At 65.7% G+C, this 53,449-nt stretch carries 59 protein-coding genes and 1 tRNA gene (2 of these 60 running past the window's edge); 20 read left to right on the forward strand and 40 right to left on the reverse strand.

Annotation, left to right across the window (positions count from 1 at the left end; genetic code table 11):
- The 4 genes in view from holA to AC1DQQ_RS11150 are tightly spaced (at most 48 nt apart) and all read right to left on the reverse strand, a layout consistent with a single transcriptional unit that may run on beyond the window.
- Positions 1-474: the 5' end (the start) of a DNA polymerase III subunit delta gene (gene holA, locus AC1DQQ_RS11135; RefSeq protein WP_478031298.1), read on the reverse strand. Its footprint begins 546 nt before the window's first position; 474 of the gene's 1,020 nt are visible here — the first part of the coding sequence; it begins with the start codon at positions 472-474; the stop codon falls past the left edge of the window.
- Complete coding sequence (lptE, locus tag AC1DQQ_RS11140) at positions 471-968, reverse strand: LPS assembly lipoprotein LptE (protein ID WP_478031299.1); 498 nt, start codon at positions 966-968, stop codon at positions 471-473. The genes holA and lptE overlap by 4 nt, the downstream gene beginning before the upstream one ends.
- Complete coding sequence (gene leuS, locus AC1DQQ_RS11145; protein ID WP_478031300.1) at positions 965-3,457, reverse strand: leucine--tRNA ligase; 2,493 nt, start codon at positions 3,455-3,457, stop codon at positions 965-967. The genes lptE and leuS overlap by 4 nt, the downstream gene beginning before the upstream one ends.
- Before the next feature lie 48 nt (positions 3,458-3,505).
- Complete coding sequence (locus AC1DQQ_RS11150) at positions 3,506-3,943, reverse strand: DUF3576 domain-containing protein (protein ID WP_478031301.1); 438 nt, start codon at positions 3,941-3,943, stop codon at positions 3,506-3,508.
- A 229-nt stretch (positions 3,944-4,172) separates the two neighbouring features.
- Here AC1DQQ_RS11150 and AC1DQQ_RS11155 point away from each other — a divergent pair, with 229 nt between their 5' ends.
- Positions 4,173-4,829, forward strand: a complete 657-nt coding sequence (locus AC1DQQ_RS11155) for a hypothetical protein (RefSeq protein WP_478031303.1) — start codon at positions 4,173-4,175, stop codon at positions 4,827-4,829.
- An 85-nt stretch (positions 4,830-4,914) separates the two neighbouring features.
- Here AC1DQQ_RS11155 and AC1DQQ_RS11160 read toward each other — a convergent pair whose 3' ends face one another.
- A complete protein-coding gene (locus tag AC1DQQ_RS11160; protein WP_478031305.1) occupies positions 4,915-5,475 on the reverse strand; it encodes a thiamine phosphate synthase in 561 nt (186 codons plus the stop codon).
- On the opposite strand from AC1DQQ_RS11160, the gene AC1DQQ_RS11165 reads away from it, so the two are divergent.
- Both AC1DQQ_RS11165 and AC1DQQ_RS11170 read left to right on the forward strand, forming a co-directional pair.
- Positions 5,474-6,136, forward strand: coding sequence for a YggS family pyridoxal phosphate-dependent enzyme (locus AC1DQQ_RS11165; RefSeq protein ID WP_478031307.1), 663 nt, complete (start codon positions 5,474-5,476; stop codon positions 6,134-6,136). The two genes, AC1DQQ_RS11160 and AC1DQQ_RS11165, sit on opposite strands and share 2 nt — an antisense overlap.
- Entirely contained in the window at positions 6,133-6,816 is a 684-nt protein-coding gene (locus tag AC1DQQ_RS11170) for an HAD family hydrolase (protein ID WP_478031308.1), read from the forward strand. Before AC1DQQ_RS11165 ends, AC1DQQ_RS11170 begins: the two co-directional genes overlap by 4 nt.
- Before the next feature lie 39 nt (positions 6,817-6,855).
- Here AC1DQQ_RS11170 and ribA read toward each other — a convergent pair whose 3' ends face one another.
- The 5 genes from ribA to AC1DQQ_RS11195 all read right to left on the reverse strand — a co-directional run bounded on the left by ribA (position 6,856) and on the right by AC1DQQ_RS11195 (position 12,001).
- Complete coding sequence (ribA, locus tag AC1DQQ_RS11175; protein ID WP_478031309.1) at positions 6,856-7,908, reverse strand: GTP cyclohydrolase II; 1,053 nt, start codon at positions 7,906-7,908, stop codon at positions 6,856-6,858.
- 10 nt (positions 7,909-7,918) lie between these two features.
- Positions 7,919-8,701: an exodeoxyribonuclease III gene (locus tag AC1DQQ_RS11180; protein ID WP_478031311.1), complete on the reverse strand. Its 783-nt coding sequence runs from the start codon at positions 8,699-8,701 to the stop codon at positions 7,919-7,921.
- Between the two features lie 19 nt (positions 8,702-8,720).
- The gene (locus AC1DQQ_RS11185; RefSeq protein ID WP_478031312.1) at positions 8,721-8,843 is read right to left on the reverse strand and encodes a hypothetical protein; all 123 of its coding nucleotides are present in this window, start codon (positions 8,841-8,843) and stop codon (positions 8,721-8,723) included.
- 163 nt (positions 8,844-9,006) lie between these two features.
- A complete protein-coding gene (locus AC1DQQ_RS11190; RefSeq protein ID WP_478031314.1) occupies positions 9,007-9,630 on the reverse strand; it encodes a LolA family protein in 624 nt (207 codons plus the stop codon).
- A 67-nt stretch (positions 9,631-9,697) separates the two neighbouring features.
- Positions 9,698-12,001 (reverse strand): DNA translocase FtsK, encoded by a 2,304-nt coding sequence (locus tag AC1DQQ_RS11195; protein WP_478045188.1) that lies wholly within the window; start codon positions 11,999-12,001, stop codon positions 9,698-9,700.
- A 361-nt stretch (positions 12,002-12,362) separates the two neighbouring features.
- On the opposite strand from AC1DQQ_RS11195, the gene AC1DQQ_RS11200 reads away from it, so the two are divergent.
- Complete coding sequence (locus AC1DQQ_RS11200; protein WP_478045189.1) at positions 12,363-13,580, forward strand: FAD-dependent monooxygenase; 1,218 nt, start codon at positions 12,363-12,365, stop codon at positions 13,578-13,580.
- A 43-nt stretch (positions 13,581-13,623) separates the two neighbouring features.
- Here AC1DQQ_RS11200 and AC1DQQ_RS11205 read toward each other — a convergent pair whose 3' ends face one another.
- Positions 13,624-14,028 carry a low affinity iron permease family protein gene (locus tag AC1DQQ_RS11205; RefSeq protein WP_478031319.1) on the reverse strand — a complete coding sequence of 135 codons (405 nt, stop codon included), beginning with the start codon at positions 14,026-14,028 and terminating at the stop codon, positions 13,624-13,626.
- Between the two features lie 67 nt (positions 14,029-14,095).
- On the opposite strand from AC1DQQ_RS11205, the gene aguB reads away from it, so the two are divergent.
- Positions 14,096-14,944 (forward strand): N-carbamoylputrescine amidase, encoded by an 849-nt coding sequence (gene aguB, locus AC1DQQ_RS11210; protein ID WP_478045190.1) that lies wholly within the window; start codon positions 14,096-14,098, stop codon positions 14,942-14,944.
- 42 nt (positions 14,945-14,986) lie between these two features.
- Here the strand turns inward: aguB and AC1DQQ_RS11215 are convergent, their stop codons facing one another.
- Positions 14,987-15,610: a glutathione S-transferase family protein gene (locus tag AC1DQQ_RS11215; RefSeq protein WP_478045191.1), complete on the reverse strand. Its 624-nt coding sequence runs from the start codon at positions 15,608-15,610 to the stop codon at positions 14,987-14,989.
- Between the two features lie 143 nt (positions 15,611-15,753).
- Between AC1DQQ_RS11215 and AC1DQQ_RS11220 the strand changes: the two genes are divergently transcribed.
- A complete protein-coding gene (locus AC1DQQ_RS11220; RefSeq protein WP_478045192.1) occupies positions 15,754-16,626 on the forward strand; it encodes a sigma-70 family RNA polymerase sigma factor in 873 nt (290 codons plus the stop codon).
- A 13-nt stretch (positions 16,627-16,639) separates the two neighbouring features.
- On the opposite strand, the gene AC1DQQ_RS11225 is transcribed toward AC1DQQ_RS11220, so the two are convergent.
- A complete protein-coding gene (locus AC1DQQ_RS11225) occupies positions 16,640-16,888 on the reverse strand; it encodes a hypothetical protein (RefSeq protein ID WP_478045193.1) in 249 nt (82 codons plus the stop codon).
- 31 nt (positions 16,889-16,919) lie between these two features.
- Positions 16,920-17,576, reverse strand: a complete 657-nt coding sequence (locus tag AC1DQQ_RS11230) for a uracil-DNA glycosylase (RefSeq protein ID WP_478045194.1) — start codon at positions 17,574-17,576, stop codon at positions 16,920-16,922.
- A gap of 26 nt (positions 17,577-17,602) precedes the next feature.
- Here AC1DQQ_RS11230 and folK point away from each other — a divergent pair, with 26 nt between their 5' ends.
- The gene (folK, locus tag AC1DQQ_RS11235) at positions 17,603-18,058 is read left to right on the forward strand and encodes a 2-amino-4-hydroxy-6-hydroxymethyldihydropteridine diphosphokinase (RefSeq protein WP_478045195.1); all 456 of its coding nucleotides are present in this window, start codon (positions 17,603-17,605) and stop codon (positions 18,056-18,058) included.
- On the opposite strand, the gene AC1DQQ_RS11240 is transcribed toward folK, so the two are convergent.
- Positions 18,055-18,390: a hypothetical protein gene (locus AC1DQQ_RS11240; protein WP_478045196.1), complete on the reverse strand. Its 336-nt coding sequence runs from the start codon at positions 18,388-18,390 to the stop codon at positions 18,055-18,057. The genes folK and AC1DQQ_RS11240 overlap by 4 nt on opposite strands.
- A gap of 108 nt (positions 18,391-18,498) precedes the next feature.
- Between AC1DQQ_RS11240 and AC1DQQ_RS11245 the strand changes: the two genes are divergently transcribed.
- Positions 18,499-18,574: transfer RNA gene (locus AC1DQQ_RS11245), tRNA-Lys, on the forward strand.
- Positions 18,575-18,592: 18 nt separating this feature from the next.
- On the opposite strand, the gene galE is transcribed toward AC1DQQ_RS11245, so the two are convergent.
- Entirely contained in the window at positions 18,593-19,591 is a 999-nt protein-coding gene (gene galE / locus AC1DQQ_RS11250; protein ID WP_478045197.1) for a UDP-glucose 4-epimerase GalE, read from the reverse strand.
- An 82-nt stretch (positions 19,592-19,673) separates the two neighbouring features.
- Between galE and msrA the strand changes: the two genes are divergently transcribed.
- Positions 19,674-20,222 carry a peptide-methionine (S)-S-oxide reductase MsrA gene (gene msrA, locus AC1DQQ_RS11255; RefSeq protein WP_478031332.1) on the forward strand — a complete coding sequence of 183 codons (549 nt, stop codon included), beginning with the start codon at positions 19,674-19,676 and terminating at the stop codon, positions 20,220-20,222.
- A 177-nt stretch (positions 20,223-20,399) separates the two neighbouring features.
- On the opposite strand, the gene aqpZ is transcribed toward msrA, so the two are convergent.
- Together aqpZ and AC1DQQ_RS11265 are read right to left on the reverse strand one after the other, a co-directional pair.
- Positions 20,400-21,125 (reverse strand): aquaporin Z, encoded by a 726-nt coding sequence (gene aqpZ / locus AC1DQQ_RS11260; RefSeq protein ID WP_478045198.1) that lies wholly within the window; start codon positions 21,123-21,125, stop codon positions 20,400-20,402.
- Between the two features lie 111 nt (positions 21,126-21,236).
- Positions 21,237-22,214: an L-threonylcarbamoyladenylate synthase gene (locus AC1DQQ_RS11265; RefSeq protein ID WP_478031335.1), complete on the reverse strand. Its 978-nt coding sequence runs from the start codon at positions 22,212-22,214 to the stop codon at positions 21,237-21,239.
- A 41-nt stretch (positions 22,215-22,255) separates the two neighbouring features.
- Between AC1DQQ_RS11265 and AC1DQQ_RS11270 the strand changes: the two genes are divergently transcribed.
- Positions 22,256-23,974 carry an acyl-CoA dehydrogenase gene (locus AC1DQQ_RS11270; protein WP_478045200.1) on the forward strand — a complete coding sequence of 573 codons (1,719 nt, stop codon included), beginning with the start codon at positions 22,256-22,258 and terminating at the stop codon, positions 23,972-23,974.
- Positions 23,971-24,789, forward strand: a complete 819-nt coding sequence (locus AC1DQQ_RS11275) for an arylamine N-acetyltransferase family protein (protein WP_478045201.1) — start codon at positions 23,971-23,973, stop codon at positions 24,787-24,789. Before AC1DQQ_RS11270 ends, AC1DQQ_RS11275 begins: the two co-directional genes overlap by 4 nt.
- A 10-nt stretch (positions 24,790-24,799) precedes the next feature.
- Here AC1DQQ_RS11275 and AC1DQQ_RS11280 read toward each other — a convergent pair whose 3' ends face one another.
- The gene (locus AC1DQQ_RS11280) at positions 24,800-26,359 is read right to left on the reverse strand and encodes a hypothetical protein (protein WP_478045203.1); all 1,560 of its coding nucleotides are present in this window, start codon (positions 26,357-26,359) and stop codon (positions 24,800-24,802) included.
- 322 nt (positions 26,360-26,681) lie between these two features.
- Between AC1DQQ_RS11280 and AC1DQQ_RS11285 the strand changes: the two genes are divergently transcribed.
- On the forward strand, positions 26,682-27,116 hold the full coding sequence (locus tag AC1DQQ_RS11285) for a hypothetical protein (protein ID WP_478031342.1): 435 nt from the start codon (positions 26,682-26,684) through the stop codon (positions 27,114-27,116).
- 78 nt (positions 27,117-27,194) lie between these two features.
- On the opposite strand, the gene AC1DQQ_RS11290 is transcribed toward AC1DQQ_RS11285, so the two are convergent.
- From AC1DQQ_RS11290 to AC1DQQ_RS11310, 5 genes are all read right to left on the reverse strand, one after another.
- Entirely contained in the window at positions 27,195-27,584 is a 390-nt protein-coding gene (locus AC1DQQ_RS11290) for a DUF5615 family PIN-like protein (RefSeq protein WP_478031344.1), read from the reverse strand.
- Entirely contained in the window at positions 27,584-28,225 is a 642-nt protein-coding gene (locus AC1DQQ_RS11295; protein ID WP_478031346.1) for a DUF433 domain-containing protein, read from the reverse strand. Before AC1DQQ_RS11295 ends, AC1DQQ_RS11290 begins: the two co-directional genes overlap by 1 nt.
- Positions 28,226-28,456: 231 nt before the next feature.
- A complete protein-coding gene (locus AC1DQQ_RS11300) occupies positions 28,457-29,017 on the reverse strand; it encodes a hypothetical protein (protein ID WP_478045204.1) in 561 nt (186 codons plus the stop codon).
- A gap of 59 nt (positions 29,018-29,076) precedes the next feature.
- Positions 29,077-29,430 (reverse strand): GntR family transcriptional regulator, encoded by a 354-nt coding sequence (locus tag AC1DQQ_RS11305; protein WP_066805059.1) that lies wholly within the window; start codon positions 29,428-29,430, stop codon positions 29,077-29,079.
- A 39-nt stretch (positions 29,431-29,469) separates the two neighbouring features.
- Positions 29,470-30,048: a nitroreductase family protein gene (locus tag AC1DQQ_RS11310; RefSeq protein WP_478045285.1), complete on the reverse strand. Its 579-nt coding sequence runs from the start codon at positions 30,046-30,048 to the stop codon at positions 29,470-29,472.
- Positions 30,049-30,197: 149 nt separating this feature from the next.
- Here AC1DQQ_RS11310 and AC1DQQ_RS11315 point away from each other — a divergent pair, with 149 nt between their 5' ends.
- The gene (locus AC1DQQ_RS11315) at positions 30,198-32,009 is read left to right on the forward strand and encodes a peptide MFS transporter (RefSeq protein ID WP_478045206.1); all 1,812 of its coding nucleotides are present in this window, start codon (positions 30,198-30,200) and stop codon (positions 32,007-32,009) included.
- A 42-nt stretch (positions 32,010-32,051) separates the two neighbouring features.
- Positions 32,052-32,750: an NnrU family protein gene (locus AC1DQQ_RS11320; protein WP_478045207.1), complete on the forward strand. Its 699-nt coding sequence runs from the start codon at positions 32,052-32,054 to the stop codon at positions 32,748-32,750.
- 166 nt (positions 32,751-32,916) lie between these two features.
- On the opposite strand, the gene AC1DQQ_RS11325 is transcribed toward AC1DQQ_RS11320, so the two are convergent.
- Complete coding sequence (locus AC1DQQ_RS11325) at positions 32,917-34,194, reverse strand: dicarboxylate/amino acid:cation symporter (RefSeq protein WP_478045209.1); 1,278 nt, start codon at positions 34,192-34,194, stop codon at positions 32,917-32,919.
- Positions 34,195-34,263: 69 nt separating this feature from the next.
- Between AC1DQQ_RS11325 and glmM the strand changes: the two genes are divergently transcribed.
- The gene (gene glmM, locus AC1DQQ_RS11330) at positions 34,264-35,604 is read left to right on the forward strand and encodes a phosphoglucosamine mutase (RefSeq protein ID WP_478045210.1); all 1,341 of its coding nucleotides are present in this window, start codon (positions 34,264-34,266) and stop codon (positions 35,602-35,604) included.
- 3 nt (positions 35,605-35,607) lie between these two features.
- Here glmM and AC1DQQ_RS11335 read toward each other — a convergent pair whose 3' ends face one another.
- The 4 genes from AC1DQQ_RS11335 to AC1DQQ_RS11350 all read right to left on the reverse strand — a co-directional run bounded on the left by AC1DQQ_RS11335 (position 35,608) and on the right by AC1DQQ_RS11350 (position 38,965).
- Positions 35,608-36,363, reverse strand: a complete 756-nt coding sequence (locus AC1DQQ_RS11335; RefSeq protein WP_478045211.1) for an exonuclease domain-containing protein — start codon at positions 36,361-36,363, stop codon at positions 35,608-35,610.
- A gap of 103 nt (positions 36,364-36,466) precedes the next feature.
- A complete protein-coding gene (pgmG, locus tag AC1DQQ_RS11340; protein ID WP_478031354.1) occupies positions 36,467-37,849 on the reverse strand; it encodes a phosphoglucomutase/phosphomannomutase PgmG in 1,383 nt (460 codons plus the stop codon).
- Between the two features lie 52 nt (positions 37,850-37,901).
- A complete protein-coding gene (locus tag AC1DQQ_RS11345) occupies positions 37,902-38,195 on the reverse strand; it encodes a J domain-containing protein (RefSeq protein ID WP_478031355.1) in 294 nt (97 codons plus the stop codon).
- A 2-nt stretch (positions 38,196-38,197) separates the two neighbouring features.
- Positions 38,198-38,965 (reverse strand): division plane positioning ATPase MipZ, encoded by a 768-nt coding sequence (locus tag AC1DQQ_RS11350; RefSeq protein WP_478045286.1) that lies wholly within the window; start codon positions 38,963-38,965, stop codon positions 38,198-38,200.
- A gap of 98 nt (positions 38,966-39,063) precedes the next feature.
- On the opposite strand from AC1DQQ_RS11350, the gene panC reads away from it, so the two are divergent.
- On the forward strand, positions 39,064-39,900 hold the full coding sequence (panC, locus tag AC1DQQ_RS11355; RefSeq protein ID WP_478045212.1) for a pantoate--beta-alanine ligase: 837 nt from the start codon (positions 39,064-39,066) through the stop codon (positions 39,898-39,900).
- Between the two features lie 311 nt (positions 39,901-40,211).
- Positions 40,212-40,511 (forward strand): SEL1-like repeat protein, encoded by a 300-nt coding sequence (locus AC1DQQ_RS11360; protein WP_478033197.1) that lies wholly within the window; start codon positions 40,212-40,214, stop codon positions 40,509-40,511.
- Between the two features lie 79 nt (positions 40,512-40,590).
- Here the strand turns inward: AC1DQQ_RS11360 and topA are convergent, their stop codons facing one another.
- The 4 genes from topA to plsY form a co-directional block, all read right to left on the reverse strand.
- The gene (gene topA / locus AC1DQQ_RS11365; protein WP_478045214.1) at positions 40,591-43,134 is read right to left on the reverse strand and encodes a type I DNA topoisomerase; all 2,544 of its coding nucleotides are present in this window, start codon (positions 43,132-43,134) and stop codon (positions 40,591-40,593) included.
- Between the two features lie 59 nt (positions 43,135-43,193).
- Entirely contained in the window at positions 43,194-43,568 is a 375-nt protein-coding gene (locus AC1DQQ_RS11370; protein ID WP_478045216.1) for a hypothetical protein, read from the reverse strand.
- A gap of 113 nt (positions 43,569-43,681) precedes the next feature.
- Positions 43,682-44,761: a DNA-processing protein DprA gene (gene dprA / locus AC1DQQ_RS11375; protein ID WP_478045217.1), complete on the reverse strand. Its 1,080-nt coding sequence runs from the start codon at positions 44,759-44,761 to the stop codon at positions 43,682-43,684.
- Positions 44,754-45,323 (reverse strand): glycerol-3-phosphate 1-O-acyltransferase PlsY, encoded by a 570-nt coding sequence (gene plsY / locus AC1DQQ_RS11380; protein ID WP_478041550.1) that lies wholly within the window; start codon positions 45,321-45,323, stop codon positions 44,754-44,756. The genes dprA and plsY overlap by 8 nt, the downstream gene beginning before the upstream one ends.
- A gap of 135 nt (positions 45,324-45,458) precedes the next feature.
- Here plsY and murI point away from each other — a divergent pair, with 135 nt between their 5' ends.
- On the forward strand, positions 45,459-46,250 hold the full coding sequence (gene murI, locus AC1DQQ_RS11385) for a glutamate racemase (RefSeq protein ID WP_478041400.1): 792 nt from the start codon (positions 45,459-45,461) through the stop codon (positions 46,248-46,250).
- Between the two features lie 274 nt (positions 46,251-46,524).
- Here murI and AC1DQQ_RS11390 read toward each other — a convergent pair whose 3' ends face one another.
- Positions 46,525-46,698 carry a hypothetical protein gene (locus tag AC1DQQ_RS11390; RefSeq protein ID WP_478045219.1) on the reverse strand — a complete coding sequence of 58 codons (174 nt, stop codon included), beginning with the start codon at positions 46,696-46,698 and terminating at the stop codon, positions 46,525-46,527.
- Positions 46,699-46,896: 198 nt separating this feature from the next.
- Here AC1DQQ_RS11390 and hemA point away from each other — a divergent pair, with 198 nt between their 5' ends.
- Positions 46,897-48,141 (forward strand): 5-aminolevulinate synthase, encoded by a 1,245-nt coding sequence (gene hemA / locus AC1DQQ_RS11395; protein WP_478045221.1) that lies wholly within the window; start codon positions 46,897-46,899, stop codon positions 48,139-48,141.
- A gap of 168 nt (positions 48,142-48,309) precedes the next feature.
- Here the strand turns inward: hemA and AC1DQQ_RS11400 are convergent, their stop codons facing one another.
- From AC1DQQ_RS11400 to AC1DQQ_RS11425, 6 genes are all read right to left on the reverse strand, one after another.
- The gene (locus AC1DQQ_RS11400) at positions 48,310-49,542 is read right to left on the reverse strand and encodes a class I SAM-dependent methyltransferase (RefSeq protein WP_478045222.1); all 1,233 of its coding nucleotides are present in this window, start codon (positions 49,540-49,542) and stop codon (positions 48,310-48,312) included.
- Positions 49,543-49,604: 62 nt separating this feature from the next.
- Positions 49,605-50,363: a molybdopterin-dependent oxidoreductase gene (locus tag AC1DQQ_RS11405; protein WP_478033183.1), complete on the reverse strand. Its 759-nt coding sequence runs from the start codon at positions 50,361-50,363 to the stop codon at positions 49,605-49,607.
- Positions 50,360-51,154 carry a cytochrome b/b6 domain-containing protein gene (locus tag AC1DQQ_RS11410; protein ID WP_478045224.1) on the reverse strand — a complete coding sequence of 265 codons (795 nt, stop codon included), beginning with the start codon at positions 51,152-51,154 and terminating at the stop codon, positions 50,360-50,362. The genes AC1DQQ_RS11405 and AC1DQQ_RS11410 overlap by 4 nt, the downstream gene beginning before the upstream one ends.
- 53 nt (positions 51,155-51,207) lie before the next feature.
- Positions 51,208-51,966, reverse strand: coding sequence for a sulfite exporter TauE/SafE family protein (locus AC1DQQ_RS11415; protein WP_478033181.1), 759 nt, complete (start codon positions 51,964-51,966; stop codon positions 51,208-51,210).
- A 105-nt stretch (positions 51,967-52,071) separates the two neighbouring features.
- A complete protein-coding gene (locus AC1DQQ_RS11420) occupies positions 52,072-52,509 on the reverse strand; it encodes an MAPEG family protein (RefSeq protein ID WP_478045226.1) in 438 nt (145 codons plus the stop codon).
- A 46-nt stretch (positions 52,510-52,555) separates the two neighbouring features.
- Positions 52,556-52,870, reverse strand: a complete 315-nt coding sequence (locus AC1DQQ_RS11425; protein WP_066827055.1) for a metalloregulator ArsR/SmtB family transcription factor — start codon at positions 52,868-52,870, stop codon at positions 52,556-52,558.
- Between the two features lie 85 nt (positions 52,871-52,955).
- Between AC1DQQ_RS11425 and AC1DQQ_RS11430 the strand changes: the two genes are divergently transcribed.
- Positions 52,956-53,449: the 5' portion of an acyl-CoA desaturase gene (locus AC1DQQ_RS11430; RefSeq protein ID WP_478045228.1), read on the forward strand. It continues 463 nt past the right edge of the window; 494 of the gene's 957 nt are visible here — the first part of the coding sequence; its start codon is at positions 52,956-52,958; its stop codon lies off the right edge, out of view.

Below are 53,449 nucleotides of genomic sequence, written 5' to 3' on the forward strand. Positions count from 1 at the left end.
CGTCGGGCGCAGGCCGTATTCGCGCGCGATCCCGACCACCATGCGGTCGGCATTGGCGCCATCGGGAATGTAGCAGGCGAAGCTCATCGCCGCCGGCTGCGCGATCGCGAACTGGACCAGCTTCGAGGTGGTGCGCAGCCCCGGCCCGATCATCACCACCGGATGCTCGACTTGCGGCTCGGCGAGCAGCATTTGCGCGGCCTCGAGCGATTCGTCGCCGGCATTGGCGACCAGGATCCAGCGCCGCCCACCGAACAAGGCGAGCGACCGCGCTTCGTCGACCAGCTTTCCGGGATCGCCGCGCAGCGCGGGCCCTTCCATCGCGACCTTTTCGGCATCGGCGCCAAGCGCCCGTCCCAGCCGCGTGGCATAGTCCATCGCGCCCGCTTCGTCGGGACCGTGGAGCAGATAGAGCCGAACCGCGGAAGCCGCCGAATCCAGCGAGTTAACTAGCTGATTTTCGGACGCTTTCACTTCGCCGAGGCGGCGGCGCGGCGCTGATAGACGGCGATCCGCGTGACGATCTGATCGGCGACGATCTGCGACAGGTTTTCGAGCGCGGTGTTCTCGGCCGCGATCGTGGCATATTCCGAATTGACCACGTCGATGCCGGCATCCGACCCCGCGGTCGCGTCGACCAGCACTTCGCCGCTCGACGCATTGACCAGCTGGTACCGCGCGCGCAGCGACCGGCGCTCGCGCGTGATGGTGTCGTCGCGCTTCACGCCCAGGCCGGTGATCGAATCGTCGAGCTTGACCTCGAGCCGGTACAGCGCCGGCTCGCCGCTGCGCGAGGGCAGGCGATCGCGCAGCGCGGTCGACATCAGATAGCCGTTCTTGCCGGCAATCGGCGCGACCTCAATTCGCGACAGGCTGGAAGCGACCGGACCCGAAGCCCCGCCTTCATAGAGCGGGTGGAGGCCACAGCCGGCGGTCGCCAGCGCGAGGAGGAGCGCGAGTCGCTTCATGCGACCAGATTGACCAGACGATCGGGCACGACAATCACCTTCTTCGGTTCGGCGCCGTCCAGGATGCGGAGCACGTTGGGATTGGCGCGCGCCGCGGCTTCGACCACCGCTCTGTCGCTGCCCTTGGGCATGACCAACGTATCGCGCAACTTGCCGTTGACCTGCACCGCGATCGTCACCTCATCCTCGACCAGCAACGCCGGATCATAAGACGGCCAGTCGGCATTGGCGACCAGTCCCGATCCGCCCATCGCCGCCCAGGCTTCTTCGGCGAGATGCGGGGTCATCGGCGAGACCAGGCGGACGAGCGTACGGATCGCGTTGCTGCGCGACGCGGACGGCTTGGCCTTCTCGATCGCGTTGACCAGTTCGTAGAGCTTGGCGACCGCCTTGTTGAACTGCAGCGCCTCGATATCGACGGCGACGCCGGCGATCGTCTGCGCCAGCTTGCGGTCGAGCACGACGTCATTGCCTTCGCCCTGCTCGATCCCGTCGACCAGGCGCCACAGCCGCTGCACGAAGCGCCACGAGCCCTCGATCCCCGCCTCGGACCAGGCGAGGTCGCGCTCGGGCGGCGAATCGGACAGCATGAACCAGCGCGTCGCGTCGGCACCATATTGGTCGACGATCGGCTCGGGATCGATCGTGTTCTTCTTCGACTTGGACATCTTCTCGGTGCGGCCGACCGTGATCGGTTGCCCGGTGGCGATCTCCTTGCCGTCACGCACGTCATCTGGGCTCAGCCATTTGCCCTCGACCGACTTGTAGGTTTCGTGCGTGACCATCCCCTGGGTGAACAACCCGGCGAACGGCTCGGCGATGTCGAGCATGCCGATATGCTTCAACGCGCGCGTCCAGAAGCGGGCATAGAGCAGGTGCAGGATCGCATGCTCGACCCCGCCGATATATTGCCCGACCGGCAGCCATTGCTCGGCCATGGCGCGGTCGAACGGTCTGTCCTTGGGCTGGCTGGCGAAGCGGATGAAATACCAGGACGAATCGGCGAAAGTATCGAGCGTATCGGTCTCGCGCACGGCCTTGCCGCCACACGACGGGCAATCGACATGCTTCCAGGTCGGATGGCGGTCGAGCGGATTGCCGGGGATGTCGAAGGCAACATCCTCGGGCAACACCACCGGCAGCTGATCGCGCGGCACCGGCACCGCGCCGCATTGGTCGCAGTGGATGATTGGGATCGGCGTACCCCAGTAACGCTGACGGCTGACTCCCCAGTCGCGCAAGCGATAGACGGTGGTGCCCTTGCCCCAGCCGCCCGCCTCGGCGCGGATGATCACCTCGCGCTTGGCATCCTCGACATCCATGCCGTCGAGGAAGTGCGAGTTCACGATCGTGCCCGGGCCTGAATAGGCTTCGGCGCCGTCGAACTTAACGTCGGTCTTGTCGCCGTCCGATACGACGCGGCGGATCGGCAGCTGATATTTGGTCGCGAATTCGAAGTCGCGCTGGTCGTGCGCGGGCACGCCGAACACCGCGCCGGTGCCATAGTCCATCAGCACGAAGTTCGCGATATAGACCGGGATTTGCCACGCCGGATCAAAGGGATGTGTCGCGGTGATGCCGGTGTCGTAGCCCAGTTTCTCCTGCGTCTCGAGCTCGGCGGCGGTGGTCCCGCCCTGCTTGCACAGCTCGATGAACGCGGCCGCCTTCGCATCGCGCGCGGCGATGCCCTGGGCGATCGGATGATCGGCGGCGACCGCGATGAAACTCGCGCCGAAGATCGTGTCGGGGCGCGTCGAGAACACCTCGACCGATCCGCCGTCGGACAGCGACCAGGCGAATTGCAATCCCTGGCTCTTGCCGATCCAATTCTCCTGCATCACCCGGACTTTGTCGGGCCAGTGATCGAGCCCCTTCAGTCCCTCGAGCAACTCATCGGCGAATTGGGTGATCTTGAGGAACCATTGGTTGAGCTTGCGCTTCTCGACCAGCGCCCCCGACCGCCAGCCGCGGCCGTCGATCACTTGCTCGTTGGCCAGCACGGTCATGTCGACCGGGTCCCAATTGACCGCCGATTCGCGGCGATAGACCAGGCCGGCGGCGAGCATGTCGAGGAACAGCGCCTGTTCCTGGCCGTAATAATCGGGCTCGCACGTCGCGATCTCGCGCGACCAGTCGAGCGCGAAGCCCAGTCGCTTCAGCTGCGCCTTCATCGTCGCGATATTCTGGCGGGTCCAGCCGCCGGGATGGACGTGTTTTTCCATCGCCGCGTTCTCAGCCGGCATGCCGAACGCGTCCCACCCCATCGGGTGGAGCACTTCCATCCCCTTCATCCGCCGATAGCGTGCGAGCACGTCGCCCATCGTGTAGTTGCGGACATGGCCCATATGGATCCGCCCCGACGGGTAGGGAAACATCTCGAGCACATAGCTTTTGGGCTTGGGCGAATCGTCTCGCGCGGCAAAGGTCTGGGAATCATCCCAGATCTTTTGCCAATGGGCATCCGCTTTCAGCGGGTTGAAGCGCGACATTAGGGTCTATCCTGCTGGGCGGGCATTACCCGCCCGCCGGGTTCTTGCTTATTTGGGAGCGATCGCCTGGCGACGAAGGTCGCGGGCACGCGTAAGGATCACGTCCTCGAGCTTCTGCACCGTCGCTGCCTGGACCGGTGCGGCAACCCACTGACCGTTGGTGCTGACTTCGCGCAGCGCCGCGACGCGGATCGCGTCGGCGCGCAAATCCTGGTCGAGAATCGACACCGTGACTTTCATCCGCTCGCCGGGCGAGCGCGGATTGACGTACCAGTCGGTGACGATGACGCCGCCGTTGGAATCGGTCTGGAGCAGCGGCATGAAGCTCAGCGTGTCGAGGGTCGCTCGCCACAGATAGGCGTTGACGCCGATCGTCGTCACTTTCGACGCGGCGATATCGGCCTTGGCGGGCCCTCCCCGGTGGTGCGCGCACGCCATCAGTGAGAGCGGAAGGGCCAGATACGCGGCACGGCGCAGAAGGGTCATCGGTCGTTCCCTGATACGAAAGGGGGAGATTATCGCGCATCTATAGACACAGGGCCGTCCGCCGCAAGCGCCGACAGACCAGAACGAGTCTGTGGACGCAATGCAACACTCGGCGGAAAAACGCGATCACCTGTGGCGAGTCGGGATCGAACCGTGTTAGGGCTTGTATGACTATTGGAGTCGCAGGGAACCAATCGTGGTTGGGAAGCGGGCAATTTTCGGAACTGTGGTGGGGACGCTAGCCGTCACCGCCGCGTTTGCCGTGCCCGCGATCGGCGCACCCGATGCCGCCAAGCGGTTGATTTCGCGCCCTGTCGCGTCTTTCTTCACCCCGGCCTCGGCCGATCCCAAGCTTGCCGCGCTGATCGCGCGCAACGGGCTCGACACGACTCCGTTCCGGTTCACGCCGGCCGAATCGCGTGGCACGCAACGCCGCGTGACGCCGCCGCCAGCGGTCAAGACCGGTGTCGTGACGCTGCGCGGCGCGCCGACGGTCGATACCGATTCGGTCGGCCTGGCGCCGATCGCCTATGATCTCGGCCGCAACGCTCCGGTCAAGCACGTCGTGACGCCGAGCGATCTCAAGATCGATCTGGCCGCGAGCCCGGTCGGCACCAAGCCGATCGATCTCGGCACCAGCTTCTCGGTCCGCCGCGCCAACAGGCTGAAGGCGACCAGTGAACGTACCACGGTCGGCGATACGCGCCTGGTGGGATCTCTGCCCAAGGATTCGATCGATGTCGGCGGGTCCTATTCGCTCAGCCGCAATCTCGATGTGACCGCGGGCGTCCGCTACAAGTCGCAGGATCGCGATCGCCTCGCCCCGCTGCCCGATGCGCAGCGTGACAGCCAGGCGGTGTACGTCGGAACCGCGTTCAGGTTCTAAGCCCGTTTCAGGGATTTAACGCAGTTAAATCGCGCTCGGAAACGGGCTCGGCCGGCCTCGCGTAGCGAGGACCGACGGCGCGAATTCACTTCGCGCCGCCACCGCCCGCGCCCCACGCGTCGATCGCCGCCCAGCCATCGAACCCGGCCATTCCCCGGAATCTCCGCGCGTCCATTCCGCCAAGCGCGATCACGATAACCGGCAGACCTTGAGCAATCCGCCGCGCCTTCCGCTCGCCCAACCCATCAACCCCCGGATGCGACCGAGTCCCAAACACCGGCGACACGAACAGCACGTCCACCCCGCGCCGCACTGCGGCGACCGCCTCGGCCCGATCATGCGCCGCCGCCGTCCGCAGCCCGCTCCCGCGCACTCCGCCATGCACTCCATCCTCGCCGAACCCGGCCCGCTCCCCGGCCCGAACCACCACTAGCCCGCGCGCGCGCGCAACGCGCACCACGCGCCGAAACAGCGCCCGCCGCTCCCGCGCCGGCGTCGCATAATGCCGGAACACCACGCTGCTCCCGCGCGGCAAGCGCCGCAACGCCGCCCACAACCCCTCGCCGAGCCGCTCGTCGGTCATCAGCCACAAAACTGGGATCGGGGACTGGCGATGCGGCACGACCCTGCCTATAGCGCGCGGCATGACGACCGACGACCCCGCCGCGCGGCTCGCCGGCGTCCGCGATGCGATTGCCCGGGCGGCGAAGCTCGCCGGGCGCAGCGACCCGATCGAGCTGATCGCCATCTCCAAGACGCACCCCGCCGAGGCGGTCGAGCCGCTGATCGCCGCGGGACAGCGCGTGTTCGGCGAGAATCGCGTGCAGGAAGCGCAAGGAAAATGGCCGGCGCTGCGCGAGCGCCACGCCGATCTCCGCCTCGCTCTGGTCGGCCAGCTGCAATCGAACAAGGCGGCCGACGCGGTGGCTCTGTTCGACGAAATCCATTCGGTCGATCGCGCGTCGCTGATTGCCGCTCTGGCCAAGGCGATGGAAAGCGGCCGCCGCCCCGGTTGCTTCGTCCAGGTCAATATCGGCGACGAGCCGCAAAAGGGTGGCTGCGCGATCGCCGATCTGCCCGCTCTGCTCGCCGAAGCGCGCGCCGCCGATCTGCCGATCGTCGGGCTGATGGCGGTGCCCCCGCTCGAGGTCGAACCGGCACCCTATTTCGCATTGCTCGCCAAGCTGGCGCGCGACAACGGCCTGACCGGCCTCAGCATGGGGATGTCGAGCGATTATCCGACCGCGGTGACGCTTGGCGCTACCCATGTCCGCGTCGGATCGGCACTGTTCGGAGCGCGGACATGAGCGGCGGTGTGATCCCGATCAGGTTCGCGGCGTTGCTGTTCGATTTCGACGGTGTGCTGATCGAGAGCGAATATATCGGCAACAAGCATATCGCCGATTTCCTGACGTCGATCGGCCACCCGACCACGCCCGAAGAGTCGATGGCCAATTTCATGGGCTATGCGGGCAAGGATTTCCTCGATCGGGTGGAGGCGTGGATCGGCCGCGCATTGCCCGAGGACTTCTTCGCCGCGCGCGAGGCCGAGGATGCGCGCGTGATGGCGGAAGGGATCGGCGAGGTCGCCGGCGCGATCGCCTTCGTCCGTTCGCTGCCCACGGACCTGCCCAAGGCGGTGGTATCGTCAAGCTCGACGCGCTGGATCAGCCGCCATCTCGAGCATATCGGCCTGTCCGACATTTTCGGTGATCATCTCTATTCGGGCCGCGAGCATGTCGAGCGTGGCAAGCCGGCGCCCGATCTCTACCTTTATGCTGCCGACAAGCTCGGCGTGACGATCGGCGACTGTGCGATCATCGAGGACTCGCCGGTCGGCGCAACCGGCGCGGTCGCCTCGGGCGGGCACGTCATCGGCCTGTGCGCGGGCAGCCATTGCGCGCCCGATCATGCCGACCGCCTGCGCGCGATCGGGGTGGCGGCGGTGGCATCGAACTTTGACGACGTGGCAAGCCTGCTCGCCTGACGCCCAACCGTCACCTTGGGCTAACACTCCAATCGTGGCTTAAAGCTGGTGCCCCGTCCGATCGCGCTTGGTCGCGAGGTACTTCGCATTGAACGGATTGGGCGGCAGCGCGATCGGCACGCGTTCGGCGACCGTGATTCCCGTCGCCTCGAGCACGCGGACTTTCTCCGGATTGTTGGTCAGCAGGCGGATCGTTGTCTGACCGAGCAGATCGAGCATCCGCGCCGCGACGCGGAAATCGCGCGCGTCGACCGCGAACCCCAATCGCGTATTGGCGTCGACCGTGTCGAACCCCTGATCCTGCAGCGCATAAGCGCGCAATTTGTTGACCAGCCCGATCCCGCGCCCTTCCTGGCGGAGATAGAGCAGGATCCCCCAGCCGGTATCCTCCATCGCGTGGATCGCGGCATGGAGCTGCGGCCCGCAATCGCATTTCAGGCTGCCGAGCACGTCGCCGGTCAGGCACTCGCTGTGCAGGCGGACCAGCGGCGGGCGGCCATCGGGCTGGCCGATGATCAGGGCAACATGCTCGCCCGGCGAATCGGGCGAGCGGAACGCCACGATCTCCGAATTCTCCGAGCCGGCGACCGGCAATTTGGCGCGCGCGGCGATCGCCAGGCTGATCGGGTCCTCGAATGCCTCGATATCGGCGATGGTGATGACCTCGTCCGGCGCCTGGCCGACGAAGAAGGCGGGAAGCACACCGGCGGTGCGTGCGAGCGACAGGGCCGCCGCCATGACGTCACGATCCTCGACATGGATCGCGCGGAACGGGCCTTTCATCGGCGTCGCCATGTCGAGCTGCGGATCGGCAAGCGCGACCGCGCAGTCGAAATCGATCCAGAAAGTGCGCTCGACCAGCACCGGCGAATCGGGAATCGCCGCCTCGAGCTGATTGGCGAGCTTGAGCGTCGCGGCGCGCCCGGCGGACAACAGGATCGGCGAATCGCCCTCGGGGTCGAACGCCTTCATCCGCCCGGCATCGGCGGTTTCGATCGCCAGCAGCCCGACTGGATCACCGGCGCCGCGAATCGCGATCGGCCAGCCGCGGCGCAGTGCGTCGATCGCGCGGGCAACATCACGCGCGCTCATCGGCGCGCCTTCACAGGTCGAACTCGGTCATGATCGGGACATGGTCCGACGGCTTGAGCCAGTTGCGGCAGTCCTCGAACACCTGATGCGACCGCGCCGTCGAGGCGACGTCGGCGGTTGCCCACATATGGTCGAGCCGCCGGCCGCGATCATTGACCGTCCAATCGGGCGATCGGTAACTCCACCAGGTGTGGAGCCGCGCCGGTGCGGGGTAGAAATGGCGCCCGAGGTCGACCCAGGAATTCGAATCCTTGAGCCGGTTGAGCGCGTCGACCTCGATCGGCGTATGGCTGACGACCTTGATCAGTTGCTTGTGGCTCCAAACGTCCGATTCGAGCGGCGCGATGTTGAAGTCGCCGGTCAAGATGGTCGGGCAATCGAGCGTCGCCGACCAGGCGGTCATCCGCTCCACAAAATCGAGCTTCTGGCCGAACTTCGGGTTCACCTCGCGGTCGGGGATGTCGCCGCCCGCGGGCACGTAGACATTCTCCAGCCGCACGCCGTTCGGCAACCGCACGCCGACATGCCGCGCCTCGCGATTGGCTTGCCAGTCGAATCGGTCGTCCTCGACCAGCGGCACTCGGCTGATGATCGCGACGCCGTGGTGCATGCGCTGGCCGTGGAGGAAGATCGTGTCGTAGCCGAGCGCACGGAACGCGCCTGCGGGGAAGTCGGCGTCGATCACCTTGGTTTCCTGCAGGCACAAGATGTCGGGCGCGACCTCGCGCAGGAATTTTTCGACGATCTCGATGCGGAACCGCACCGAGTTGATGTTCCAGGAGACGATCTTCACGGAAGCGCACTTAGGGAGTTCATAGCCGTTCGTCACCTCTGCGCCGCGGCAAAGCCGCGTCGTTGACGTCGAACGCCGCGTTGCGGCGCCGGCCGTGCTGGCGCGAGATCGGCGGCGGGGCGCCGCCGTCCGCGCTGCGCATGGAAAGGCCCCTGTTCCGGGGGCATGGAACAGGGGCCGACCTAGCGTTCGTCACGCAGGCGGGAAGTGGTCCGTTTCAGGCAACAGGGGGAAAATCCTGAACCGCCCCACATCCGCGAGAACTGTATTAAGCGGGCGAAGCTGTCGCCCAGATGAACGGTCGGTTATTTTCTTGGGCCGCCGCGCACTGGATCGTTGAAGCGGAACGTTCCGTCGGAAATCGGCACGTTGAACTTTGGGTCCGACAGTCGAATCGTCGTGCGATTGTTCTGCGCGTCGAGCGCCACCCAGCCGCGCAGGATGAGGCCGGCCGGCCCCGCCGCGTTGCGCTCGAACACCAACGTGATGCGGCCATATTCGGGATGTTTGGGATCGCTGGCGTCGACCGAAATGACCGAAGGATCGGCAGTCGGCATCACCTTGGCGAAGCGGCTGATGTCCTTGCCGGGATCGAGCAGGACGCCCAACGGCGACCCGCCGATCGGCCAACGCTGTTTCTGTCCGACCTGATAGTCGAGGAACCATAGAGACTTGCCGTCGGCCACGATCAGGATCGGCACGCCCTTCTGGTACTGGAAGCGTAGCTTGCCCGGTTGTTTCAACGACAGGGTGCCGGTCAGCGTCTTGCCGTTGCGATCATATTGGCTGAACGCCGCGGTCATCGACTGGGCGGCGCGCAGATGCTCCTGGACCTTGGCAAGGTCGGGCGAGGTCGCCGCCGGCGCGGCGATCGCAGCGGTGGCGGCGAAAGCGGGCACGAACAACAGCGCTAGGGCGCGAGACGTCACGAATATTCTCCTGAAACAGGCGACCAGGGTGGCGCCAAAGGCTTGAACCCGCTCTGAACGCCCGAAGCTACAGCGGGTTGCCCTCGCGGTCGCGCAGCACTTCGCGCCGGCCGACATGGTCGGGACGCCCGACGATGCCGTCCTTTTCCATCCGCTCGATCAACCGCGCCGCCGAATTATAGCCGATCCGCATCTGGCGCTGCAGCCACGATGTCGATGCCTTCTGGCTCTCGACCACCAATTGGATAGCGCCGCGATATTGCTGGTCCTCGGCCGAATCCTCGCCCAGCGGCGCGCCGTCGAGCGCGAAGCCGTCCTCATTCTCCTCGGTGACCGACTGGATGTAATCGGGCTGGCCCTGTGCACGCCAGTGATCGGCGACCGCGCGGACCTCGTCGTCGCTGACGAACGGGCCGTGGACGCGGCTGATCTGCTTGCCATAGGCCATGTACAGCATGTCGCCCTTGCCCAGCAGCTGTTCGGCGCCCTGTTCGCCCAGGATGGTGCGCGAGTCGATCTTGCTGGTGACGTTGAACGAGATGCGCGTCGGCAAATTCGCCTTGATCACGCCGGTGATGACGTCGACCGACGGGCGCTGCGTCGCCATGATCAGGTGGATGCCGGCGGCGCGCGCCTTTTGTGCCAGCCGCTGGATCAGGAATTCGACTTCCTTGCCCGCGGTCATCATCAAATCGGCGAGCTCGTCGACGATGACCACGATCTGCGGCAGCGGCTCGAATTCGAGCTGCTCTTCCTCATAGACCGGCTTGCCGTCCTCGTAGCCGATCTGGACCTTGCGGCCGAGCGGCTGGCCCTTGACCTTGGCAGCGCGCACCTTGTCGTTGAAGCTGGCGAGCCCGCGCACGTTGACCGAAGCCATCATGCGGTAACGGTCCTCCATCTGCTCGACCGCCCATTTGAGAGCGCGGACCGCCTTGGACGGGTCGGTGACCACGGGCGAGAGCAGATGCGGGATGTCGTCATACATGCTCAGTTCGAGCATCTTCGGATCGATCATGATCATCCGGCACTGTTTGGGATCGAGCTTGTAGAGCAGCGACAGGATCATGCAGTTGAGGCCCACCGACTTGCCCGATCCGGTGGTGCCGGCGACGAGCAGATGCGGCATCGGCGCCAGGTCGACGATGACCGGATCGCCGGCGGTGTTCTTGCCCAGCACGATCGGCAGCGACGCCGACTGATCCTCGAACGCATCCGAGGCCATCAACTCGTGCAGATTGACCGTCTCGCGCCGCGCATTGGGCAATTCGATGCCGATCACGGTGCGGCCGGGGATCGGCGCGATGCGCGCGGATACCGCCGACATGTTGCGCGCGATATCGTCGGCGAGCTGGACGACGCGGCTCGCCTTGGTTCCCGCGGCGGGCTCGAGCTCGTAGATCGTCACCACCGGGCCGGGATGGACCGCGGTGATCTGACCCTTGACGTGGAAATCGTCGAGCACGGTTTCGAGCAGCCGCGCGTTGCGTTCGAGCGCGGCCTTGTCGATCGGCCCGCCGGTCGACGGCGGCGGCGGCTTGAGTAGGTCGAGCGGCGGCAAGGGATAATTGTCGCGCAGGTCGAAACTGCCCTGCTTGGGCTTGGCCGGCTTGGCGGGGGGCGGCGCGGCATTGCGCTCGGCGATGACCGGCGCCGGGCGGTTGTCGGGCAGCGCCACCGCGCGCGGCTGGCGAATCGACTGTTCGGATTCCATGTCGATCACGCGATCGCCGGGACGCTGGTCAGTCAGGCGCTGTACTTCGGCCGAGCGGCCGATCCGCGGCATTGACGGCACGCGCGGCAATCCGACCTCGAGGCTCATGAACCAGATCACCGCGCCCGACAGCCCGGCCAGCGCGCCGACGACGCGGTCCGTCCACAGAATGGCAACAGGATTGCCGATCAGCGCGATCAGCCATTTGAGCCCGTCGGCGATCAGCATGCCGATCAGCCCGCTCTTGCCCGCCGGCCAGTCGAGGCTAGCGCCGCTCGACAAGAACCCTTGCGCGGTCGCGACCAGCGCGAGCCCGAACGCCGCGGTCAGCACCATCCGCACCCAGCCGCCGACCTCCTCGTCGCGCCACAGCCGCCAGGCGATCACCGGGCCGATCGCCAGCATTCCCCAGGCGGGCCAGCCGAGTACGGTATAGGCGAGGTCGGCGATCACCGCGCCGGGATAGCCGAGCAGATTCTGCGCCGGGCCGCCCGCCGCGGTGCTGAGCGACGGGTCGCCCGAATGATAGCTGGCGAGCGACAGGACGAGCAGCAACGACACCGCGGCGACCGCCACCGCGACGATCATCGCGCCCGATCGGGCAGCGCCCGCCTTCACCGTTTCCCGCCAGAGCGGCGTCTGCGCGCGGCTGGCCATGGTCGAATCCCCCGAAATGTACGCTGTGCGTTCACGATGGATTCTCGCTCTACGCGAGTCCGACGTCAAGGCGGTGTGGTTGGAGAGTGCGCTGGCCGAGCTAAATCCTCCCCATTTATGGGGAGGGGGACCAAGACGCGCAGCGGCTTGGTGGTGGGGGCTAGCCTCCCCGGACTCGCTGGCGGCCCGCCCCCTCCACCATTGGCTGTGCCAATGTGTTCGGACGAGATCGTGTCCCCCGGACACGATCTTGGCATGCCGGGGGCATGCCAAAGTCCGAACACCCTCCCCGTGAACGGGGAGGATTTGCGTTCCTCGCCCCCCATTGCCGCTCCGAACGTCAAGTCGTAGGGCATTCCGCATGTCTCAGGCTGATCTCCTCATCCTTGGCGGCGGGCTGGTCGGCAGTGCGCTTGCGGTCGCGGCCGACGCGCATGGCATCACCAGCATCGTGGTCGATCCGGCCGATCCGGCGGTGGTCACCGCGGCGGGATTCGACGGCCGCGCCTCGGCGATCGCCAGCGCACCGATGAACATGCTGCGCGCGATCGGGGTCGCCGACCGGCTAGCCGGCAAAGGCTGTCCGATCGAAGGCATCCGCGTGTCGGACGGGCTCGCACCCGGGGCGCTCGATTTCGTGCCGCAGGAGGGCGAGAGCGCGCTCGGCACGATGTTCGAGAATCGCGATCTGCGCGCCGCCTTGCTCGATGCCGCCGGCGCCGCGCCGGGCGTCGACCTTCACATGCAGACGCGCGCCGTCGCGATCGAGCGCGACGAAGCTGGCGTTCGCGCCACGTTAAGCGACGGCAGCCAGGTGCGGGCGTCGTTGCTGATCGGCGCGGAGGGCCGCAATTCGCCGACGCGCGAGGCGGCGGGGCTCAACGTCGCGCGCTGGACCTACGACCATGTCGCCTTGGTCACCTCGATCGGCCACGAGCACAGCCACGAGAACGTCGCCTACGAGATCTTCTATCCCGAGGGACCGTTCGCGATCCTGCCCTTGAACGACGATGATCGCGGGCACCGCTCGGCGATCGTCTGGTCGGTGCGCGGGAACCAGGGCCCCGGCATGCAGAAGCTCGGCGACCGCGGCTATATGGCCGAGCTCGAGCGCAAGATGGGCGGGTTCCTCGGCAAGATCACCTGGCTCGGTCCACGCTTCGCGCATCCGCTGGGATTCCATCATGCCGCGACGATCACCGCCGAGCGGCTGGCATTGGTCGGCGACGCGGCGCACGGCATCCATCCGATCGCGGGACAAGGGGTCAATGTCGGCTTCCGCGACGTCGCTGCCCTGGTCGAAGTGCTGGTCGACGGCAAGCGGATCGGGCTCGACGTCGGCGATCGCGCGCTGCTGACGCGCTACGAACGCTGGCGCAGCCTCGACACCTTCATGGTCGCGGCGGCGACCGACGGCCTGACCCGATTGTTCGGCATTCCCGGCAAGACTGCCAGCGCGGTGCGGCGATTCGGACTATCGGCGGTGCAGCACGCGCCGATGCTCAAGGACCGCTTCATTGCCGAAGCACGCGGCGAATCGGGCGCGTTGCCAAAATTGCTGGCGGGGTTGGCGGTTTGATCCATTCAACTCCTCTCCCGGAAGGGGAGAGGAAAAGCAGGGCTCACAACCGATTGATCAGCCGCTGGACCGAAGCGTGGTCGGTGCCGGCGCCGACCTCGCTGCATTCCTTTTCCAGCTTCGCCTTGATCTGCTCGAGTTCATCCTGCGTCAGATGCTCGATCCCAACGAACTCGTCGCGCGGCCCTTGCAGCGAGCGGATCAGCTCGTCGAGCTTGGCCTGGATCGCCGATCCGTCGCGATTCTGCGCATTCTGGATCAGGAACACCATCAGGAAAGTGACGATGGTGGTGCCGGTGTTGATGATCAGCTGCCACGTGTCGGAATAATGAAAGATCGGCCCTGTCACGCCCCAGACGATGATCACCGATAGCGCCAGGACGAACGCCGGCGGACGCCCGGTCCAACTCGCGACCTTGCCCGCGATCGTCTCGAAAATACGCTCCATTCGCCGCTCCTCTTGAACCTGCGGCAGGGACTGCCACTTTCCACCCTTCCCCGCTATGGCAGAGGTCATGACCCAGATCAGCGTCGCCGCGCTCCAGCTCGCCTTTTCCGATGATATCGAGGCGAATATCGCCAACGTCTCGCGCCTGGTCCGCGAGGCGGCGGGCAAGGGCGCGCAAGTCATCCTGCCGCCCGAATTGTTCGAGGGCGAATATTTCTGCCGCGTCGAGGACGAAGGCCTGTTCGCCAATGCCCGGCCGACCGCCGAGCATCGGGCGGTGTTGGCGATGCAGGACCTCGCCGCGGAATTGAAAGTGTGGATTCCGACCAGCTTCTTCGAAGCCGACGGCCCGCATCATTATAACAGCCTGGCGATGGTCAATCCCGACGGCAAGGTCGCCGGCGTCTATCGCAAGAGCCACATTCCCGACGGCCCGGGCTATGAAGAGAAATTCTATTTCCGCCCCGGCAATACCGGCTTCAAGGTGTGGGACGGCCCCTCGGCCAAGCTCGGCGTCGGGGTGTGCTGGGACCAATGGTATCCCGAAACCGCGCGGGCGATGATGCTGATGGGCGCGGAGATATTGTTCTATCCCACCGCGATCGGCAGCGAGCCGCATGACGAAGGCCTCGACACCGCGCGATTGTGGCGCCGCGCGATGGTCGGGCATGCCGTATCGAACGTCGTGCCGGTGGTCGCCGCCAACCGCGTCGGCACCGAGCATGGCCAGACCTTCTACGGCACCAGCTTCATCACCGACGAGCGTGGCGACATCCTGGCTGAACTGGGCCGCGAGGAAGAGGGTGTGATCACCGCGACGCTCGACCTCGACCGCGTCAAGCGCCACCGCGCCGCATTCGGCTTCTTCCGCGATCGCCGGCCGGAACTGTACGGCCGGCTGGTGCAGGACATCTGATCGCGAAACCGGGCGCCGCTCGATGGCGACGCCCGGCTGATGTCACGCGGCGACGGCCATCCGCGGCTGGCCCAATGCCTTTTGCCATGCCGGCAACAGCGCGATCGTGTCGTAGAAGCGCTGCACATGGGGATAGTCATCGAAGTCGACCGGCATCGCGTCGCGATACGGCTCGGCCGAGGCGATCGCGAAGTCGACGAAGCTCAGCCGGTCGCCCAGCATGAACTCGTGCGTCGCGAGATGGGCGTCGAGTACCGGCAGCAGGCGCGCCGCCTGCACCAGCGCATCGTCGACCAATGGCTGGTTGGTCTCGCCCCAGCCCAATTGCGGGCGCACGACCGATTCGAAGAAGATCGTGCCGAGCGCCTTGTTGTAATGCACGCCTTCCCACAGCAGCCAGCGCAGCATGTCGAGCCGCTGGCGGCGGTCGGCCGGGATCATCGCGCTGCCCTCGGCGAGATAGAGACCGATCGCGTTCGATTCCCACAGCACGAAATCGCCGTCGACCAGGGTTGGTGCCAGGCGGTTGGGATTGATCTCGCCATAAGCGTCGGACTGGACCTGCTCGACGGTCATGGCGTCAATCTCCACTGGCAGGTCGAGATGGTGGATCAGCGCCAAAACCTTGCGGGAATTCAGCGATTTGGTCAGCGCATAGAGCTTCATGTCTGTCTCCGTCGAACCGGGCAGCCCAGCGCCGCCCGCTATCGCCAAGGACGGAGGCTCGGCGAAAAAGGATTCGCGCGACCGAATCTTTTTCCGCGCCGCCACCGTCTCTCCCGGTAGAAGAATGGCGGATGGCGAGGGACATGACGGACGAGACGGATCGGACACGGATCGAGGCATTGCTGGTCGAGCTACGGCCGGCGCTGCATCGCTATGCCGCGCGGATGGTGGGATCGGTGCTCGATGGCGAGGATGTCGTCCAGGACGCGATCGCGCGCGCCATGGCGGCACTCGACCGCACCCCGCCGGAGGGGGATGGCACCGCTTGGGCGTTCCGCATCGCGCACAATACCGCGATCGACCATTTGCGCGCGCGTGCCCGCCGCGCCGGCGAGCAGGAGATCCAGGAGGAGGATATGGTGTCGGATGGTGACGAGGCCGCGCGCCGCTTTGCCGCCGGTGCCGCGCTGGCGGTGTTCATGCACCTGCCGCCGCTGCAGCGCGGGACGGTCATCCTGAAAGACGTGCTGGGCTATTCGAACGAGGAAGCGGCGGGGATTCTCGACACGACTCTGGCCGCGACCAAGGCGGCGTTGCACCGCGGCCGCGCGCGCCTCCGTACGCTCGCCGACGCGCCGTCATCCTCGCCGCCCGCCGATCATGACGACCTGATCCGGCTGCAGACCTATGTCGACCGCTTCAATGCGCGCGATTTCGACGCGATTCGCGCGATGCTCGCCGACGATGTGCGGTTCGAGCTGGTGGCGCGGATGACGCGCGACCGCGCGGCATTCGAAACCTATTTCACGCGTTATACCGAAATGACGTCATGGCGCTTGTCGGTCGGCATGATCGAAGGTCGCGCCGTGGCGATTGTCCACGATCCCGCCGATCCGGCCGGACCACCGACCGGGATGATCGTGATCGATTGGGCGGACGGCCGCATCGTCCGGCTGCGCGATTTCTATCACGCGCGTTACGTGCTGCGCGACGCGGTGATCTCGCCGCTGGCTTAGGGCTAAGCACCGGTCAACGTTTCCGCCTGGCCTTTGGCGCAGCCTTGGGCCGCGACTTGCCGCGGTGGAGCAGGAATGCGGTCAGCCCACCGATCGCGGCAACGCCCGCGGCGACGGCTCCGCCCACCAGCAACATGCGCGCCCGACCGGATTGTTCCTCCTCGGGTTCGGGAGCGGGCGGCGGCGCGTGGTGCTCGTGCGGCGGCTCGGCGATCGGATAAGGCGACTGGTTGTCGGGCGGGACGGGCGGTTCGTGGGTCATGCCCGAAACAACCGACGACCGTGGACGAAGTTCAACCGCGCAATTCGATCGCGCGCGCGAACACCGCCTCGAACATCTCTGCGGTCAGGCGGCCGGTATTCTGATTGTAGCGCGAGCAATGATAGCTATCGATCAGCATCCGCCCGTCGGGCACGCGATGTTCGGCGAGATGCGCAAAGCGGCATTTGGGCAGCTTGCCGCCGAGCACCTTGACCGCCGATTGGTGCGCGATCTGGCCGAGCGCGACGAACACCCGGGCATTGGGCAGCATTTCGACCTGACCGGCCAGGAATGGGCGGCAGCTATGGATTTCCTCGGGCGTCGGCTTGTTCTCGGGCGGCAGGCATTTGACCGAATTGCAGATGATCACGCCGTCGAGCGCCAGTCCGTCATCGGGCCGCGACTGATAGGTGCCGCGCGTGAAGCCGAATTTGGCGAGTGTCGCGAACAACAAATCGCCGGCATAATCGCCGGTGAACGGCCGCCCGGTGCGATTGGCGCCGTTCTTTCCCGGCGCCAGGCCGACGATACACAGCCAGCCATTGGGATCGCCGAACGCGGGCACCGGGGCGTTCCACCAATCGGGATGCTCGACCCGCAATTGCTCGCGGAACGCGACCAGCCGCGGACAGCGCGGGCAATCGTGCGGCGGTTCGGTGTCGGGGATCGGGCCGGGTGCAAAGTCCATGCGCTTGCGGTAGGCCCCGTGACGTCATGCCGTCCAGTTATGTCATCGCCTTGGGTTCCAACCGCCGCGGCCGTCACGGCGCACCCGCCGACGAGGTGCGCGCGGCGCTGGCGGCGATCGGCGGTGTCGTCATGACGTCGCCGTTGGTCGCGACCGCTCCGCTCGGGCCGGCGCGGCGGCGCTTCGTCAACGCCGCGGCGCTGATCGAGAGCGAGGACAGCCCGCCCGAGTTGCTGGCTCGGCTGAAGGCGATCGAGGCTGCGTTCGGGCGGCGGCGCGGGCAGCGCTGGACTGACCGCGTGATCGACCTCGACATCATCCTGTGGTCGGACGGCGCCTGGGCGGGCGACGGGCTGATCGTGCCGCATCCCGAATTCCGCCGCCGCGACTTCGTGCTCCGGCCGCTTGCCGCGATCGTGCCGGACTGGCGCGATCCGGTCACGGGGCGGACGATACGCCAGCTCGCGGCGCGTATCCGCTAGAAGGTGCGCGGGCTTCCGACCGAGGCGAGCGCCGCGCCGAACAGCACCAGCCACAACAGGCAGACGATCAAAGCGAGCCCGCCCGTCACCAGCCCGCCAACGGCAAGCCCCTTGCTGGTCGGGCTCTTCAGCCCGATCCCGCCGGTGATGAGCGCGGCGGGAGCGAGCAGCCACGAGATCAGCCCGATGATCGGAATGATCGAACAGATCAGCCCCAGGATGCCCAGAACCAGCGACGCGGTCGCCGCGCCTGACCCTTCCGAGTATGTGGGTTCGGGATAATAAGGAACCGGGCGCACCGACGGGCGCATAGGATCGGGATCGCTGGCCATGATGCCCCTTATCGCTGCAATTCGACATGGCTAGCGGCGACGGCGCCCGATGCCAAGCGGCGCAATGGTTGACCCGGCGTGCCTCGCCCCCTAAGCGCCGCCACCTTGGGGCTCGTAGCTCAGTCGGTAGAGCAACGGACTTTTAATCTGTAGGTCCCGGGTTCGAATCCCGGCGAGCCCACCAATTCCTTCCCCGGGTCGCTTACCCCTGCCGTTCGGCGAGCACCCGCTCCCACGCCAGCGCGTCGCGGACGATGCGGTCGAGATCGTCGTACTGCGGGCGCCACGGCAGAGTCGCCAGGATGCGGCGGTTATCCGATACCAATTCCGCCGGATCGCCGGCGCGGCGGCCCTGGAACACGCGCTTGACCTCGTGATTGGTCACGCGATCGACCGCGTCGAGCACCTGCAGCACCGAATAGCCATGGCCGTAACCGGCGTTCATCGTCAGGTTCTCGCCCGGCTCGGCGATCAACCGATCGAGCGCGTGGACGTGCGCGGCGGCGAGGTCGCTGACATGGATGTAATCGCGCACGCCCGTCCCGTCGGCAGTGGCGAAATCGGTGCCGAACACGCCGACATGATCGCGCTTGCCCGTCGCCGCCTCGACCGCGACCTTGATCAGATGCGTCGCGCCCGCGGTCGACTGGCCCGACCGGCCCTGGGGGTCGGCGCCTGCGACGTTGAAATAGCGCAGCGCGCAATAATTGATCGGATGCGCCGCGGCGACGTCCTTCAGCATCGCCTCGGTCATCAGCTTCGACATGCCATAGGGATTGATCGGCAGCTTGGGATCGTCCTCCGCGACCGGCACGCGCTCGGGCGTGCCATAGGTCGCCGCGGTCGAGCTGAAGATGAAATGCTTGACCCCCGACACCACCGCGCTTTCGATCAGCGCGCGGCTCGCGACGGTGTTGTTGCGATAATATTTGAGCGGGTTCTCGACCGATTCGGGCACCACCACCGATCCGGCGAAGTGCATCACCGCGAGGACGTCGTGCTCGCGCATCGCGGCGCGGACCTTCTCGTCATCCTCGATGTTCGCGACGACCAACGTAGCGCGTGGATCGACCGCCCAGTCGAACCCGGTGACGAGATTGTCGACCACCAATACGTCCCAGCCCGCGTCGAGCAAGGCCAGTACCGCATGGCTGCCGATATAGCCCGCGCCGCCCGTGACCAGCACCTTGCCCTTGCTCATCGATATGTCCTTTTCGCCCGGCCCTTTGCCGCCGCGCGCGCCGTACCTATGTTTAGGCCAAGTTGAAAAGGGAGTGAGACGAATGTCCCTCGAATTTGCGACGCTTGCCGGCGGCTGCTTCTGGTGCACCGAGGCGGTGTATAACGATGTGATCGGCGTCGAGAGCGTCGAAAGCGGTTATATCGGCGGCCATGTCGCCAACCCGACCTACAAACAGGTGTGCGGCGGCGATACCGGCCATGCCGAGGCGATCCGGGTCGGTTTCGATCCCGAGCGGATCTCCTATGCCGACCTGCTCGACATCTTCTTCGCGACGCACGACCCGACCACACTCAACCGCCAGGGCAATGACGTCGGCACGCAATATCGCTCGGCGATCTTCCCGCACGATGCCGCGCAAGAGGAAGAAGCCAAGGCGGCGATCGTCCGCAATGCGGGCGAGTGGCCCAATCCGATCGTGACGACGATCGAACCTTTGGGTGAGTGGTATCCCGCCGAGGATTACCACCAGGAATATTGGGACGGCGAAGGCCAGCGGAATCCGTACTGCCTCGCGGTGATCCCGCCCAAGCTCAAGAAGCTGCGCAAGAGCTTCGCCGCGCGGTCGAAAGCCGAGACGGCGGCGGCCTGAACTCGTCAGCTCCCCTCCCTGCTTGCAGGGAGGGGTTGGGGGTGGGTGCGCGCGTCTGCGCGCCCACAAAGACCCATCGACCGATCACCAAACAGCGCCGGACGAGGCATCGAGCCTCGCCCAGCGCTACACCCACCCCTTGATCCCCTCCCTTGCAGGGAGGGGAGGGTCAGATACCTAGAGCGCCTCGCCCTCGACCGGCGGCCTGGCCTTGGCGTCGGCGCCCAGCGCCTTGTAAACCACACCGCCCAAAATCCCGCCGATCAACGGTGCGACCCAGAACACCCAGAGTTGCTCGATCGCCCAGCCGCCGACGACCAGCGCCTGGCCGGTCGAGCGCGCCGGATTGACCGAGGTGTTGGTCACCGGAATCGACACGAGGTGAATGAGCGTCAGCGCAAGCCCGATCGCGATCGGCGCGAAGCCGGCGGGTGCGCGCGTATCGGTCGCGCCCATGATCACGACCAGGAACATGAAGGTCATGACGATTTCGATCGTCACGGCGGCGACCAGCGAATATTTTCCTGGCGAATGCTCGCCGAATCCATTGGCGGCAAAGACGCCTGGCTCCCAGCCAGCCTGCCCCGAGGCGATGAAATAGAGCAGATAGGCGGCGATCACCGCGCCGAGCACCTGGGCGACGACATAGAGCGGGATGTCCTTGCCGGCGAAGCGCCCGCCCGCCCATAGCCCCAGCGTGACCGCGGGGTTGAGGTGACAGCCCGATATATGTCCGATCGTATAGGCCATGGTCAGCACGGTCAGGCCGAACGCCAGGGCGACTCCGGCAAAACCGATGCCGGCAGCGGGAAAATTACAGGCCAGGACCGCGGCACCGCAGCCGCCGAAAACGAGCCAGAACGTGCCGATAAGCTCGGCGAGCCCGCGTTGGATGTTCGTCATACGCCCCTCTCCTTGGTCGTGCCGCCTTACGGAACGAGTGCCGGAACGGCCCGATGGCGAGAGACTAAGCCTCGTTTCGGCTGTGTAAAGACGTAACGGCTTGTTTTGCAGTCATTCCCGATGCGATGCGCGGCGCAGGCGATCGTTGATCGCGACGCCGATCCCTTCATTGGGGACGGGCGCGATCGCGATTTTCGGCTGCGACGAGGCGTCGCCGCGGTGCAGCGCGTCGAACAGATTGGCCGCTGCCTCGGCCAGATCGCCGCTCGGCGAGAGATTGTCGTTGCCCCCGGTTGCGGCGAATCCGATCATCCATTCGTCTTCGGCGCCGCGCGGCGCGTCGATCCGCAAGGGTTTGCGCGGCGCATAATGCGCGAGCAGCTGGCCTGGCGATTCGATCTGCTCGGGCTGGCCGTCATCTTCGCCGGTATCGAAGCGATCGAGCTTCACGCCGGGCCGGGTAATCGCCGCGCGCACCTCGTCGATCGTCACCGGCCCATGGCGCAGGATGCGCGTCATCCCGAACACTTCGCGGACGATGGTCGATTCGATCCCCTGGCTGGTCGGCCCGTCATCGAGGATCAGCGGGATCCGCCCGTCGAGGCTGGCGGCGACATGCTCGGCGCGGGTCGGGCTGATCGACCCCGAGGCATTGGCCGAGGGCGCGGCGAGCGGCCGCCCGCTCGCTTCGAGCAAGGCGCGCATCGCGCGGTGGCGCGGCACGCGGATCGCGATCGTCTCGAGTCCCGCGGTCACCAAAGAGGCGATCTGCGCCGACGGCTTGAGCGGCAGGACCAGGGTCAGCGGCCCCGGCCAGAACGCCTCGGCCAGCGCATCAGCGCGCCGGTCGAACGCGGCGATCCGCTTCGCCTCGGCGAGATCGGGGACATGGACGATCAGCGGATTGAAACTCGGCCGTCCCTTGGCCGCATAGACCGCGGTCACCGCGGCGGCGTTGGTCGCGTCGGCGGCCAGGCCATAGACCGTTTCGGTCGGCACCGCGACGCAGGCGCCTTGCCGGATCAGCGCCGCCGCTTCGGCGACAGAATCGGCTCCGTAAGGTAAAGTGCGGGTGAGTTGCGCGTCCATCGCCGGGGGCTATAGCGCGTCGGATCAGGAGAGGAAGCCGAATGCCCTTCAATCCAGCCGTTCGTGAGCAGCGTTTCGTGCTCGACCATGTAGCGCAGCTGGCCGATCTCGCCGCGACCGAGCGCTTCGCCGATGCCACGCCCGATCTGGTCGACGCGGTGCTCGAGGGCGCCGGTGCCTTCGCCGCGGGCGAATGGGCGCCGCTGGCGAGGGCAGGCGATACCGACGGGCCGAAATGGACTCCCGAGGGCGTCAAGATGCCGGCCGGCTATCCCGAGGCCTATCGCGCTTATGTCGAGGGCGGCTGGGGCACGATCGGCGCGCCCGGCGATTTCGGCGGACAGGGTCTGCCGTTCGTGCTGGCCAGCGCGGTGCTCGAAACCCTGGGCGCCGCGAACATGGGCTTCGCGCTCGCCCCGACCCTGACCGTCGGCGCGATCGAGGCATTGCTCCACCACGGCACGCCCGAGCAGCAGGCGGCCTATCTGCCGCACCTCGCGACCGGTGCCTGGACCGGGACGATGAACCTGACCGAGCCCCAGGCCGGCTCCGATGTCGGTGCGCTGCGCTGCCGCGCCGAGCCGGCGGGCGACGGCAAATGGAAGATTTCGGGCACCAAGATCTTCATCTCGTTCGGCGACCACGACATGGCCGACAATATCGTCCACCTCGTCCTTGCGCGGACCCCCGGCGCGCCCGCGGGGACGCGTGGCATCTCGCTTTTTCTAGTTCCGAAATATCGTCTCGACGCCGACGGCAAGCCCGGCGCGTTCAACGATGTCCGCGTCGTCTCGATCGAACACAAGATGGGGCTGCACGCCTCACCGACTTGTGTGCTCTCGTTCGGCGACAACAATGACTGCATCGGCGAGCTGATCGGTGCGGAGAATGCCGGCATGCGCGCGATGTTCACGATGATGAACAATGCGCGGCTCAATGTCGGCTTGCAAGGCGTGCAGGTGGCGGAAGCCGCCACGCAGAAAGCGGTCGATTATGCCCGCGAGCGCATCCAGTCGGCGCGCGCCGGCTCGGCCGACAAGACTCCCGTCGCGATCATCGAGCATCCCGACGTTCGCCGCATGCTGATGCGGATGAAGGCGCAGACCCAGGCGGCACGCGCCTTGGTCTATCTCGCCTCGGCACAAGTCGATCGCGCCGGGCTGGGCGACGAGGCGGCTAGGGATCGGCTCGAAATCCTGACTCCGCTGGCCAAGGCGCATGGCACCGATCTCGGCAACGAAGTCGCCTCGCTCGGCATCCAGGTCCATGGCGGCATGGGCTATATCGAGGAGACCGGCGCGGCGCAGTTCTTCCGCGATGCTCGCATCACCCCGATCTACGAAGGCACCAACGGCATCCAGGCGGCCGATCTGGTTGGGCGCAAGCTCAGCCTGTCGAACGGCGCGGCGTTCGCGACGCTGATCGCCGACATGCGCGCCGAGGCCGAGGAGTCGGCGCTGCGCATGCTGATCGACGCCTGTGACGAGGTCGGGCGGCGGCTGGCGACGGCGGACGCCGACGATCGGCTGGCGGCAAGCTATCCGTTCCTCACCATGGTGTCGGTCGCGGTGTGCGGCTGGCTGATGGAGCGGCAGGGGCGCGCGGCGGCCGATGGCAATGACGATTTCCTGCGCATGAAGCGCGCGGTCTGCGCTTTCTATGTCGAGCAGATCGTGCCCGAAGCGTTGGGGTTGCACGCGGCGGCGACGGCGCCCGCGGCCGGGCTGTACCAATTACCTGCGGAGCTGTTCGCGGCATGAGCTTCGATCTCGACGCCTATTTCGACCGAATCCGTCTCGCCGAACGCCCGGCCCGCGATCTCGAAGGTCTGGCCATGCTCCAGCGCGCGCACCGGCTGGCGATCCCGTTCGAGAATCTCGACATCAGGCTCGGCCGCGGCATCGCGATCGACAGCGAGTCGGTGTTCGCCAAGCTCGTGACGCGGCGGCGCGGCGGCTATTGTTTCGAACAGAACCGATTGTTCTGTGACGCGCTGACCGAATTGGGGTTCACCGTACGGCCACTGCTCGCGCGCGTCTGGTTCGGCGCCACCGCGACGCCCGGACGCACGCACATGGTGCTGCTGGTGACGATCGACGGGCAGGACTGGCTCGCCGACGCCGGCTTCGGCGGCAGCTATTCGCCGATCATGCCGCTGATCGATGGGGCGGAAGCGACCGCGCCCGACGGCGCCTTGTTCCGCCTGACGTACGACAAGCGCGGCTGGATGCTGTCGCGCGACGGCAACCCCGCAACCACCGACGGGCGCGATACGGGCGAGGGCTGGGTCGAGCAATTCAGTTTCACCCTCGACGAGGTGCCGCAGATCGACCTCGCCATGTCCAACCACTGGACCGCAACCGCGCCGAACACGCGCTTCACCGACCTCGTCGTGGTCAGCATCGTCCTGCCCCACGGCTTCGCCGCGCTGACCGATCGCAACTATCGCCGCCACTCGGCGGGCGAGGACACGACCGGCGTCATCGACGACCCGCGCGTCTACCGCCTGCGGCTGAGCATGTTGTTCGGGATCGACCTGAGCGAAGAGGAAGTCGCGCGGCTGGGGCTGTTCTAGCGCGCCGCGCTTAATTGCCGTCGTCACGTGGCAGATGCAAAACCCGTCCGCCAATCCGTTCGCGGCGAGGATAAGCAAGGTGGATTGCCTCGACGACTTTCGGATTGAACCGTTGATCGAACACCACGTCACCACGATCGCCATCGGTCACGAAAAACGCGAACCTGCGCTGTTCGATCAGCGTCACGAACTTGGCTTCGTCATAGCGCCCGGCGCTGCCTAGCTCCGCGACGATCGACGGCTCCCAGCGCATCGATTGCCCCGCTCTGATCAGCAGCGTGGCATCGTCGGAAATCACCGGCCGTTTGGCCTGGCGGATGCGAGCGGCAATCGCATCGAGCGCTTGCTGCTGAATCTTGACGGCGCCGCGATCGGGCAAAAGCCCGGCTCCGGCGGTTTGCAGCGGCAGGATAATGCCGACCAGCCCCAACAGGATCACGTTCGGCTTCGCCGGCAAGCGCAATGTCGAGCGCAACACCGGCACCATCGCGATGCCGAACAATATGGCGAGTTCGGAAAACCAATCGATCAGGTAATTGTCGCTCGCGCCCGATTTCAGGATCGCCGGCAGCATCACCGTCTTGCAGGCCAGTGTCGCGACGACGACCGAAATCGCCACGTTCTTCAGATCGGTGGCGAGCCACGCCCTGAGATCGCGCCAATGCCGTAGGCCCGAGCCGCGAACACTGTCGAGCAGGCCGAATGCCGCTATCCCGATCACCGCAATATTGGCCAGCAGCACGGTGCCGAACGCCAGGGCGTGATCCCAGATGATGCGGTTGATATTGTACGAAACGATATTGAGCAGAAAGCCGCCTTGGGTAGCGGATTCGAGCGCAGCAAGGGCAGCCAGCCCGCTACCGATGGAAACGGCAGCCATCAGCCAGGCCCGTGAAGGGCGCACCGCGAGAAGGACCAGGAACGCGCCGGCAGGCGCCGGCAGGCTGGTCTGGCGCGTGTACAATGCGATGGTGAACATGAGGCCGGCAGCGACACAGGCGCCAATCGACCGAGGGGCGTGGATCGCGAGCAGCATGCCCGCGAGCGACAAGGCGCAGGCCAACAGATCGATCCGCATCAACAGCGCCCATTCGTCGACCACCGGCAGCGTGAGGAACGCTAATCCCGCAATCGTCGCGGCGCCGAAGACCACCTTCCGGTTTTCGCCGGCCAGGGCATAAGCGGTAAGCCGGGCGATGAGCATGGCGCATGCGACCGCCGACGCCAGCGAGACGAGCCGCCCGGCGTAGAGCTCGTCGATCCCGGTGATCCGCGCGACGCCGGCCGCGCAAAGATGGAATAGGGGCGGGTATTCATAGGCGATCGCGGGATAGATGCCGATCGGCTGGTAGCCCTGGCCCTGCGCGATGTTGCGCATCTGCTGCCAGACCACGCCTTCGCCGTAATCAAAGGCATAGGGAAAACTGAATGCGATGGACGCCTGCGCGGTAAATCGGACGAGCGCGACGAGGAACACTGCCACCAGGATGCCGATCGTCGCGCGACTGACCAGGGTCATGTCGGGCTTGAGCGCTGCGGCTGACCCGCTCCCCGTTTCCTGCCCCGCCATGGTCAGCTAATTACCGGCAGCGTTCGCCACGTCAAAGCGGATCGCGGAACGTCCGCATTTGGGCGGATCGTCTTGAAGAGCTGGGATGGAAGGCCGCGCCGCGGACAAGCGCCCTAAAGCGCTGCATTGGGCGATGATAATGACCGCAAATCCGGCCGGAAGTTCAGGCGCGTTCGCGCTCGGGCAGGTCCCCAAGCGGTCGCGCTCGGCGATGCGGAGCTTTTCCGCCGGACCTATGTCCACTGATGGGTCGTTAGCAGTCATTAGCGCGAATGCGTTCACGACCGGAGGTTCGCGCGTGGTGGCAGGCGGAAATTAAGAATTGTCTGCTCCAACTCTGCCGATGCGAACGCATCTTGAGTTCCGCTCGATTGAATTCCCCGCCTATCCGGACGAGGAAGAAGTGATCAATCCGGGGCGCTTCGGAAAGCGCCTAGCTGAGTTCCTAATGGCGGAGTTGCCGAGGAGCGGGTTCGAAATCGCCAGTGTCAACGCCGAGGACTGGGGCTGGCGCATCGACCTGAAGCATGACGCCTTCCCACTGTGGATTGGGTGCGGAAATTACGAAGAGTATGGAGACGGCTTCCTGTGCTTTATCGAGCCTTCAAAGCCATATGTGCGCCGGTTGTTCAGGCGCATTTCAACCGCCAGTAGCGTCGATCGCCTGGCGGTCTCTCTCGACACCATTGTTCGCAGTAGCGGTAAAGCGCGCCAGTTGAGATGGTGGAGCGAAGCGGAAGTCGGCGGAGGAACGTGACCATTAAAGCAAGCCTGAAACCCACGCTGGTTGGCAATCCGTCAGCGTAAATCACCATCACCATCGTTTCGGCCGCCCTTATGACTTGAAGCGAACGTTCCCCAGCTTCACGAATGCTACCATCCTGGTCGCCCTAATCTGCTGACAATGCGCCCACTGGAACTCGATGAGGTGGAGATGCTCCTTCAACGCCGGCAACAACGTCGTGGACGGCCCGCTGAGCGAAATTCGACTCAGCAATGCGAATCGATCCTGTTGGAAGCGCTGGCTGTTGAAGTCTTTATCCTGCGTGACGAGGATACGGCCGGCTCTGAGCGCTGTCATAGCGACCACCGGATCGGGCGAGTCCGCTGGAATGGAGAAGCGCTGGCGCTGTACACTATGCCCGCGACGCTGCAGGAAGCCGCCGATCGAATCCGGCACGTTATTGTCGAGGAAAAAACTAAGTTTGATCGTCGTCTTCGCCATTAAGCGGCGACCGGCTCCGAGATGTAAGTGAGTGCAGCGGCGACGTCCGCCTCGGTCAGCACTGGATATTCCTTGATGATCCGAGCGACCGAGTAACCGTCTTCGGCGAACTCGCGAATGGCGGTTACCGAGACCCGCGTCCCTGCAATCACGGGCTCGTTCTGAGCGATGAATCGCGCCCTAACAACTTGGCCAATCCGATCACTGCGGTCATTGAGTTCCTGCACTGCCCGACGCGTGCTGGAGATCACCACGCGAAGCGGGATGTCGAAAACCCGCTGGCCGCTCACTACTTCCTGACGAAGGTTGGTGCGCGGATCGTCGAAAACGACGCGTCGGCCGAGGACATAGAGAGTCGTCGCTGTCCATTTTTCATCGCCAAGGTGCGACAATTCTCGCGAAACTTCGCGGAGGTGGGAGAGCGAAATTTTCTTCTTGTTCCGTAGATCGTTCAGCACGCGAAGGGAGACGATGTCCCGAAACGAGTAGATGCGCCCGAAGGGAACACCCTTCGCATCGCTGAAACTTGGACAAAAGAATTCATCCGCGTCCCACCGGCGCAGCTGGTTCAACGAGACACCAGACAAGCGGGCAGCCTGCTCCTCGCTAAAGGCGCCGACAATGTTGTCCGCTTCGCTCATTACCTAAATCACCGCCTCGATCGCTAGAGCTATACCAGCCTGTGCTGAATGGGAAGTTGCCGCCTGATCCCTTCAAAGGGCGGCTTTTGGGATTGGCAGAGATATCGCTGAGCGACGGGTGTTCTGGCGCTTAGCAGTCAGTCCCCTTCGTCGTTCATGACCTAGCATGGCAAAGCGGGGGGCGCCCTGCTTTCGCGGGAGCACGATCAACTTCGTCCCGGACAGCGTCGCTCAATGCTCCGACTGGATACAGCCTTCATCCCCCGCCGCCGGACGGTCCACCGACTTGCCGCCGACGAACCATTGCGGCTTCGGCCCCAGCTTCATGTCGTAATAACAGATTTCCGCACCGGTGCCGTCGGGCGCGATCGCGATCGTCCAATTATGGTCGCTGCAATTGTGCTCCTGGCACTCGTTCATCAGCAGCTTGCCGTTCTGCAGCACGATCGGGCTCGCCGGCCCGGTAGTGTCAGCCAGCCATTTGCGCGCCTCGGCGTTCGCGCCCGACCCGGCGATTGCCGCCTTGACCGCGTCGGTTTCGGTGAAGGTCTTGCCGGCAATCTTGTCGTACGGCGATTTGCCGGCATAGACGGCCAGCGACGGGGCTTCGGCCGCCGGCACGACCGAATTGCCGGGAGTCGCGATCGCGTTGTCGGTGGCCGAGGCGACGATGTCGGTGTTGGTGGTCGTCGTTTCCACCGTGACGTTATTGGTCACGGTCGTGGTCTGCGGTGCGCAGCCGGCGAGCAGGACGAGCGACAGGGTAGCGAAAGCGAGCGTCGATCTGGCCATGACCATCTCCTCGATAGAGGAGCAGCATGTGCGCCGCGGCGATCGATGGCACCGGAAATTCAGGCGCCTTCGCGCTCGAGCAGATCGGCCGCGTCGAGCCCGAGCAGCTCGATATAATCGGCGATGCGTGGCCATTGCTGGGTCACGAAGCGATCGCGCTCGGCGATGCGGAGCTTTTCCGCCGCGCCGGGCAGGACGAACATGCCGACGCCGCGCCGCACCTCGACATACCCGTCGTCCTGGAAACTTTGATAGGCCTTGGCCACCGTCAACGGGTTGGCGCCATGTTCCGCCGCGAGCGCGCGGACCGACGGCAATTGGTCGCCCGCACGATATTCGCCCCGCAGAATCGCCGCCGAGATCGTGCCCCTCAACCGGATGTAAACCGGGCTGTCATCATTGCTAAGTGCCATGGTGCATTAATACAGCAACGGTGAAAAGAGTCCAGTCAATTACCCTTGCCACGTTGAAATAATCTTTTGCAGATCGGGGCGTGGCCTTTCTTCTAGTTGCTTTCCCGGCGTTCCCAGGAAGATATACCCGGCGATCCGTTCGGGTTCCGCGCCGAACGCATCGCGCACCGCGTCGGAATAGGCCGCCCAACCGGTCAGCCAGCCCCCGGCAAACCCCAAAGCGTGCGCGGCATGAAGCAGGTTCATGCCCGCGGCGCCCGCCGATAATTGCTGTTCCCAAAGCGGGATATGGCTGTCGACCTTGGGCGACGACAGCACCACCACCAAAGTCGGCGCCTGGGTCGCGAATTGCTCGAGTGCCTCGATCTCCAGCCGCGCCGCTTGCGGCCGCTCGGCGCGATAGGCATTGGTGATCGTCTCGGCCAGCGCGGCGCGCTTGTCGGCGGGGACGATCACGAACCGCCATGGCGCGAGCTTGCCATGGTCGGGGGTACGCGCGGCGATCTCCAGGATCTGCTGCAGCTGCGCATCGTCGGGGCCCGGCGCGACAAGGTCGCGCGGCTTGCCCGAGCGGCGAGTAGACAGCAGCGAAAGCGGCGTGGAGCGGTCGTTGAACATCGTCGCCATCTAGGAATGCACACGACCACCGGCAACGGAGTCTGTGCCCCGCTGTCGGTATATTTACTCGCCTCGCTTTGCCGCTAGTCTCGCTTCATCCACTCGCCGCGTTTTGAGACGGCGGGAGCAAGAATTCAGGGAGCGAATGCATGGTGGACACCCCGACCGCGGACAATCCGCGCGAGCCGGACATCACCCACACCAATCCAGCGGCGGAGGGAACCTGGTTAGGCCATCCCAAGCCGCTCTATTGGCTGTTCGGCACGGAGATGTGGGAGCGGTTCGGCTTTTACGGCATGCGGGCGCTGCTCACGCTCTATCTCACCAAGCATTTCATCCTCGGCGACCGCGCCTCGACCGGCCTCTATGGCGGCTATACCGCGTTGGTCTATCTGACCCCGCTGGTCGGCGGATTGCTTGCCGACCAATATCTCGGCTCGAAGCGCGCGGTTCGTTTCGGCGCGCTGATGATGGCGGTCGGCTATTTCACGCTCGCCTTCGGCGGTCAGCCGGCCAAGCCCTATCAGGTGATTGACGGCAAGAAGTACGAAGTGGTCGTCGATCATTTCCGCGACACGCCGACCAGCGACCCGCAAGAGGCGCGCTATCTGATTGACGGCAGCCAGAAGCTGGCGATGCGGGGTAACGACGATGGCAGCCTGTCGCTGCTCGGCGCAGACGGGCACGAGGTCCGCAAGATCGCCAAAGGCAGCTATGCCGAGGAAGCCGAGCGCAGCCCGCTCCTGACGATGATCCTGTTGATGGCGCTATCGTTGGTCTCGGTCGGCAACGGTTTCTTCAAGCCCAATATCTCGACGATGGTCGGCGAGCTCTACGAACAGGGCGACCGCCGCCGCGATGCGGGATTCACGATCTTCTACATGGGGATCAACACCGGCTCGATCCTCGGCCAGTTCCTCTGCGCGATCTTCGCCGACAGTTTCGGATGGCCGTTCGGGCTCGGCCTCGCCGGCGTGGCGATGGTGATTTCGTTCTTCATGATCAGTTATCATGGCGGCCGGCTCGACGCATACGGCAACCCACCTCCTCGCGAAGGTCCCGACCGGGCGATGCTGATCTACGTGCTCGCGATCGTCGCCGTGCCGGTGGTCTATTTCCTGTTCGTCAATTTGATGCAGGCCGAGGAACCCGCCGCGGGCTCGGGCTTCATCGGCTATCTCGCGTCGCTCCCGCTGACGGGTAAATTGCTGTTCGGCACGTTCATCGTCTCGGTCCCCGGCATCCTCATCTGGTCGTTCGTGAAGGGTAGCCGCAAGGAAGGCGAGATGATGGTCGCGGCGATGGTGCTGATCGTCTTCAACGTCGTGTTCTGGACCTTGTTCGAACAGGCCGGGTCGAGCCTGACCCTGTTCGCCGACCGCAATACCGACCGCACCATCATCGGCGACTGGGTGATGTCGGCGCCGCAGACGCAGAATTTCAACCCGATCTCGATCGTGCTGCTGGCGCCAGTGATGAGCGCCTTTTGGGGTTGGCTCGCGCGGCGCGGCTGGGAGCCCTCGATCCCGATCAAGTTCGCCGGCGCGTTGATGGGCGTGGGCGCTGGCTTCCTGTTCCTGGTCTGGGGATCGACCTTCGCCGACAGCAATTTCAAGGTCGGGTTGTGGTGGCTTGCCGGGCTCTACGTGATCCATTCGATCGCCGAGCTCTGCATCTCGCCGGTCGGGCTGTCGATGATCACCAAGCTGTCGATCGCGCGGGTCGTCGGGTTGATGATGGGGGTGTGGTTCCTGTCGATCTCCGTCGCGCAATATGTCGCGGGTCTGGTCGCGCAATTTGCCAGCGTCGAGACGGTTGGCGGGCAAGCGACCAATTTGAAGGTCAGCCTGGATACCTATACGCACACCTTCACGACGATCGCCCTGGTGGCGATCGGACTCGGCCTGCTACTGCTCCTGCTGGCCTGGCCGCTCAAGAAGTGGATGCACGGGGTCCAGTGATGGCCTAGGCTCTCTTCCGGAACGGTTCGGGGGAGAGGGTCCATGAGTCCGTTATGCTGGGAAATCGCCGCCGCGGTCGCGTTCGTCGGATCGCATTTCCTGCTGTCGCATCCGTTGCGTGGCACCATCGTGCGCGCGATCGGCGAGCTGCCGTTCCAGGGCGTCTATTCGCTGGTCGCGCTGGCGACGTTCGGCTGGCTCGCGCTCGCGTTCCGCGCGGTGCCGCCCGAGGCGTCGTTCTGGGCGGTCGGCGACGGGCTGTGGATCCTGAGCACGGTGATCATGTTCTTCGCGAGCATCATGTTCGTGGGGTCGCTGCTCGGCAATCCGGCGCTGCCCGGACCGCCGCGTGCGGCGAGCGCGCTGCCCGAACCGCGCGGCGTGTTCAGCGTGACGCGGCATCCGATGATGTGGAGCTTCACGCTGTGGGGCGTGGCGCATATCCTGGTCGCGCCGACGCCGGCGAATATCGTGCTGGCGAAGACGATCATCTTCCTCGCTTTGGTCGGCGCCGCGCTCCAGGACAGGAAGAAGGAAAAGCTCCAGCCCGAAACGTGGCGGGCATGGGAAGCGCATACCAGCTATTGGCCGCTCGGGGCGATCCTCAGCGGGCGCGTCAAGTTCACGCCGGCCGGGATCGTGCCGGCCGTGGGCGGGATCGCCTTGTGGCTCGCCGCGACCTGGGCGCATTTGCCGCTGGCGGGCATGCCGGCGGGGATTTGGCGCTGGATCGGGGGGTAGGGGTCCGAGTTTCCCTCTCCCCTTGTGGGAGAGGGAAGGGGCCCGCTCGGCGTAGCCGAGTGGGAAGGGTGAGGGGGACTCCAAGGGTTCGCCGACTCCCCCTCATCCTTCCGGCGCTTCGCGCCTCTCTCCTTCTCCCACAAGGGGAGAAGGAGTGTAGCCAAGATCACCCAGGCAGCTGCTCAACCATCCGATCGGTCTCGCCCTCACCTTCCGTCGTAATCCCACTCCGCACCGCGATCGTGCCGGTGACCGCTACATCCATCGTCACGTTCCCCAGCGTCCGGAACAAGTCAGGCACCGTCTCGACCGCGACCAGCAGCCCCAGCGCCTCGAGCGGCACGCCCATCGCCACCGCTACCGGCGCGACCGAGGCGAAGAAGCTGATCGTGCCCGGCAGCGATACTGACCCCATCGTCGTGATCGCCGCGGTGACGACGCCGGCGGCGAGCTGGCCGGGGCCGATTGGCGTGCCGGTCAGATGCGCGACATAGAGCGCGACCGCCAGGTTCATCGCCGGGCTGGTCGCGCGGAACACCGCGACCGCGATCGGCAGGACGATGCCCGACACCCGCGCCGGGGCGCCGATCGCCTCGCTCGAGCGGAGCATGGTCGGGAGCGAGGCGAGCGAGGACGAGGTGCTGATCGCGACGATCTGGCTCGGCAGGACGGCGCGGGCGAAGCGCCCGATGCTTATGCGCGCACCGATCGCCGCGATCGGATAGGCCGACAGCAGCACCAGGATACCGAGCGTCGAGACGATCGCGACATAATGCGCCAGCGCGCCGAACGCGGCTGCGCCGGTTTCCATGCCCACTCCGAACGCCAGGCAGAACACGCCGAGCGGGGCGAGCACCAGCACCCAGCCGATCACCACGATCATCGCGTCGGCGATCGCCTGGAACAGATCGACCATCAGCTTGCGGCGATCGGGCTGCAACCGGGTGATGGCGAAGGCGAACACCATCGCGAACACGGTCAGCGGCAGGAAAGCGTCGGTCGCGGCGGCGTCGATGATGTTGGTCGGCACGATCTTGTCGAAGAAATCGCCCAGCGTCGGCACCTGGCCGGCGGTCTTGGCGCTCGACAGCGAGGCCCTGAGCGCCATTGCCCAATCGGGGCGGAGCGGGAACAGCTTAAGCAGCAATGGCGTGAGCAGCGCCGACATGATCGTGTTGAACCACAGGATGACGACGAAGAAGATCAGCGCGCGCCCGGCGATCTTGCCGGCGCGCGCCGCTTCGGCCGAGGCGGCGATGCCGATCACCAGCAGCGCCACGACCAGCGGCACGATCACCATCTGCAGCCCGTGCAGCCAGGCGCCGCCGATCCGCTTGGTGAAGACCAGGACCCAGCCGCCGGCGTCGGGCGCCCAATTGGCGAGCGCGATACCCAGCGCCAAGCCCGCCACCAGCGAGATCAGGATCCTCAATGCTTGGCTCATGCTCGCCCTTCTTCGTTTGCCGCGCTAAGAGGCGGCCTTGGCGCGGGATAGCGGACGGAAACGGGCAGAATGGCAAGAAAATATTTCGGTACGGACGGTATTCGCGGCCTGACCAACATGCAGCCGATGACCGCGGAGATGGCGATGAAGGTCGGCATGGCGGCTGGCGCGCATTTCGTTCGCGGCGACCACAAGCACCGCGTGGTGATCGGCAAGGACACGCGGCTGTCGGGCTATATGCTCGAAAACGCGCTGGTCGCCGGGTTTACCAGCGTCGGCATGGACGTGACTTTGTTCGGGCCGCTGCCGACCCCGGCGATCGGCATGCTGACCAAGTCGATGCGCGCCGATCTGGGCGTGATGATCTCGGCCAGCCACAACCCTTACGCCGATAACGGCATCAAATTGTTCGGTCCGGACGGCTATAAATTGAGCGATGCCGACGAGACGGCGATCGAGGCGCTGATCGACGGCGACGTCGCATTGGCCGATGCGCCCGATATCGGCCGCGCGCGCCGGGTCGAGGATGCGCGCGGGCGCTATATCCATTTCGCCAAGGCGACTTTCCCCGACGATCTGACGCTCGACGGACTCAAGATCGTGGTCGATTGCGCCAATGGCGCCGCCTATCAGGTCGCGCCTTCGGCCTTGTGGGAATTGGGCGCCGAGGTCATCGCGATTGGCGTCACGCCCAACGGCAAGAATATCAACGATCAGGTCGGATCGACCGCGCCGGAGACCTTGTGCGAGACGGTGGTCGCCAGCGGCGCGCATATCGGCATCGCGCTCGACGGCGACGCCGACCGTCTGATCGTCGTCGACGAGAATGGCCGCGTGATCGACGGCGACCAGCTGATGGCGGTGATCGCGACCGGCTGGGCGCGGGCGGGCAATCTCCGCAATGGCGGGCTGGTCGCGACGGTGATGTCCAACCTGGGGCTCGAACGCCATCTCAGCGCGCAGGGGATCAAGCTGATCCGCACCGCGGTCGGCGACCGCTACGTGCTCGAGGCGATGCGTGGCCAGGGATACAATGTCGGCGGCGAGCAATCGGGGCACATCATCCTGTCGGATTACGCCACCACCGGCGATGGGTTGGTCGCGGCGCTGCAGATCCTCGCCGAACTGGTCCGCTCGGGGATTCCGGCGAGCGAATTGCTCCATCGCTTCGATCCGCTGCCGCAATTGCTCAAGAACGTGCGCTTCAAGGGCGGCAAGCCGCTCGACGATGCCGGGGTCAAGGCAGTGATTGCCGATGCCGAGGGCGAACTCGAGGGCAAGGGCCGGCTGGTGATTCGCCCGTCGGGCACCGAGCCGGTGATCCGGGTGATGGCCGAGGGCGAGGATGCCGCTCAGGTCGAGGCGGTGGTCGACCGGATTTGCGAGGCGGTTAAGACCGCGGCAGGGTAATCTCTACAGCAACAGGCCCTGCAGATTGGCGCGCCCGACCGCGCCGCCGCCGCGCCGCCGCGCGAGTTCGGTCTCGGCGGTGAAGCGCACATCGGGGTCGCGGTCGGTCAGGAAGCCGGCCAGGCTGTCCTCGGCGATCTCGCTCCATTCCTTGCCGCGATCCGGGCCATAGCGCACGCGCGGTAGCAGGCCGGGCTGGTTCGACCATTCGATCAATTGCGCGACCGACGCCTCGTTGAGCATGTCGCGCAGATGGTGCGCGGTGACATAGGCGTCGGGAAAGGCGCGGTGCGCGGGCAGGCCGCGCTCATGCTCGAGCCCCTCGGGCTTGCGCCAATAGCGTAGCACCTGGTTGGAGAAGCTCGGGCTATCGGGCCACAGCCTGAGCGCGCATTTCCAGGTGCAGATCCAGTCGGCGCCGTGAGTCAGCGTCGGGGTGCAGAATTGCTCCTCGAAATCGGCGCGATGCGCGGCGAGCGCGATGCGGCGCGGATAGGGATCGAGCACCGGACGCGCGACATCGATCCAATAAGGCGCGTCGGCCACCTGTTCGTCGAGGATATGGTGGATCGCCTGGGTGATCGGCGGGATCGGGCGGCCGGGATTGACCATCCGGCTGCCGCCTTCGCCGTATATTTCCCAGCGCCCGTCCGCGCCGAGCGCGACGTCCTGCCAACCCACTTCCAGCACGCCATGCTGCGGCGGCGCGTCGCCGGTGGTTTCGAGGTCGATGACACGGATGATCGAGGGGGGCGCCATTCGGGCTAGATGGGGGCTTTGGCCGGGAAAAGCCACCTAGGGCCACTTTCCAACCGTCATCCCCGCGTGCGCGGGGATGACGATGTGAAGTCTGCCGGGAGACTCAATGCCCCGCTTGCGGCCCGCGCTCGAGCCCGCTTGCCGCCAGCTGCGCGTCGATCTGCGCGAGCAGGCGGTCGAGCGCGGGCTGATCCTTCGCCTCGGCGCGCGCGACCAGCACGTCCTGGGTGTTCGACGCGCGGAGCAGCCACCAGCCGTCGGGCGTGTTGACCCGCGCGCCGTCGGTGCGGTTGACGTCGGCGCCGTCGGTTTCGAGCCGGTCGAGCACTTCGTCGATCACCGCGAACTTGCGGCTTTCGTCGACCTGAAAGCGCATTTCGGGCGTGTTGACCATCACCGGCATGGCGTCCTTGATCTCGTTCATCGACTTGCCGATCATGTGGACCGCGCGGATCAGCCGGACCGCGGCATATTGCGCATCGTCGAAACCGTAGAATTCGTGCGCGAAGAAGATGTGGCCCGACATCTCGCCGGCGAGCGGCGCGTGCGTCTCCTTCATCTTGGTCTTGATCAGGCTGTGCCCGGTCTTCCACATCAACGGCTGCCCGCCCAGCTCGGCGATGCGGTCGTACAGCGCCTGGCTCGCCTTGACGTCGGCGATGATCGTCGCGCCAGGCAATTCCCGCAGCACCGGCTCGGCCAGGATCGACAATATCTGGTCGCCCCAGATCACCCGGCCCTTCCCGTCGATCGCGCCGATCCGGTCGCCGTCGCCGTCGAACGCCACGCCGAAATCGAGTCCCTTCTCCGCCACCAGCGCCTTGAGCTGGGCCAGGTTCTTTTCCTCGGTCGGATCGGGATGATGATTGGGGAAATTGCCGTCGACCTCGGTGAACAGCAAATGATGCTCGCCCGGCAGCAATTTGGTCAGCTTCTCGATCACCGGACCCGCGGCGCCATTGCCGGCGTCCCAGCCGATCCGATAGGCGCCGCCCGAATAGCCGGCCATCAGCCGGCCGACATAATCGTCGACGATATCGACGTCGGAAACTTCGCCCTCGCCTTCCTCCCAATCACCCTCGGCCGCCATCCGGCCGAGTTTCTGGATGTCCTCGCCGAAGAACGGACGATGCTGCAGCACCATCTTGAAGCCGTTATACTCGGCCGGGTTGTGGCTGCCGGTGATCTGGATGCCGCCATCGACTTCCAGCTCGGCCTCGGCCCAGTAAAGCTGCGGGGTCGGTCCCATGCCGGTGCGGATCACGCTCACCCCCGACGCGAGCAACCCTTCGACCAATGTCGCCTCCATCGCCGGCGATGAAATACGGCCGTCGCGTCCCACCGCGACGCGGGTGCCGCCGGCGCGGCGCACGATCGTGCCGAAGGTGCGACCGATCGCGCGAGCATCGTCGGTCGACAGGGTTTTGCCGACGACTCCGCGGATATCGTATTCGCGCAGGGATGTAGGATCGAAACGGTGGGTCATGGGGGCTCCCGTCAGGTTGATGCGCGCCCAATCCGCCGAGCAGGGAAAAAGTTCAATCCCTCGGCTCAATCCTCGGCTTCAACAAGATGTCGCGCGCCTCATTTACGCGACGAGCGAGCTCATCGGTGCCGCCATGATCGGGATGGACGTTGCGCAACAGGCGGCGGTGCGCGACGCGGATCTCGTCGCGGCTGGCGCCGGGATCGAGCCCCAGCACGGCCAGCGCGCTGATCTCATCCTCGCTGCGTTGCGGTTTGCGGCGGCCGTCGGTCCAGACCTTCTTGGGTCCTTGCCACAGCCACCAGCCGAACCAGGCAACCGCCAGTGCGAGGAGGAGCTTGGCCATCGTCAGGCGAAGAGCGGCAGGACCGGCTCGGGCAGCGCCAGTGCCGCCATCATCTCGCGCAGCTCCTGCCGCGCGGCGACATGCGCCATGCCCATTTCGCCGAAATCGCGGCTGTCGATCATCGTCAGCCCCTTGGGAAACAATTCGCGATAGATGACGCGTTCGCCGAGGCCCGGGATGATCCGGAATCCGACGCGCTTGGCGAGCTGGTCGAGCGCGTCGGACACGCGGCGCATGTTGCGAGCCTCGATATGCTGGAGGCGGTTGCGCAACACGACCCAGTCGATCGCCACGCCATCGGCCTTGGCCCGGGCCTTGCGCGCGTCCCAGATCAGTTCGGCGTAGAAGCTCGGGCGGGTGACCTTGTAGGTGTCGGGATCGACCTGCCCGATCAGATCGAAATCGACGAAGCTGTCGTTCATCGGCGTGACCAACGTATCGGCACGGCTCGCCGCCAGCCGCCCGAACCGGTCGTCGCGGCCGGGCGTGTCGATCACGATGAAATCGGCGTCGCTGCACAGCCGGTCGAGCGTATCGTCGAAATATTCCAGGCTCTCGCCGTCATGCGCGGCGAAGGCGGGCGTCGGCAGCTCGCGGCTGGTGCGCTTGGCGGTGGCGACGCGATTCTCGAAATAGCGCGCCATGGTGCGCTGGCGATGGTCGAGGTCGAACGCCGCGACGCGCGCGCCGCGCGCCTGCAGCGCGATCGCGACATGGACCGCGGTGGTCGACTTGCCGGTCCCGCCCTTTTCGTTGGCGAAGACGATCATATGTGGTTTGCTGGCGTCCGCCACGTAAAGACCCTGGTTGCCTGAGATGCCCCGCGCCTTTTACAGGCGAACCCTCGTCTATCGAAGCGACAAGTCCCATGCAAATTGTCCATCATCTGCCCGATTTGAGACGCGCGACCGCCGAGCTGCGCAGCGATGGCGCACGCGTCGCGCTCGTGCCGACAATGGGAGCGCTCCATCCCGGGCATATGGCGCTGGTCGACGCCGCGCGGGCGACGGGCGCGAAAGTCGTCGCGTCGATCTTCGTCAATCCCAAGCAATTCGGTCCGAACGAGGATCTGTCGCGCTATCCGCGCCCGGCGGAAGCCGACAAGGCGTTGCTGGTTGCCCATGGCTGCGACATGTTGTGGATGCCGGGGGTAGACGACATGTACCCGGTGGGGTTCGCCACCAACGTGTCGGTGTCGGGCGTGAGCGACGGGCTCGACGGCGCCGCGCGGCCCGGCCATTTCGACGGCGTCGCCACGGTAGTCGCCAAATTGTTCAACCAGGTGAGTCCCGATACCGCGTTTTTCGGCGAGAAGGATTTTCAGCAACTCGCGGTGATCCGCCGCATGGTCGCCGATCTCGATATGGAGCTGGAGATCGTCGGCGTGCCGACGGTGCGCGAGGCGGACGGGCTCGCTTTGTCGTCGCGCAACATCTACCTCTCGCCCGACGAGCGCGCGCGAGCCGTGGCGCTGCCCAAGGCGCTGGCCGAGGCGAAGCGCGCGATCGAGGCGGGGGAGCCGGGCGCGATCGATGCCGCGATGGCGTCATTGGCCGATGCCGGATTCGTGACGGACTATGTTTCGCTGGTCGATGCGGCGACCCTGGGGGAGCCGCAACCGGGAAAATCTCGCCGTCTACTCGCCGCCGCGCGACTCGGCACGACCCGGCTGATCGACAATCTCGGTGTATCTGCTTCTTTGTGATCGGCACCGCCCTCCGCAGCCATTCCAACGATGCTGCGCATCGCTGGAACCTTGGGCTGCTCCGCCCGCTCACCGCCCGACCGCCCAGCAGCGTATTCTATGGGCGGTCGGGTGGGCGCATAGGGACGGTCATGCCCCCGGCATGACCTGGACAGCGCGGGGCGCTGTCCACCTGATGCGGGGCCGGTGCCGTACGTTCGGCATAGCCGAACCAAACAGCGCCCTGAATTTCGTGGTTAAATCGCGTTAACCATTTGTTGACCGCTCGCCCCCCAAGGTAGCCCGGCCAAAGGGATAAAGGGGTGGCGACGATGGGCAGCAGCCTGAAGAATGCGCAGTTCCTGATCGAAAGCCGGCTGAGCGATGCCGCGCGGGGCGATTGGAATGCGTGCTACGATCTCGGGGTCGATTATTCGACCGGCGCGAACGGCGTCGATCTCGATCTGGTCGAGGCGCACAAATGGTTCAACCTCGCTGCGTCGCGCGGCGGCCATGAAGGCGCGCGCTATTGCCGCGCCGAAGTGGCCGATGAAATGACCGCACGCGAAATCGCGGAAGCGCAGACGCGCGCCAGGTCGTGGTTGAACGAAACGAGCAGCCGCGCGGCCTGACACGCCGTCATCCCAGCGAAAGCTGGAATCTCTGGCAGTATTTCCTTCATTGAGACCCCAGCTTTCGCTGGGGTGACGGTCACTTCGCCGCAGCCTTCTTCTTGGCCGGCGCTTTCTTCGCAGCAGCCTTCTTGGCCGGAGCCTTTTTCGCCCCGCGCTTCCCCTTGCCGCCGGCCGGTGCCGCCGCCGCGCGCGTGTCGATCAATTGCGCCGCTTCCTCCAACGTCAGCTGATCCTTGTCGATCGTCTTGGGCAAGGTCGCGTTGGTCGTGCCGTCGGTGACATAGGCGCCGTAGCGCCCTTCCATCAGCTTGATCTCGAGCTCGGTGCGCGGATGCGCGCCGAGCACCTTCAACGGCTCGCGCGACCCGCGCGCCGGCCGGCCGCCATTCGCCGCCGCTTCGGCCAGTTTGACCACCGCCGCGTTCATCCCGGTCTCGAACACTTCGGCGGTCGACTGCAGCCGGGCATATTTGCCGTCATGCGCCAGATAGGGGCCGTAGCGGCCGATCGACGCGGTGATCATGTTGCCCGTTTCCGGATGAGCGCCGATCTCGCGCGGCAGGCTCAGCAGCTTCAAGGCCCAATCGAGGTCGAGCTCGATATCCTTGGGGATCGACGCGCGCTTGGCGTCCTTGCCTTCGCCAAGCTGGATATACGGCCCGAACCGGCCCGCCTTGCGCTCGACTTCCAGCCCCGTCTCGGGATCCTTGCCGAGCGATTCGGGACCGCTGTCCTCGCCATCCGTCGCGCCCGCCTGGGCGAAGCGGCGGGTATATTTGCATTCGGGATAGTTGGAGCAGGCGATGAACGCGCCGAACCGGCCGCCGCGCAACGACAATTGGCCCAGCCCGCAATTGGGGCATAGTCGCGGATCGCCGCCATCGGCCTTGTCGGGGAACAGATAGGGCGCGAGGAACTGGTCGAGCTGCTGCGTCACTTCGGACGGCTTGAACTCCATCACCTCGGCGGTGCGCGGCTTGAAGTCGCGCCAGAACGCCTCGAGCACTTTCTGCCATTGCGCACGCCCGCCCGAAATCTCGTCGAGCTCGTCCTCGAGCCCCGCGGTGAAGTCGAAGCTGACATATTTCTCGAAGAAGCGTTCGAGGAACGCGGTCACCAGCCGGCCCGATTCCTCGGCGAAGAAGCGGTTCTTCTCGACCCGCACATAATCGCGGTCCTTGAGCGTCTGGATGATCGAGGCATAGGTCGAGGGGCGCCCGATGCCGAGCTCCTCGAGCCGCTTGACCAGGCTCGCTTCGGAGAAGCGCGGCGGCGGCTGGGTGAAATGCTGTTCGGCGGTGACGTCGCGCTTGGCCGGCACGTCGCCATCGCGCAACCGCGGCAGGCGACGCGATTCCTCATCGCCCTCGTCGTCGCGGCCTTCTTCGTAGAGCGCGAGATAGCCGGGGAAGAGCACCACCTGGCCGGTCGCGCGCAAGCCGTGGCGCCCGGTGCCGTCGGCGAGGTCGATCGTCGTGCGCTCCATCTGCGCCGAGGCCATCTGGCTCGCCATCGCGCGCTTCCAGACCAGCTCGTACAGTCGGGCATGGTCGCCCGATCCGGCATGGTCGCGGCGGAAATCGGTCGGGCGGATCGCCTCGTGCGCTTCCTGCGCGTTCTTGGCCTTGGTCTGGTATTGGCGCGGCTTGTCGGGGACGTAATTGGCGGCATAGCGTTCGGTGATCGCCTTGCGGGCGTCGGAAATCGCGCTGCCGTCCATCTGGACGCCGTCGGTCCGCATATAAGTGATCGCGCCATCCTCGTAGAGCGCCTGGGCGATCCGCATCGTATGGCTGGCCGAGAAGCCGAGCTTGCGCGCCGCTTCCTGTTGCAGGGTCGAGGTGGTGAAGGGCGGCGGCGGATTGCGCGTCGCGGGCTTGGTCTCGACCGACTGGACGGTGAAGCGGCCATTCTCGACGTCCGCTTTCGCCTTGAGCGCGTCGCCTTCCTTGCCGATCGACAGGCGGTCGAGCTTCTCGCCGTTCCACTTGATCAGCCGCGCGGTGAACGGCGTGCCGTCCTGCTCCAGGGTGGCGGCGACCGACCAATATTCCTGGCTGACGAACGCTTCGATCTCGCGCTCGCGGTCGACGATCAGGCGCAATGCGACCGACTGGACGCGGCCCGCCGACTTGGCGCCGGGCAGCTTGCGCCACAGCACGGGGGAGAGCGTGAAGCCGACCAGATAATCGAGCGCGCGGCGGGCGCGGTACGCATCGATCAGGTCCTCGTCGAGCTGACGCGGATGCTTCATCGCCTCGGTGACGGTCGCCTTGGTGATCGCGTTGAAGGTGACGCGCTCGACCTGCTTGGGCAGCGCCTTGCGGTTGCGCAGCACTTCCTGGACGTGCCACGAAATCGCCTCGCCCTCGCGATCGGGGTCGGTCGCCAGGATCAGGCGGTCGGCCTTCTTGGCCTCGTCGGTGATCGCCTTGAGCTGCTTCGCCTTGTCGGCGTAATTTTCCCAATCCATCGCGAAGCCGGAATCGGGATCGACCGATCCGTCCTTGGGCGGCAAGTCGCGGACATGGCCGTAGCTCGCGAGAACGCGATAGTCGCTGCCCAGATATTTCTCGATGGTTTTCGCCTTGGCGGGCGATTCGACGATGACAAGCTGCATGGCGATGAAAAGCGATCCTTACGTGTACGCGCGAGGATGGGGAGCCCCGATGATGCCCGTCAAGCCGGGGCCTTGAGGCTCCGCCAGGCGAGGAAGAAGGCAATTCCCAGGATGAGGTCGCCGTTCGTCACGGCAAAGGTGGAGGTCGGCGCGCGTCCGTTCAACCATAGAATGAGGCTGGGGATCCAGAATCCGAATTTGGCCACTGCGGCGAGCGGCATGAAGGCGCGGTAGCCGACCGGGTCGCCGCCGATCGTCCAATAGACCAATTGCCACGCCGCGGCGGCGCCGACAAAGCCGTAATAATAGATCGGATGGTCGAGCCGAGCCGCCGGTGCCGCGACCTGCCGCTCGAGGAAATAGAGCGGCAACAGGATGATCAGACCATAGATCGCGGCACCACGGAACAGCCAGCGGGCGGCTTTTGGAGTCATGCGGGAACCTCGTCGAACGAAAGCATGCGGTCCATCCTCAATCCCTTACCGCCCGGCCTCCAATTCTGCCCAGCCGCTTATGGCGGAACAAGCGCTATCGCCCGGGGCGATAGTCAAACCGTGCTGACCCTTGCGCCGGCATGGCGCTCGATCCGGCCGGCCAGTTCGAGTTCGAGCAGGACCAACGCAACCGTTGCCGGCGGCAATCCCGATTGGCGAATCAGCTCGTCGATCGCCACCGGCACCGGGCCAAGCAGGCCGGTCAGCGCGCGGCGGTCGGCATCGTCCGGCTCGCCGCCGGGACGTCCGTCGAACGGGCTCGCCGGCGCGCGGACCATGCGCGGGTCGATCGGGCGGATCGTCTCCAGGATGTCGGCGGCCGACTGGACCAGGGTCGCGCCTTCGCGGATCAGCAAATTGCACCCTTGGGCGCGCGGCTCGAGCGGGCTGCCGGGGACCGCCATGACGTCACGTCCCGCTTCCGCCGCCAGCCGCGCGGTGATCAACGATCCCGATCGCGGCGCCGCCTCGACCACCACGGTGCCGGTCGCCAGCCCGGCGATGACTCGGTTGCGGTGGGGGAAATTGCGCGCCAGCGGCTCGCTGCCCGGCGGCTGCTCGGCGATCAGCAGGCCCTGCTCGGCGACCTGCTCCTGCAACGCGCGATTCTCGGGCGGGAAGGCGATATCGATGCCGCTCGCGATCACCCCAATCGTGCCGGTCGCCAGCGATCCCTGATGCGCCGCGGTGTCGAGCCCGCGCGCCAGCCCGGAGACGATCACCACGCCCTCGCGCCCCAATTCGACCGCCAGCCCGCGCGCGAAGCGGCACGCCGCGGCCGAGGCGTTGCGCGCGCCGACCATCGCCACGCTGGTGTGCGCGAACAGAGCACTATCGCCCCGGATCGTCATCACCGCCGGCGCATTGTCGAGCTCGGCGAGCAGCGGCGGATAATCGGCGTCGTCGATGAACAGATAGCGCGCGCCGAGTTTCTCGACCCGGGCGATCTCGCGCTCGACGGTCGCGGCGTCGGCGATCCGGGGCGGCTTGCCGCCGCCGCGCGCGGCGAGGTCGGGCAAGGCCTCGATCGCGCGCTCGGCGCTGCCGAACCGGGCGAGCAACTGGCGATAGGTGACGGGGCCGATCGTCGGCGTACGGATCAGCCGCAGCCGCGCAAGCCGCGGGTCAGCCATCCTTCTTGGCGCCGATCCTCGGCTCGTTGCCCTGGATCAGCCGTTCGACATTGGCGCGATGCTTCCACAACACGATCAGCGCCAGCGCGACGAGCAGGAACACCGCATCGAAATCGCCCAGCACCGCTGCCGTGATCGGCGCGGAGATCGCGGCGGCCATGCCCGCGACCGACGAGATGCGAAGCACCGCGAGCAGCCCCAGCCAGACCAGGGCATAGACCAGCCCGATAGGCCAGTGCAGCGCGAGCACGATCCCCATCAGGGTCGCGACTCCCTTGCCGCCCTTGAACTTCAACCAGACCGGATAGCAATGGCCGAGCAAGGCGGCCGCGGCGGCGGGAATCTGATGGCCGTGGAACAGCCAGCCGGCGATCAGCACCGCGGCGGCGCCCTTGGCGAGATCGAGCAGCAAGGTCGCGGCGGCGAGGCCCTTTCGCCCCGTCCGCAACACGTTGGTCGCGCCGATATTGCCCGATCCGATCTGACGAAGGTCGCCGGCGCCGAACGCGCGGGTCAGGATGACGCCGAACGGGATCGATCCGAGAAGGTAACCGAGCAGCATGGCGCCGGCCGGCGCTGCCCACAGATATTCCGTCGCCACCTGAACGCTCCCCCAATCGGCTGGGTACATAATCGAGCGCGTTGGCGGATGCCACTTATCTTGATCAGAATGGATGCATCCCCCTAGAGGCCGTACATGGACGATCGCCCTTTATTGTTGTTCGATTCGGGTGTCGGCGGGCTGTCGGTGCTCGCCGCCACCCAGGCGCTGCTGCCCCGGGCGCCCCTGGTCTATGTCGCCGATTCGGCGGGATTTCCCTATGGCACCAAGAGCGAACTGGAGATCGCCGCGCGGGTACCGGCGCTGCTCGGGCGGCTGGCCGAACGCTACGACCCGCGACTGATCGTGATCGCGTGCAACACCGCCTCGACCATCGCGCTCGGCACGGTGCGCGCCGCGCTTGATGTGCCGATCGTCGGTACCGTGCCGGCGATCAAGCCCGCCGCGGCGATCAGCGAGACGCGCGTGATCGGCGTGCTCGGCACCGATGCGACCGTACGCCAGCCTTATGTCGACGATCTCGCCGCGCGCTTCGCCGGCGATTGCACCGTCCTGCGCCACGGCTCGGCCGCATTGGTCGAACTGGCCGAAGCCAAGCTCCACGGCGAATCGCGTCCGATCGCCGAGTATCGCGCGGCGATCGCCGGATTGTTCGACCAGCCGGGAGGCGACCGCATCGATGTCGTCGTCAACGCCTGCACCCACTTCCCGTTGGTCGGCGACGAACTCGCCGAAGCCGCGCCGCATCCGGTGCGCTTCGTCGACGGCGCGCCGGGAATCGCGCGGCGAGTCGTATATTTGACGGAGGGGCAGGACTGGCCCGAAACGCCGCTCCATCGCGCCGTCTTCACCCGGTTCGGCGATGCCGAACGCCACCTCGCCCCGGCGCTGGCGCGCTATGGCATCAACCGCGCCGAATCGCTTTAGCGGCCAGGGTCTGTACCCACTAGCGGCGGGGTCGAGACGGAGCGGATTTTGTCGCGTGGGTAGGAGCGAGGAGGGAGCGATGCATTATGCATCGTGACCGACGAGCGACGCCCTCCACGCGTCAAAATCCGCCCGCCGCTACGCGGTTGCGTTGTGGAGCCCGCCGGACGTCGTCGCTTGCTTGCGCGTAGCTCAAGCTACGCGACTGCGCTGCGCTCCTCGCCGACGGGCTCCACAACGCAATCTCGATCCCCGCCGCTAGTGGGTACAGACCCTAGGCGGCGGGTCGGGGCGCCATGCGCAATCGCTGGGCGTATTGTTCGGCCAGCAATTGATGCGCGTGGCGCGCCGAGGGGTCGGCGGACTGCTCGGCGGCACTCCGTTCCTGCGCCTCGCGCCGGGCAAGATAATCTGAATCCTGGCCTTCGAGGCCAATCTGGTTGGACATCACAAAGCTCCGACAATTCAAGCGGGAGCGTTCCTGCTCTCGATCGCCCGGCCTGTTCGGACCCGTGAACGCCGGCGACGACTCGCTCTATACCACGCCAATGCGACACTTGCGCTGACACAAAGCAGTTTCGCGATTGCGGCGTTTGCACCTCTTACCCATGGAAAATCGGTAAAACCCACGTTATTGGCGCAGCTCATGAGCGATTCCACCGCGCGGCCCGTCGATTATTCGCGGGTATTCACCCAGGCGATCGACCGGCTGCATGCCGAAGGGCGGTATCGCGTGTTCATCGATATTTTGCGCAACAAGGGGGCGTTTCCCAATGCGCGGTGTTTTGCCGGGCATAACGGGCCGATGCCGATCACGGTGTGGTGCTCGAACGATTATCTGGCGATGGGCCAGCACCCCAAGGTGATCGCGGCGATGGAAGAAGCGCTGCACGATGTCGGCGCGGGCTCGGGCGGCACGCGCAATATCGGCGGCAACACGCATTATCATGTCGATCTCGAGGGCGAGCTGGCCGACTTGCATGGCAAGGAAGGCGCCTTGCTGTTCACCTCGGGCTATGTCTCGAACGAAGCGACCTTGGCGACCCTGGGCAAGATCCTGCCCGGCTGCATCATCTTCTCGGACGAGCTCAACCACGCCTCGATGATCGCGGGSATCCGCAATTCGGGCTGCGACAAGCGSGTGTTCCGCCACAAYGAYCTYGCGCATCTCGAGGAACTGCTCGCCGCCGAAGACCCCAACGCGCCCAAGCTGATCGCGTTCGAGAGCGTCTATTCGATGGAAGGCGATATCGCSCCGCTGGCGGCGATCTGCGACCTGGCYGACAARTACAATGCGCTGACCTATCTCGACGAGGTCCATGCCGTCGGCATGTACGGACCGCGCGGCGGCGGCATTTCCGAGCGCGACSRSGTYGCCGACCGSATCACGATCATCGAGGGCACGCTGGGCAAGGCGTTCGGGGTGATGGGCGGCTATATCGCGGCCGACCAGACGATCATCGATGTCATCCGCTCCTATGCGCCGGGGTTCATCTTCACGACCTCGCTGTCGCCGGTGCTGGTCGCCGGTGTGCTGGCGAGCGTGCGCCACCTCAAGGCCTCGACCGCCGAGCGCGACGGCCAACAGGCATCGGCCAGGATGCTCAAGGCGATGCTGGCCGAAGCGGGGCTGCCGGTGCTGCCAGGCGACACGCATATCGTGCCGCTGATGGTCGGCGACCCGGTCAAGGCGAAGCGGATCAGCGACATCCTGCTCGCCGAATACGGCGTCTATGTGCAGCCGATCAACTACCCGACCGTGCCGCGCGGCACCGAACGCCTGCGCTTCACGCCAGGCCCCGCGCATGACGAAGCGATGATGCGCGATCTCACCAAGGCGCTGGTCGACATCTGGAACCGGCTCGAGCTGGAACTGCGCAAGGCGGCGTAGGTCCCTAGGCTCGGGCGCGTCGGCCTTAGACGAGTGCGATCAAGTTTGAATCGTCACCCCGGGCTTGTCCCGGGGTCCACTCTTCCACAACCGAGATGAGGCGTTGTTGCACGGTAGATGCCGGCACAAGGCCGGCATGACGGCCAAGCCTGATCGCGACGACCCGGCTTATACTTTCGCCGCGATCCGCCGTTCTTCTTCGCCCATATAATCCCGCGTGATCGGCAGGGCATCGCGGTTGCGCGCGAACTGAAGCTGGTAATTGACCATCCCGCCATAGAGGAAGCTGACGCACGAGCCGGAGAGGTAGAAGATCCACATATTGTAGAAAACCTCGTCGTACATCGCGACGATCTTGTCGCGATTGGCGACGGCGCGGGCGTACCAATGTTCGAGCGTGTAGCCATAATGGAGGCGCAGCACCTCGACGTCGGTCATGTAATAGCGCAGGCCTTCATAGCCCTTGGTGATTTCCGACAGCGCCGGGATATAGCCGCCGGGGAAGATGTACTTGGCGGTGAATTCGTCGGTCACGCCGGCCCCGCCCGCGCGACCGATCGTGTGGAGTAGCATCACGCCGTCGTCGTTGAGCAAGTCGCGGCATTTGCGGAAGAAAGTGCGGTATTGCGGCGGGCCGACATGCTCGAACATGCCGACCGAGACGATGCGGTCGAACGTGCCGGTCATGTGGCGATAGTCGATCAGCTGGAACGTGACGTGGTCCGACACGCCGGCGTCCGCCGCGCGCTGCTTGGCGGTGGCGATCTGCTCGTCGCTGAGCGTGATGCCGACGACGTCGACGCCATAGGTCTTGTGCAGATAGAGCGCCATGCCACCCCAGCCGCAGCCGATATCGAGCACGCGCATGCCGGGCTTGAGCGCGAGCTTGGCGGCGATATGCGCCTTCTTGTCGAGCTGCGCCTGTTCGAGGCTTTCGTCGCGGTCGACGAAATAGGCGCAGCTATATTGGCGGTCGGTGTCGAGGAAGAGATCGTAGAGCGCGTTGCCGATGTCGTAATGATGCTTGACGTTGGCCCGCGCCGCCCGCGCGCGGTTGAACTGGTCGAGCTTGCGCTTGACCCCGACCACGGCCTTGGCGGCGAGGCCGGGATCGAGCGCGCCGGTCGCGTCTTCCCAGCGATTGTTCTTACTCGCCAGCGACAGCAGCTGCATGATGTCGCCGCGCTCGATCACCATGCGGCCGTGCATGAACGCCTCGGCCACACCCAAAGCGGGGTCGCGCAGGATCTGCCCTGGCACACTCTTGGTGGTGAAGCGGATCGCGACATCGGGATAATCGGGGTCCGCCGTGCCGAACGACTTGGTCGTGCCGTCGGCATAAGTGACGGACAGCGTGCCGCGCTTGAACGCGCGCTCGAAGAACAGATCGATCAAAGCCATAGCGGACCGCTGCTATCGGCTGATTGCGGCGACGGGAAGACCTGACGACACCCCAAGCCGGATCAAATGCCAGCATACCAGTCGTAATTGACGTGATCTTCCCAATAACCGCCCTTGCCCAGGCCGATCCCCGCGAGGCTCGCCACCGCGTCGATCCGCATGACATATTTGGCGTTCTTGTAGCCAAGATGCCGCTCGACCCTGAGCCGGATCGGCGCGCCATGGCCGACCGAGACGCGCTTGTCGTTCATCGCCCAGGCCAGGATCGTCTGGGGGTGGAAGGCGTCGACCATGTCGATCGATTCGTAATAGGGGGCGCCGCTCCACAGATCGGCGCAGGTGAACACGATGTAGCGCGCCGAATTGCGCACCCCCGCCGCCTTCAGCACATTGCCCAGCATCGGCCCCTGCCACTTGCCGATCGCGCTCCACCCCTCGACGCAATCGTGACGAGTGATCTGCGCGCGTTGCGGAAAGGCGCCGATATCGCTCAGGCTGAGGCGTAGTGGCCGGTCGACCAATCCGCCGACCTCGAGCCGCCAATTGGCGAAATTCTCTGCGACGTGGCGGTTGTAATCGGCGGTGTTCGGGTTGGAATTGCCGTTAGTGCGGAACACCGGCGACATCTGCTCGGCACTGAATTCGGGGGCGAGCGCGTTACGGTCCATCAGCGCGCGCTGCAGGCCCATGTTGATCTTTTCGCCCGAGAACAGGATGCGGCGAAAGCCGGGTTGCTGGGCGAGCTTGTCGCAGCCCGACAGCAGCAGCCCGGCGCCCAGCGCGCCGCCGGTGACGAGCGTGCGTCGCGTGATGAGAGTCATTCGGCGGCCTCCGGTTCGGGCGTCGGCTCGGGGTTGGGCGCAGCGGGGAGTTTCCAGCGGCCGGTGATCATCGACCAGACTTCATTGATCGGTCCGGCGAGGATGACGAGCGTCAGATGGACGATGACGAACAGCACGATTCCCGACGCCGCGATGAAATGGATCGAGCGCGCCGATTGCCGCCCGCCGAATAGCTCGATCAGCCACGGCCAGGCCGCGTCCATCCCTGGCGACATGGCCAGCCCGGTGAAGATCATCAGCGGGATGAGGACGAAGATCGCGGCGACATAGGCGAGCTTCTGGAGCGTATTGTATGCCGCCGGATCGTCGGGATTGTGGAAGTCGAAACGCAGATGCGCGAGCAGGTCGGCCCAGAGATGGCGCGGCGCGATTTCCCTGGCGCGGACGCGCAGGTCGCGCTGGAAATGGCGGTTGATCAGGCTGGCGATCATGAACGCGAGCAGCCCGAAGGCGAGCACCAGCGCGAACAGCAGATGCCAGCGCCGCGAGATGGCGAGATTGTATCCGGCCGGGATCGTCAGCCAGCCCGAGCGCAGGATGTTGCCGTATGGCCTCAGATCGAGCCAGGCATGATCGAAATTGGCGCCGTACTGGCCCCAATAGAGCCGCGGATGCGCGTTCAATATGCCGATGCCGCTGCCGATCATGATGAAGATCGCGATCGCGTTGATCCAGTGCCAGATCCGCGTCGCCAGCCGGTGGCGATAAACGACATTGGTCGCGAGCGGCCGAGCGACCGGGGATTCAGCGGGGGCGTCCGGTTCGTCCATCATGCTTCCTTCGAACGATACGCCCGACCGGTTACACGCGATCGACGCTTCGTTTAGCCATAAGCGCGCGCGAAGAACACGATCGTCGTCACGCCCGTCACCAGCAACGTCCACACGCGCACCGCGGATGCAGGCAATTTCTTGCCGATATGCGCGCCGGCCCAGCCGCCGAAGACCGATCCCGCCAGCATCGGCAGGCACGCGATCCAGCGCACCATACCGGCGGCGATGAACACGAATGCCGCGGCGAGATTGGCGATCGCCAGCATCAGCGTGCGCGGCGCGAACAATTCGCGCGGCGTGTGCCCGGCGAGCAGGCCATAGGTCGCCGTCGTCATCAGCCCGACCCCACCACCGAAATAGCCGCCATAGATGCCGAGCAGCATCTGCACGACCATCAGGCTGCCGCGCCCGATCGTCACGCGCTCGCGCAGCCAGGCCGCGGCGTGCTTGCCGAACGCCAGTACGACAAAGGCGTACAGCACCAGCCAGGGGATGATCACGTCGAACGCATGGCTGGGGGTCAGTACCAGCAGCACGCTCCCGGCCAGCCCACCGACGAAGGTGATCGCCGACAATATCCGGACCCCGACCCCGCCGACCGGCCCGAGCTCGTCGCGAAACGCCCAGGCGCTCATCCCCGCGCCTGGCAGCAAGGCGACGTTCGAGGTCGCGTTGGCGGCGTTGGCGGGAATTCCCAGCGCGAGCAGCGACGGCAAGGTCGCGAACGTCCCGCCCCCCGCCAGCGCATTCATCGCGCCGCCGACAGCGCCCGCGCCGAACGCGAAGAGGAGGGAAAGGGTCGGACTCATCGCCCGCTCCCTTGAAGCGTTGGCGGCAAAAGTCGAGATCGCAATCGCGTCAGGCCAAGGCGCGAACGCATCCCTGGCGAGGAAGGATCAACGCACTAACCCGGATCACGCCGCGGGCGGAGCGACCTGCATCGACCGCACCGGCGGCGTCCATTCGGCCTGATAGCTGATCGCCAGCGCCCATATCGCCAGGACCAGAATCACCAGCCAGGTGCCGAGCGCGCCGATCGTGCGCAACACGCTGGGCGCCGGGCGGACGATGCCGAAGGCGTGCGCCAGCCGCACCACGATGAACGTGGCGCCAACGATCCACAGCCACAGGCTCGGCCCGCTCGCCAGTTCGATCAACGCCATCAGGATCAGCACGGTCGGCGCATATTCGGTCAGATTGCCGTGCGCGCGGATCTTGGCGGTCATCGCCGCCTCGCCGCCATCGCCGAGCATGACCTTGCTGCTCACCCGATCGCGCCCGACGCCGAACGCCAGCCAGACGTTGATCAGCCCGGTCGCTGCCGCGATCACGAGCGTTACCGGTAATATCATGGCAATCCTCCCCTTGGTTTCCGTGGATGCGGCGTTTCGTTATTGCTCAGCCTTCATCCCGCCGCGCCGCCTTGGCCGCGCTCTCGACCTTGAGCGGGCGCGACACCGGGCAGACTTCCTGCAGATAGCCGTTCAGCGTGTTGGCCAGATTGTCCTCGACCAGCCGGTAATGGACATACTGACCGCGCTTCTCGCTCGTCACCAGCCCTGCATTCTCGAGCACGCTCAGATGCTGCGACACCGCGGGTTTGGAAATCTCGAAGCGCGCGGCGATCTCGCCCGCGGTCATTTCCGCCTTGGACAGATAGGCCAGGATCTTGCGGCGGGTGGTGGACGCCAGGGCTTCGAAGACGCGTTGCATGAATGCCTTATTAGGCGCTTGCTTAAATACTTTCCAGATGGCAATTAGGTAATTAAGGTACGGCTTAAATAATAGGGGTGTCGCCATGAGTCAGCGAGAGCATTGGGCCGATCACGATCGATGCGCGGTCAACTGGCTGGTCGAAACGCCGGGCGCCGACCCGTCGACCGGCCGCGTGCGCTGGGATCCGCTCCATTCGCTGTGGAATGGCGGCATGGCAGGCGTGGCGCTGATCGCCGGACCGCTGGTCGCGACGCCCGGCGCGCTGCTGCTGTTCGTCCTCACCACCGGCGGCGGCCTGTTGCTCGGCCATTCGGTCGGCTTTCACCGCCTGATGATCCATCGCAGCTTCCGGACCCCGCGCGCGATCGAATATTTCCTGGTCTGGTGCGGCACCGCGGTCGGGATGAGCGGCCCGTTCTGGATGATTCGCACCCACGATCTGCGCGACTGGGCGCAGCGCCAGGCGGATTGTCACGATTATCTCGCGCATCGCCGGCCGCCGCTGATCGATGCCTGGTGGCAATTGCATTGCCGGCTCGATCTCGCTCACCCGCCGGCTTATGACCTCGGCGCGCT

It is taken from the genome of Sphingomonas sp. P4_G3, assembly GCF_056401105.1.

What these genes read in the sequence shown, in the direction of transcription:
- lptE (WP_478031299.1), bottom strand. Translation starts at nt 968, where the DNA reads ATGAAGCGACTCGCGCTCCTCCTCGCGCTGGCGACCGCCGGCTGTGGC.
- leuS (WP_478031300.1), bottom strand. Translation starts at nt 3,457, where the DNA reads ATGTCGCGCTTCAACCCGCTGAAAGCGGATGCCCATTGGCAAAAGATC.
- AC1DQQ_RS11150 (WP_478031301.1), bottom strand. Translation starts at nt 3,943, where the DNA reads ATGACCCTTCTGCGCCGTGCCGCGTATCTGGCCCTTCCGCTCTCACTG.
- AC1DQQ_RS11165 (WP_478031307.1), top strand. Translation starts at nt 5,474, where the DNA reads ATGACGACCGACGACCCCGCCGCGCGGCTCGCCGGCGTCCGCGATGCG.
- AC1DQQ_RS11160 (WP_478031305.1), bottom strand. Translation starts at nt 5,475, where the DNA reads ATGCCGCGCGCTATAGGCAGGGTCGTGCCGCATCGCCAGTCCCCGATC.
- AC1DQQ_RS11170 (WP_478031308.1), top strand. Translation starts at nt 6,133, where the DNA reads ATGAGCGGCGGTGTGATCCCGATCAGGTTCGCGGCGTTGCTGTTCGAT.
- ribA (WP_478031309.1), bottom strand. Translation starts at nt 7,908, where the DNA reads ATGAGCGCGCGTGATGTTGCCCGCGCGATCGACGCACTGCGCCGCGGC.
- AC1DQQ_RS11185 (WP_478031312.1), bottom strand. Translation starts at nt 8,843, where the DNA reads ATGCGCAGCGCGGACGGCGGCGCCCCGCCGCCGATCTCGCGCCAGCAC.
- AC1DQQ_RS11195 (WP_478045188.1), bottom strand. Translation starts at nt 12,001, where the DNA reads ATGGCCAGCCGCGCGCAGACGCCGCTCTGGCGGGAAACGGTGAAGGCG.
- AC1DQQ_RS11200 (WP_478045189.1), top strand. Translation starts at nt 12,363, where the DNA reads ATGTCTCAGGCTGATCTCCTCATCCTTGGCGGCGGGCTGGTCGGCAGT.
- AC1DQQ_RS11205 (WP_478031319.1), bottom strand. Translation starts at nt 14,028, where the DNA reads ATGGAGCGTATTTTCGAGACGATCGCGGGCAAGGTCGCGAGTTGGACC.
- aguB (WP_478045190.1), top strand. Translation starts at nt 14,096, where the DNA reads ATGACCCAGATCAGCGTCGCCGCGCTCCAGCTCGCCTTTTCCGATGAT.
- AC1DQQ_RS11215 (WP_478045191.1), bottom strand. Translation starts at nt 15,610, where the DNA reads ATGAAGCTCTATGCGCTGACCAAATCGCTGAATTCCCGCAAGGTTTTG.
- AC1DQQ_RS11220 (WP_478045192.1), top strand. Translation starts at nt 15,754, where the DNA reads ATGACGGACGAGACGGATCGGACACGGATCGAGGCATTGCTGGTCGAG.
- AC1DQQ_RS11225 (WP_478045193.1), bottom strand. Translation starts at nt 16,888, where the DNA reads ATGACCCACGAACCGCCCGTCCCGCCCGACAACCAGTCGCCTTATCCG.
- AC1DQQ_RS11230 (WP_478045194.1), bottom strand. Translation starts at nt 17,576, where the DNA reads ATGGACTTTGCACCCGGCCCGATCCCCGACACCGAACCGCCGCACGAT.
- folK (WP_478045195.1), top strand. Translation starts at nt 17,603, where the DNA reads ATGCCGTCCAGTTATGTCATCGCCTTGGGTTCCAACCGCCGCGGCCGT.
- AC1DQQ_RS11240 (WP_478045196.1), bottom strand. Translation starts at nt 18,390, where the DNA reads ATGGCCAGCGATCCCGATCCTATGCGCCCGTCGGTGCGCCCGGTTCCT.
- galE (WP_478045197.1), bottom strand. Translation starts at nt 19,591, where the DNA reads ATGAGCAAGGGCAAGGTGCTGGTCACGGGCGGCGCGGGCTATATCGGC.
- msrA (WP_478031332.1), top strand. Translation starts at nt 19,674, where the DNA reads ATGTCCCTCGAATTTGCGACGCTTGCCGGCGGCTGCTTCTGGTGCACC.
- aqpZ (WP_478045198.1), bottom strand. Translation starts at nt 21,125, where the DNA reads ATGACGAACATCCAACGCGGGCTCGCCGAGCTTATCGGCACGTTCTGG.
- AC1DQQ_RS11265 (WP_478031335.1), bottom strand. Translation starts at nt 22,214, where the DNA reads ATGGACGCGCAACTCACCCGCACTTTACCTTACGGAGCCGATTCTGTC.
- AC1DQQ_RS11270 (WP_478045200.1), top strand. Translation starts at nt 22,256, where the DNA reads ATGCCCTTCAATCCAGCCGTTCGTGAGCAGCGTTTCGTGCTCGACCAT.
- AC1DQQ_RS11275 (WP_478045201.1), top strand. Translation starts at nt 23,971, where the DNA reads ATGAGCTTCGATCTCGACGCCTATTTCGACCGAATCCGTCTCGCCGAA.
- AC1DQQ_RS11280 (WP_478045203.1), bottom strand. Translation starts at nt 26,359, where the DNA reads ATGGCGGGGCAGGAAACGGGGAGCGGGTCAGCCGCAGCGCTCAAGCCC.
- AC1DQQ_RS11290 (WP_478031344.1), bottom strand. Translation starts at nt 27,584, where the DNA reads ATGGCGAAGACGACGATCAAACTTAGTTTTTTCCTCGACAATAACGTG.
- AC1DQQ_RS11295 (WP_478031346.1), bottom strand. Translation starts at nt 28,225, where the DNA reads ATGAGCGAAGCGGACAACATTGTCGGCGCCTTTAGCGAGGAGCAGGCT.
- AC1DQQ_RS11300 (WP_478045204.1), bottom strand. Translation starts at nt 29,017, where the DNA reads ATGGCCAGATCGACGCTCGCTTTCGCTACCCTGTCGCTCGTCCTGCTC.
- AC1DQQ_RS11305 (WP_066805059.1), bottom strand. Translation starts at nt 29,430, where the DNA reads ATGGCACTTAGCAATGATGACAGCCCGGTTTACATCCGGTTGAGGGGC.
- AC1DQQ_RS11310 (WP_478045285.1), bottom strand. Translation starts at nt 30,048, where the DNA reads ATGTTCAACGACCGCTCCACGCCGCTTTCGCTGCTGTCTACTCGCCGC.
- AC1DQQ_RS11315 (WP_478045206.1), top strand. Translation starts at nt 30,198, where the DNA reads ATGGTGGACACCCCGACCGCGGACAATCCGCGCGAGCCGGACATCACC.
- AC1DQQ_RS11320 (WP_478045207.1), top strand. Translation starts at nt 32,052, where the DNA reads ATGAGTCCGTTATGCTGGGAAATCGCCGCCGCGGTCGCGTTCGTCGGA.
- AC1DQQ_RS11325 (WP_478045209.1), bottom strand. Translation starts at nt 34,194, where the DNA reads ATGAGCCAAGCATTGAGGATCCTGATCTCGCTGGTGGCGGGCTTGGCG.
- glmM (WP_478045210.1), top strand. Translation starts at nt 34,264, where the DNA reads ATGGCAAGAAAATATTTCGGTACGGACGGTATTCGCGGCCTGACCAAC.
- AC1DQQ_RS11335 (WP_478045211.1), bottom strand. Translation starts at nt 36,363, where the DNA reads ATGGCGCCCCCCTCGATCATCCGTGTCATCGACCTCGAAACCACCGGC.
- pgmG (WP_478031354.1), bottom strand. Translation starts at nt 37,849, where the DNA reads ATGACCCACCGTTTCGATCCTACATCCCTGCGCGAATACGATATCCGC.
- AC1DQQ_RS11345 (WP_478031355.1), bottom strand. Translation starts at nt 38,195, where the DNA reads ATGGCCAAGCTCCTCCTCGCACTGGCGGTTGCCTGGTTCGGCTGGTGG.
- AC1DQQ_RS11350 (WP_478045286.1), bottom strand. Translation starts at nt 38,965, where the DNA reads ATGATCGTCTTCGCCAACGAAAAGGGCGGGACCGGCAAGTCGACCACC.
- panC (WP_478045212.1), top strand. Translation starts at nt 39,064, where the DNA reads ATGCAAATTGTCCATCATCTGCCCGATTTGAGACGCGCGACCGCCGAG.
- AC1DQQ_RS11360 (WP_478033197.1), top strand. Translation starts at nt 40,212, where the DNA reads ATGGGCAGCAGCCTGAAGAATGCGCAGTTCCTGATCGAAAGCCGGCTG.
- topA (WP_478045214.1), bottom strand. Translation starts at nt 43,134, where the DNA reads ATGCAGCTTGTCATCGTCGAATCGCCCGCCAAGGCGAAAACCATCGAG.
- AC1DQQ_RS11370 (WP_478045216.1), bottom strand. Translation starts at nt 43,568, where the DNA reads ATGACTCCAAAAGCCGCCCGCTGGCTGTTCCGTGGTGCCGCGATCTAT.
- dprA (WP_478045217.1), bottom strand. Translation starts at nt 44,761, where the DNA reads ATGGCTGACCCGCGGCTTGCGCGGCTGCGGCTGATCCGTACGCCGACG.
- plsY (WP_478041550.1), bottom strand. Translation starts at nt 45,323, where the DNA reads ATGCTGCTCGGTTACCTTCTCGGATCGATCCCGTTCGGCGTCATCCTG.
- murI (WP_478041400.1), top strand. Translation starts at nt 45,459, where the DNA reads ATGGACGATCGCCCTTTATTGTTGTTCGATTCGGGTGTCGGCGGGCTG.
- AC1DQQ_RS11390 (WP_478045219.1), bottom strand. Translation starts at nt 46,698, where the DNA reads ATGTCCAACCAGATTGGCCTCGAAGGCCAGGATTCAGATTATCTTGCC.
- AC1DQQ_RS11400 (WP_478045222.1), bottom strand. Translation starts at nt 49,542, where the DNA reads ATGGCTTTGATCGATCTGTTCTTCGAGCGCGCGTTCAAGCGCGGCACG.
- AC1DQQ_RS11405 (WP_478033183.1), bottom strand. Translation starts at nt 50,363, where the DNA reads ATGACTCTCATCACGCGACGCACGCTCGTCACCGGCGGCGCGCTGGGC.
- AC1DQQ_RS11410 (WP_478045224.1), bottom strand. Translation starts at nt 51,154, where the DNA reads ATGGACGAACCGGACGCCCCCGCTGAATCCCCGGTCGCTCGGCCGCTC.
- AC1DQQ_RS11415 (WP_478033181.1), bottom strand. Translation starts at nt 51,966, where the DNA reads ATGAGTCCGACCCTTTCCCTCCTCTTCGCGTTCGGCGCGGGCGCTGTC.
- AC1DQQ_RS11420 (WP_478045226.1), bottom strand. Translation starts at nt 52,509, where the DNA reads ATGATATTACCGGTAACGCTCGTGATCGCGGCAGCGACCGGGCTGATC.
- AC1DQQ_RS11425 (WP_066827055.1), bottom strand. Translation starts at nt 52,870, where the DNA reads ATGCAACGCGTCTTCGAAGCCCTGGCGTCCACCACCCGCCGCAAGATC.